At 68.3% G+C, this 55,272-nt stretch carries 54 protein-coding genes, 2 tRNA genes and 1 pseudogene (2 of these 57 cut by a window edge); 27 read left to right on the top strand and 30 right to left on the bottom strand.

Annotated features, from left to right (window positions below):
• The 3 genes from PZE19_RS04140 to PZE19_RS04130 all read left to right on the top strand — a co-directional run.
• A protein-coding gene (locus PZE19_RS04140; protein ID WP_277859304.1) for an STAS domain-containing protein crosses the window boundary here: on the top strand, positions 1-54 show its 3' end. The gene continues 330 nt to the left of window position 1, outside the view; 54 of the gene's 384 nt are visible here — the last part of the coding sequence; its start codon lies beyond the left edge, outside the window; it ends in the stop codon at positions 52-54.
• Between the two features lie 199 nt (positions 55-253).
• Complete coding sequence (locus PZE19_RS04135) at positions 254-1,177, top strand: rhomboid family intramembrane serine protease (protein WP_277859303.1); 924 nt, start codon at positions 254-256, stop codon at positions 1,175-1,177.
• Positions 1,177-1,692 (top strand): GNAT family N-acetyltransferase, encoded by a 516-nt coding sequence (locus PZE19_RS04130; RefSeq protein WP_277859302.1) that lies wholly within the window; start codon positions 1,177-1,179, stop codon positions 1,690-1,692. Before PZE19_RS04135 ends, PZE19_RS04130 begins: the two co-directional genes overlap by 1 nt.
• Here PZE19_RS04130 and trpD read toward each other — a convergent pair.
• Both trpD and PZE19_RS04120 read right to left on the bottom strand, forming a co-directional pair.
• Positions 1,677-2,708, bottom strand: a complete 1,032-nt coding sequence (trpD, locus tag PZE19_RS04125; RefSeq protein WP_277859301.1) for an anthranilate phosphoribosyltransferase — start codon at positions 2,706-2,708, stop codon at positions 1,677-1,679. The genes PZE19_RS04130 and trpD overlap by 16 nt on opposite strands.
• Positions 2,709-2,711: 3 nt before the next feature.
• Positions 2,712-4,259 (bottom strand): trypsin-like peptidase domain-containing protein, encoded by a 1,548-nt coding sequence (locus PZE19_RS04120; RefSeq protein WP_277859300.1) that lies wholly within the window; start codon positions 4,257-4,259, stop codon positions 2,712-2,714.
• Positions 4,260-4,591: 332 nt separating this feature from the next.
• Between PZE19_RS04120 and PZE19_RS04115 the strand changes: the two genes are divergently transcribed.
• The 4 genes from PZE19_RS04115 (at position 4,592) to rbp (ending at position 7,880) form a co-directional block, all read left to right on the top strand.
• Positions 4,592-5,926, top strand: coding sequence for a sulfatase-like hydrolase/transferase (locus tag PZE19_RS04115; protein ID WP_277859299.1), 1,335 nt, complete (start codon positions 4,592-4,594; stop codon positions 5,924-5,926).
• 99 nt (positions 5,927-6,025) lie between these two features.
• The gene (locus PZE19_RS04110; RefSeq protein WP_277859298.1) at positions 6,026-6,508 is read left to right on the top strand and encodes a hypothetical protein; all 483 of its coding nucleotides are present in this window, start codon (positions 6,026-6,028) and stop codon (positions 6,506-6,508) included.
• Positions 6,509-6,545: 37 nt separating this feature from the next.
• Positions 6,546-7,214 carry a molybdenum cofactor guanylyltransferase gene (gene mobA / locus PZE19_RS04105; protein ID WP_277859297.1) on the top strand — a complete coding sequence of 223 codons (669 nt, stop codon included), beginning with the start codon at positions 6,546-6,548 and terminating at the stop codon, positions 7,212-7,214.
• A 267-nt stretch (positions 7,215-7,481) separates the two neighbouring features.
• On the top strand, positions 7,482-7,880 hold the full coding sequence (gene rbp / locus PZE19_RS04100) for an RNA-binding regulator (RefSeq protein ID WP_277859296.1): 399 nt from the start codon (positions 7,482-7,484) through the stop codon (positions 7,878-7,880).
• 264 nt (positions 7,881-8,144) lie between these two features.
• Here the strand turns inward: rbp and PZE19_RS04095 are convergent, their stop codons facing one another.
• The 6 genes from PZE19_RS04095 to PZE19_RS04070 all read right to left on the bottom strand — a co-directional run bounded on the left by PZE19_RS04095 (position 8,145) and on the right by PZE19_RS04070 (position 13,799).
• Positions 8,145-8,627, bottom strand: a complete 483-nt coding sequence (locus tag PZE19_RS04095; protein WP_277859295.1) for a TraR/DksA family transcriptional regulator — start codon at positions 8,625-8,627, stop codon at positions 8,145-8,147.
• 571 nt (positions 8,628-9,198) lie between these two features.
• A complete protein-coding gene (locus PZE19_RS04090) occupies positions 9,199-10,728 on the bottom strand; it encodes a hypothetical protein (protein ID WP_277859294.1) in 1,530 nt (509 codons plus the stop codon).
• Between the two features lie 50 nt (positions 10,729-10,778).
• The gene (locus PZE19_RS04085; protein ID WP_277859293.1) at positions 10,779-12,047 is read right to left on the bottom strand and encodes a TFIIB-type zinc ribbon-containing protein; all 1,269 of its coding nucleotides are present in this window, start codon (positions 12,045-12,047) and stop codon (positions 10,779-10,781) included.
• 258 nt (positions 12,048-12,305) lie between these two features.
• Positions 12,306-12,761, bottom strand: a complete 456-nt coding sequence (locus PZE19_RS04080) for a PilZ domain-containing protein (protein WP_277859292.1) — start codon at positions 12,759-12,761, stop codon at positions 12,306-12,308.
• A gap of 173 nt (positions 12,762-12,934) precedes the next feature.
• Positions 12,935-13,297 (bottom strand): STAS domain-containing protein, encoded by a 363-nt coding sequence (locus PZE19_RS04075; protein WP_277859291.1) that lies wholly within the window; start codon positions 13,295-13,297, stop codon positions 12,935-12,937.
• Between the two features lie 19 nt (positions 13,298-13,316).
• Entirely contained in the window at positions 13,317-13,799 is a 483-nt protein-coding gene (locus PZE19_RS04070) for an STAS domain-containing protein (RefSeq protein WP_277859290.1), read from the bottom strand.
• Between the two features lie 537 nt (positions 13,800-14,336).
• Here PZE19_RS04070 and PZE19_RS04065 point away from each other — a divergent pair.
• The 4 genes from PZE19_RS04065 to PZE19_RS04050 all read left to right on the top strand — a co-directional run bounded on the left by PZE19_RS04065 (position 14,337) and on the right by PZE19_RS04050 (position 20,592).
• Complete coding sequence (locus tag PZE19_RS04065) at positions 14,337-15,335, top strand: DUF1573 domain-containing protein (protein ID WP_277859289.1); 999 nt, start codon at positions 14,337-14,339, stop codon at positions 15,333-15,335.
• On the top strand, positions 15,332-16,495 hold the full coding sequence (locus PZE19_RS04060) for a glycosyltransferase (RefSeq protein ID WP_277859288.1): 1,164 nt from the start codon (positions 15,332-15,334) through the stop codon (positions 16,493-16,495). Before PZE19_RS04065 ends, PZE19_RS04060 begins: the two co-directional genes overlap by 4 nt.
• A gap of 133 nt (positions 16,496-16,628) precedes the next feature.
• Positions 16,629-18,023, top strand: coding sequence for an MFS transporter (locus PZE19_RS04055; protein WP_277859287.1), 1,395 nt, complete (start codon positions 16,629-16,631; stop codon positions 18,021-18,023).
• Between the two features lie 175 nt (positions 18,024-18,198).
• Positions 18,199-20,592 carry a hypothetical protein gene (locus PZE19_RS04050; protein ID WP_277859286.1) on the top strand — a complete coding sequence of 798 codons (2,394 nt, stop codon included), beginning with the start codon at positions 18,199-18,201 and terminating at the stop codon, positions 20,590-20,592.
• Here the strand turns inward: PZE19_RS04050 and lipP1 are convergent.
• The 4 genes from lipP1 to PZE19_RS04030 all read right to left on the bottom strand — a co-directional run bounded on the left by lipP1 (position 20,555) and on the right by PZE19_RS04030 (position 26,183).
• Positions 20,555-21,547 (bottom strand): LipP1 family hormone-sensitive lipase, encoded by a 993-nt coding sequence (gene lipP1, locus PZE19_RS04045; protein WP_277859285.1) that lies wholly within the window; start codon positions 21,545-21,547, stop codon positions 20,555-20,557. The two genes, PZE19_RS04050 and lipP1, sit on opposite strands and share 38 nt — an antisense overlap.
• Positions 21,540-23,198: an FAD-dependent oxidoreductase gene (locus PZE19_RS04040; RefSeq protein WP_277859284.1), complete on the bottom strand. Its 1,659-nt coding sequence runs from the start codon at positions 23,196-23,198 to the stop codon at positions 21,540-21,542. The genes lipP1 and PZE19_RS04040 overlap by 8 nt, the downstream gene beginning before the upstream one ends.
• Positions 23,199-23,495: 297 nt before the next feature.
• Positions 23,496-24,335, bottom strand: a complete 840-nt coding sequence (locus tag PZE19_RS04035) for a CREC-EF hand family protein (RefSeq protein ID WP_277859283.1) — start codon at positions 24,333-24,335, stop codon at positions 23,496-23,498.
• A gap of 447 nt (positions 24,336-24,782) precedes the next feature.
• Positions 24,783-26,183, bottom strand: a complete 1,401-nt coding sequence (locus tag PZE19_RS04030) for a TolC family protein (protein WP_277859282.1) — start codon at positions 26,181-26,183, stop codon at positions 24,783-24,785.
• A 354-nt stretch (positions 26,184-26,537) separates the two neighbouring features.
• Here PZE19_RS04030 and PZE19_RS04025 point away from each other — a divergent pair, with 354 nt between their 5' ends.
• On the top strand, positions 26,538-28,010 hold the full coding sequence (locus tag PZE19_RS04025; RefSeq protein ID WP_277859281.1) for a RecQ family ATP-dependent DNA helicase: 1,473 nt from the start codon (positions 26,538-26,540) through the stop codon (positions 28,008-28,010).
• A gap of 166 nt (positions 28,011-28,176) precedes the next feature.
• On the opposite strand, the gene PZE19_RS04020 is transcribed toward PZE19_RS04025, so the two are convergent.
• Positions 28,177-29,220 carry a YsnF/AvaK domain-containing protein gene (locus PZE19_RS04020; RefSeq protein WP_277859280.1) on the bottom strand — a complete coding sequence of 348 codons (1,044 nt, stop codon included), beginning with the start codon at positions 29,218-29,220 and terminating at the stop codon, positions 28,177-28,179.
• A gap of 264 nt (positions 29,221-29,484) precedes the next feature.
• Between PZE19_RS04020 and PZE19_RS04015 the strand changes: the two genes are divergently transcribed.
• From PZE19_RS04015 to PZE19_RS04005, 3 genes are read left to right on the top strand one after another with little or no spacing between them, the layout of a single operon-like run.
• Positions 29,485-29,718 (top strand): hypothetical protein, encoded by a 234-nt coding sequence (locus PZE19_RS04015; RefSeq protein ID WP_277859279.1) that lies wholly within the window; start codon positions 29,485-29,487, stop codon positions 29,716-29,718.
• Positions 29,719-29,979, top strand: a complete 261-nt coding sequence (locus PZE19_RS04010; RefSeq protein ID WP_277859278.1) for a class I SAM-dependent methyltransferase — start codon at positions 29,719-29,721, stop codon at positions 29,977-29,979.
• A 54-nt stretch (positions 29,980-30,033) separates the two neighbouring features.
• Entirely contained in the window at positions 30,034-30,471 is a 438-nt protein-coding gene (locus PZE19_RS04005; RefSeq protein ID WP_277859277.1) for a hypothetical protein, read from the top strand.
• Here PZE19_RS04005 and ettA read toward each other — a convergent pair.
• Positions 30,461-32,134, bottom strand: coding sequence for an energy-dependent translational throttle protein EttA (gene ettA / locus PZE19_RS04000; RefSeq protein WP_277859276.1), 1,674 nt, complete (start codon positions 32,132-32,134; stop codon positions 30,461-30,463). The genes PZE19_RS04005 and ettA overlap by 11 nt on opposite strands.
• A gap of 180 nt (positions 32,135-32,314) precedes the next feature.
• Here ettA and PZE19_RS03995 point away from each other — a divergent pair.
• From PZE19_RS03995 to PZE19_RS03965, 7 genes and pseudogenes are all read left to right on the top strand, one after another.
• Positions 32,315-32,388 (top strand) — tRNA-Met (locus PZE19_RS03995).
• Between the two features lie 546 nt (positions 32,389-32,934).
• The gene (locus PZE19_RS03990; protein WP_277859275.1) at positions 32,935-33,525 is read left to right on the top strand and encodes a PEP-CTERM sorting domain-containing protein; all 591 of its coding nucleotides are present in this window, start codon (positions 32,935-32,937) and stop codon (positions 33,523-33,525) included.
• A gap of 352 nt (positions 33,526-33,877) precedes the next feature.
• Positions 33,878-34,732: a hypothetical protein gene (locus tag PZE19_RS03985; protein ID WP_277859274.1), complete on the top strand. Its 855-nt coding sequence runs from the start codon at positions 33,878-33,880 to the stop codon at positions 34,730-34,732.
• A gap of 188 nt (positions 34,733-34,920) precedes the next feature.
• Positions 34,921-36,102, top strand: coding sequence for a M24 family metallopeptidase (locus PZE19_RS03980; protein ID WP_277859273.1), 1,182 nt, complete (start codon positions 34,921-34,923; stop codon positions 36,100-36,102).
• Between the two features lie 171 nt (positions 36,103-36,273).
• Positions 36,274-37,101, top strand: a complete 828-nt coding sequence (locus tag PZE19_RS03975) for a CheR family methyltransferase (protein WP_277859272.1) — start codon at positions 36,274-36,276, stop codon at positions 37,099-37,101.
• Positions 37,098-37,676 carry a chemotaxis protein CheB gene (locus PZE19_RS03970; protein ID WP_277859271.1) on the top strand — a complete coding sequence of 193 codons (579 nt, stop codon included), beginning with the start codon at positions 37,098-37,100 and terminating at the stop codon, positions 37,674-37,676. The genes PZE19_RS03975 and PZE19_RS03970 overlap by 4 nt, the downstream gene beginning before the upstream one ends.
• Positions 37,673-39,181: pseudogene (locus PZE19_RS03965) on the top strand (ATP-binding response regulator); the annotation flags it as partial. The gene PZE19_RS03970 and the pseudogene PZE19_RS03965, both read left to right, overlap by 4 nt.
• Before the next feature lie 90 nt (positions 39,182-39,271).
• On the opposite strand, the gene PZE19_RS03960 reads toward PZE19_RS03965, so the two are convergent.
• The 6 genes from PZE19_RS03960 to PZE19_RS03935 all read right to left on the bottom strand — a co-directional run bounded on the left by PZE19_RS03960 (position 39,272) and on the right by PZE19_RS03935 (position 43,685).
• Positions 39,272-39,342: transfer RNA gene (locus PZE19_RS03960), tRNA-Gln, on the bottom strand.
• Between the two features lie 110 nt (positions 39,343-39,452).
• Positions 39,453-40,127, bottom strand: coding sequence for a redox-sensing transcriptional repressor Rex (locus PZE19_RS03955; protein ID WP_277859270.1), 675 nt, complete (start codon positions 40,125-40,127; stop codon positions 39,453-39,455).
• Between the two features lie 91 nt (positions 40,128-40,218).
• Positions 40,219-41,376: a bifunctional diaminohydroxyphosphoribosylaminopyrimidine deaminase/5-amino-6-(5-phosphoribosylamino)uracil reductase RibD gene (gene ribD, locus PZE19_RS03950; RefSeq protein ID WP_368411210.1), complete on the bottom strand. Its 1,158-nt coding sequence runs from the start codon at positions 41,374-41,376 to the stop codon at positions 40,219-40,221.
• A gap of 35 nt (positions 41,377-41,411) precedes the next feature.
• Positions 41,412-42,470, bottom strand: a complete 1,059-nt coding sequence (locus tag PZE19_RS03945) for a hypothetical protein (RefSeq protein ID WP_277859268.1) — start codon at positions 42,468-42,470, stop codon at positions 41,412-41,414.
• A gap of 10 nt (positions 42,471-42,480) precedes the next feature.
• Positions 42,481-42,981: an anti-sigma factor gene (locus tag PZE19_RS03940; protein ID WP_277859267.1), complete on the bottom strand. Its 501-nt coding sequence runs from the start codon at positions 42,979-42,981 to the stop codon at positions 42,481-42,483.
• Positions 42,982-43,109: 128 nt separating this feature from the next.
• Entirely contained in the window at positions 43,110-43,685 is a 576-nt protein-coding gene (locus PZE19_RS03935) for a hypothetical protein (RefSeq protein WP_277859266.1), read from the bottom strand.
• A gap of 248 nt (positions 43,686-43,933) precedes the next feature.
• Here PZE19_RS03935 and PZE19_RS03930 point away from each other — a divergent pair, with 248 nt between their 5' ends.
• Positions 43,934-44,209 carry a hypothetical protein gene (locus PZE19_RS03930; RefSeq protein ID WP_277859265.1) on the top strand — a complete coding sequence of 92 codons (276 nt, stop codon included), beginning with the start codon at positions 43,934-43,936 and terminating at the stop codon, positions 44,207-44,209.
• A 15-nt stretch (positions 44,210-44,224) separates the two neighbouring features.
• On the opposite strand, the gene lpxA is transcribed toward PZE19_RS03930, so the two are convergent.
• The gene (gene lpxA, locus PZE19_RS03925; protein WP_277859264.1) at positions 44,225-45,049 is read right to left on the bottom strand and encodes an acyl-ACP--UDP-N-acetylglucosamine O-acyltransferase; all 825 of its coding nucleotides are present in this window, start codon (positions 45,047-45,049) and stop codon (positions 44,225-44,227) included.
• Between the two features lie 291 nt (positions 45,050-45,340).
• On the opposite strand from lpxA, the gene PZE19_RS03920 reads away from it, so the two are divergent.
• Positions 45,341-46,243 carry an alpha/beta hydrolase gene (locus PZE19_RS03920; protein ID WP_277859263.1) on the top strand — a complete coding sequence of 301 codons (903 nt, stop codon included), beginning with the start codon at positions 45,341-45,343 and terminating at the stop codon, positions 46,241-46,243.
• Positions 46,244-46,344: 101 nt separating this feature from the next.
• Here the strand turns inward: PZE19_RS03920 and PZE19_RS03915 are convergent, their stop codons facing one another.
• From PZE19_RS03915 to PZE19_RS03900, 4 genes are all read right to left on the bottom strand, one after another.
• Complete coding sequence (locus tag PZE19_RS03915; RefSeq protein ID WP_277859262.1) at positions 46,345-46,578, bottom strand: hypothetical protein; 234 nt, start codon at positions 46,576-46,578, stop codon at positions 46,345-46,347.
• Positions 46,579-46,844: 266 nt separating this feature from the next.
• Complete coding sequence (locus PZE19_RS03910; protein ID WP_368411273.1) at positions 46,845-47,228, bottom strand: HU family DNA-binding protein; 384 nt, start codon at positions 47,226-47,228, stop codon at positions 46,845-46,847.
• Positions 47,229-47,346: 118 nt separating this feature from the next.
• A complete protein-coding gene (locus PZE19_RS03905; RefSeq protein WP_277859260.1) occupies positions 47,347-47,892 on the bottom strand; it encodes a hypothetical protein in 546 nt (181 codons plus the stop codon).
• Positions 47,889-48,314 carry a YkgJ family cysteine cluster protein gene (locus PZE19_RS03900; RefSeq protein WP_277859259.1) on the bottom strand — a complete coding sequence of 142 codons (426 nt, stop codon included), beginning with the start codon at positions 48,312-48,314 and terminating at the stop codon, positions 47,889-47,891. Before PZE19_RS03900 ends, PZE19_RS03905 begins: the two co-directional genes overlap by 4 nt.
• A 189-nt stretch (positions 48,315-48,503) precedes the next feature.
• Between PZE19_RS03900 and menC the strand changes: the two genes are divergently transcribed.
• Positions 48,504-49,646: an o-succinylbenzoate synthase gene (gene menC, locus PZE19_RS03895; RefSeq protein WP_277859258.1), complete on the top strand. Its 1,143-nt coding sequence runs from the start codon at positions 48,504-48,506 to the stop codon at positions 49,644-49,646.
• 21 nt (positions 49,647-49,667) lie between these two features.
• Positions 49,668-50,582 (top strand): amidohydrolase family protein, encoded by a 915-nt coding sequence (locus PZE19_RS03890; protein WP_277859257.1) that lies wholly within the window; start codon positions 49,668-49,670, stop codon positions 50,580-50,582.
• Between the two features lie 9 nt (positions 50,583-50,591).
• Here PZE19_RS03890 and moaA read toward each other — a convergent pair whose 3' ends face one another.
• From moaA to PZE19_RS03865, 5 genes are read right to left on the bottom strand one after another with little or no spacing between them, the layout of a single operon-like run.
• Positions 50,592-51,626: a GTP 3',8-cyclase MoaA gene (moaA, locus tag PZE19_RS03885; protein ID WP_277859256.1), complete on the bottom strand. Its 1,035-nt coding sequence runs from the start codon at positions 51,624-51,626 to the stop codon at positions 50,592-50,594.
• A gap of 48 nt (positions 51,627-51,674) precedes the next feature.
• Positions 51,675-52,091: a molybdenum cofactor biosynthesis protein MoaE gene (locus PZE19_RS03880; RefSeq protein ID WP_277859255.1), complete on the bottom strand. Its 417-nt coding sequence runs from the start codon at positions 52,089-52,091 to the stop codon at positions 51,675-51,677.
• Positions 52,092-52,115: 24 nt separating this feature from the next.
• Positions 52,116-52,979 (bottom strand): NTP transferase domain-containing protein, encoded by an 864-nt coding sequence (locus tag PZE19_RS03875; RefSeq protein WP_277859254.1) that lies wholly within the window; start codon positions 52,977-52,979, stop codon positions 52,116-52,118.
• On the bottom strand, positions 52,976-54,031 hold the full coding sequence (locus PZE19_RS03870) for an XdhC family protein (RefSeq protein WP_277859253.1): 1,056 nt from the start codon (positions 54,029-54,031) through the stop codon (positions 52,976-52,978). Before PZE19_RS03870 ends, PZE19_RS03875 begins: the two co-directional genes overlap by 4 nt.
• 57 nt (positions 54,032-54,088) lie before the next feature.
• Positions 54,089-54,901 carry a hypothetical protein gene (locus tag PZE19_RS03865; RefSeq protein ID WP_277859252.1) on the bottom strand — a complete coding sequence of 271 codons (813 nt, stop codon included), beginning with the start codon at positions 54,899-54,901 and terminating at the stop codon, positions 54,089-54,091.
• 225 nt (positions 54,902-55,126) lie between these two features.
• Here PZE19_RS03865 and PZE19_RS03860 point away from each other — a divergent pair, with 225 nt between their 5' ends.
• Positions 55,127-55,272, top strand: partial view of a zinc ribbon domain-containing protein gene (locus PZE19_RS03860; RefSeq protein WP_277859251.1) — the beginning only. Its footprint extends 799 nt past the window's final position; 146 of the gene's 945 nt are visible here — the first part of the coding sequence; the start codon lies at positions 55,127-55,129; its stop codon lies beyond the right edge, outside the window.

Below are 55,272 nucleotides of genomic sequence, written 5' to 3'. Positions count from 1 at the left end.
TGGCCGATCTACGACACCCGCAACGAGGCCATCGCCGCCCTCGAGCTCGACTGATCCGACCGCCGCCCTCGATCGGACCCTCTCGGCCCGGACGGGCGCCCTCGAACCGCCGGGGCCGCCCCCCTGCTCGACCCGCCGCGCCAGCCGTTGACAGTTCCCGCCGCCGTCCCGATGATGATTTCGAGGCCCTCGGCCGTTTCCCGACGCGATCCGACCGCGGCCGATCGTCCCCTTTCCCGGGAGCGGAGCCAAGATGGGGATTTACGACCGCGAGTATTATCGTGGCGAGAAGAGCGGTCCCGCCTGGTTCGGGGGGACGGCCCCCTGGTGCACCGCGCTCATCCTCATCAACGTGGCCGTCTTCCTGATCGAGCGCGCCTTCCACGTCGACCCGGCCTTCGTCCGCGACTGGCTCGCCGCCTCGCCCGAGGGGATCTTCCAGAAGGGCCGGGTCTGGGAGCTGCTGACGGCCACCTTCCTGCACGACCAGAGGACCCTCTGGCACATCTTCGGGAACATGCTGTTCCTGTGGTTCGTGGGCCGGGAGATGGAGTCGCTCTACGGCAGCCGCGACTTCCTCGCCTTCTACCTGGCCTCGGCGATCGTCAGCACGCTCTGCTGGGCCGTCGTGCAGGCCTTCACGTCCGGCCCGAGCTACATGATCGGTGCCTCCGGGGCGGTCATGGCCGTGCTGACGCTCTACACCCTCTACTACCCGCGCCGCGAGATTCTGTTCATCCTCGTGCCGATGCCGATGTGGCTCGTGCTGACGATCTACCTCGTCTGGCCGATGGTGGTCGACGGTCGGGGCGGCCCGGTGGCGTTCGAGTCGCACCTCGCCGGCGCGGCCTTCGCCCTGGCCTTCAAGCACTTCGACCTCCGCTGGTCGCGGCTGACGGCCGGGAGGATCGGCCGACCCCGCCTCAAGGTCGTCACGCCGCCGCGCTACGAGTCGACCCGGCCGCGCACCCCCGTGCCGACGCGTAGTGCGGGCGAGACGGTCGGGGCCCTGGCGCCGTCCGCCAACGTCCTGCCCGCGGAGCAACTCGACGCCCGGCTCGACGAGGTCCTCGCCAAGATCGCGCGCGAGGGGGGCGACGGGCTGACGGACGAGGAGCGTGGGGTCCTTCAGGAAGCCAGCCGACGCGCCCGCGACCGCCGGAGCGACCGTCACTGATGGACGCCCGCCCGACCTCGAACTTCTCGATCCGCGACGCCGCGGCCGCCGACCTCGACGCCATCGTGGACTTCAACGGACGGCTCGCCCACGAGACCGAGGACAAGGTCCTCGACCCCGCGATCCTCCGCGACGGCGTCGCGCGCGCCCTCGCCGATCCCGACCGCCTCCGCTACTGGATCGCGGCGGACCGCGACGGCCGGGTGATCGGCCAGACGGCGATCACCCGTGAGTGGAGCGACTGGCGCAACGGCTGGCTCTGGTGGCTGCAGAGCGTCTACATCGACGCCGAACACCGGGGCCAGGGCGTCTTCAAGGCCCTCTATCGGCGTATCCGCGACGAGGCCCTGGCCGCCGGCGACGTCATCGGCATCCGCCTCTACGTCGAGGACGAGAACCATCGCGCCCGCGACGCGTACCGGGCCCTGGGCCTCGACGAGGCCGGCTATACGGTCCTCGAAGAGCTGTGGATGGAACGCTCCCAGCCCGACGGCCGGCGTCACAACGGTTCGTGAGTCCGGATCGCCCAGCGTTCCAGCAGCCTGGCGGCGCGTCCCGAGTCGAGCGCCTCCGCGGCGCGGGCGACGGCGTCGCGCAACGAAACGCCCTCGGCCGTCCAGAGCGCGGCGGCGGCGTTGGCGAGGAGATAGAGCCGCACCGGGCCAGGCTCGCCCGCGAAGGCCTGGCGTAGCAGCGAGGCGCTCTCCGCCGGGCCGTCGACGCCCAGGCCGTCGGCACTCGTCTCGGGGAGCCCGAAATCGTCCGGCCGCCAGGCGAGGCTCGAGATCCGGCCGTTTTCGACGAGCAGGACCTCCGTCGGGCCGCTCAGGGTCACCTCGTCGAGGCCGTCGGCCCCGCGCACGACGGCCGCGCGGCGGGTCGTCGGCGTCCGCGCCAGGACTTCGGCCATCCGGCGGGCGTTGCCGGGGTCGGGCACGCCCACGAGCTGTAACGGCGGCGAGGCCGGGTTGCAGAGCGGCCCCACCAGGTTGAAGACGGTTCGGAAGGGGAGCCGGCGGCGGATCGGGGCGACCCCCCGCAGGCCGGGATGGAACCGAGGGGCGAAGAGGAAGGCGACGCCAAGCTCGTCGAGCGCCGAACGAAGGACGGCGGGGTCCGCCTCGACCGACACGCCGAGTTCCATCAAGACGTCGGAGCTGCCCGACTTCCCCGACGCGGCGCGGTTGCCGTGCTTGACCACCGGGACCCCGCAGGCGGCGACGACCACGGCCGCCCCGGTCGAGATGTTCACGGTTCCGGCGCGGTCGCCGCCCGTGCCGCAGGTGTCGATCGCGTCGACCCGGCCCGCGTCGAACGGGATCATCCGTTCTCGGATCGCCTGAACGGCCCCGAGCAGTTCATCGCCCGTCTCGCCCTTGATGTGCAGGGCGGTCAGGAAGGCCGCGGTCTCGACGTCGCCGACCCGGCCGTCGAGGATCGCCTCGACCGCCCGCCGAGTCTCCCCAGCGTCCAGAGGACGACCCGCGGCCAGGGTTTCGATCGCCGTCGTGAGCGTTTCGGAGGCTTCCATGCGTCAGGGGACCCGGATCACGTGGCGCTCGACGCGGCCGTTCGTCGCGCGGTCGAGGCTGATGATGAGCGGCGCGGCGTCCTCGTGGGCGAGGAACCGCACGGCCTCCTCGGCGGTCTGGATCGGCTGGTCGTTGATCGCCGAGATGACGTCGTCGACCCGGCAGAGGGGCGCGAACGGGCTCTCGGCCTCGACGGCCACCACCAGGGCCCCGCGGGACGATTTGGGCAGGCCGTGGCCGACGGCCAGGTCGCCGTCGAGGCTCATTAGCTCCAGCCCCAGCGCCAGGCTCGTGGGCCCGACCGGGCGGTCCTTGGACCGGCCCTGGCGGGCGGCCTCGGTCCGATCGACGGGCGGCCCCAGCGTGCGCTCGCGATCGGCGACGGTGACCTGCAGTTTCGCCTCCCGGCCGTCGCGCCAGACGACCAGGTCGGCGGGCTGGCCGATCGGCGACATGGAGACGGCGTTGATCAGGTGATTCAGGTCAAGGATCGCGGCCCCGCCGAACTGGAGCACGACGTCACCGTCGCGGACGCCCGCCCGCGACGCCGGCGAGTCCGGGCTGACCCGTTCGATGAGGGCGCCTCGAGGCCGATCGAGCCCGCGTTCGACGGCCTTCTCGGGCCGGAAGTCGGGGTCGAGGACCACGCCGAGGCCGCCCCGGGCGACCCGGCCGTGGACGATCAGCTCGTTCATGATCCAGCGGGCGAGGTTGATCGGGATGCTGAAGCCGACCCCCTCGTTGCCGCCGTGGCTGCTGGCGATCGAGTTGTTGATGCCGACGACCTCGCCCAGCATGTTGACGAGCGGCCCGCCCGAGTTGCCGGGGTTGATCGCGGCGTCGGTCTGGAGGAAGTCCTGGTTCTCGACGTCCTGAAGCTCGTCCATATGGCGGCTGCGGGCGCTGATGATCCCCTGGCTGACCGAGTGGGTCAGGCCGAACGGGCTCCCCAGGGCCAGCACCCAACTGCCGATCTGGGCGGCGTCGCTGTCGCCCAATCGCGCCGCGGGAAGGTCGTCGCGGTCGAGCTTGAGCACGGCGATGTCCGCCATGACGTCGCTCCAGACCGTCTCGGGGATGATCGACCGACCGTCGTGGAGGAAGACCCGGATCCGGTTGCTCTTGCCGCCCTCGATGACGTGGTGATTCGTCAGCACGAAGAGGCCCGGGGCCTTGTCGCTGCGGACGATCACGCCCGAGCCGGTCTCCTCGAACTTGCGGACGCGCTGGCCCTCCTCGTGCCGGGTCGTCTTCTGGGTGACGATGTGGACGACCGTCGGCCGGACCGCCTGCGAGACCAGCTCGAACATGCGGTCGACGTGCTTGAAGCGGTCGTACTCGCGCACCAGCTCGTCGTAGACCTTGGCGTCGTTGGCCTCGACCAGGCCGACCTTTCGGACCGACGGATTCACCGGCCCGTCCAGCGCCGGAGCTGGCGCGCCGACCTGGGCCGAGAGGACCCCGCCCCCGCGGCCGATCTGGAACCCGACGCCGAGGCCCACGCCCAGCGAGCCCGCCACAAGCATGATCGAGGCCGACCGCATCTTCATAAACGGGCTCCAGGCCCAAAGTTCGGAGGTCGCTCGGGCTCCCGCAGTCGGGCGCATGAGGCAACCTTCGCCCCACCGGCACCGTCAATATACCCCCCGCCCCGACCCCAAGTCAAAAACTCGCGACCCGCCGCCGCCTGCACCGATGGCAGGCCGCGGTGTTGCTTTTTTTCGACCAATCATCCGCCGCACCTATTCCAGACTTATTTTATAGATATACAATGGATTGACTGGCGGACGACGAGGTCGCGGTCCGAAAAGAGAGAACGAGGGCGAAGGTCGCCTCGACGCCGGGGCGGGTCGAGTACCGCGACGAAGAGGGAAGCGAAGCGATGAGACGAGGTCGTTACGCCTGGATCGCGGCGACGGTGTCGACGCTGGCCGCCTGGGCCCTGTCCGTCGACCCGGCGTCCGCCGCTGATCGGCCGCCCAACATCCTCCTGATCGTCGCCGACGACCTCGGATGGGGCGACGTGGGCTTCAACGGCCGGACCGAGTGGGCGACCCCGCGTCTCGATCGGCTCGCCAGCGAAGGGGTCGTGCTCAAGCGTTGCTACGCCGCAGCGCCGATCTGCGCCCCCAGTCGCGGGGCCTTCCTCACCGGCAAGTACACGATCCACTCGGGCGTCGCCAGGAACAGCGACGACCTGCCGGCCGAGCAGACGACCATCGCCGAGGCCCTCAGGCCGTCGGGCTACGCCACCGGCCTGTTCGGCAAGTGGCACCACGGCCGCCCCCGGGCGGGCGCCAAAGATTTCGTCCACCCGCTCGACCAGGGCTTTGACGAGTTCTTCGGATACACCGACGCCACTGCGGCCTGGGAAAAATTTCCCAAGCAGCTGTGGAAAGCGCGTCAAAAAGTGCCCGTGGCGGGCTACGTCGACGACCTGTTCACAGACCAGGCGATCGATTTCCTGGATCGGCGCCGCGAGAAGCCGTTCTTCCTCTACGTCGCCTACGTCGCGACCCATTTCACGATCGCCGCGCCGGCCGACGAGGTCGAGAAGCACCGCGGGAAGCTCCCGGAGCCGAAGCCCGACCAGGCGCTCTCCGCGGCCTACGCCGGCATGGTCACGCGGCTCGACGCGAACGTCGGGCGGCTCGTCGACCGGATCGAGTCGCTGGGCCTGAGCAACGACACGCTGGTCGTCTTCGCGAGCGACAACGGCGCTACATTCGAGGCCGGCAATCTCGGCGTGAGCTCCGCGGTCGACAGCAATCGGCCGTTCCGGGGCCAGAAGCGGACGTTGTGGGAAGGTGGTATCCGGATCCCGGCCTTCGCCCGCTGGCCCGGACGGATCCCGGCCGGGGGCGTCTCGCAGGAGGTTACCGGCCTCATCGACCTGCTGCCCACGTTCGCCGCCGCGGCCGGAGCGGCCGTCGATCCTTCCTGGCGTGTGGACGGCCTGAACGTCCTGCCGGCCTGGCTGGGTCGCGGGGAGGTGCCGGGTCGCACGCTGTTCTGGGAATGGCGGGACGAAGGGGCCGAGCAGGTCGCCGCGATGCGGGGGGATTTCAAACTGGTCGTCACGCGGGGGGGGAAGCCCGAGTTATACCACGTCGCGAGCGACCCGGCGGAGCGCCGGGACGTCGCGGCCGAACACCCGGAGTTGGCCGGCGGGATCAAGAAGGATCTCGACGCGTGGCTCCGCACCGGGGGCGATTGAGATGGCCGCGTGTTGTTGTTGATTGACGGGTCGATTCCCACGGAAGGGCGGGTGACGTCGGGACTTCCATGATCGAGTGACGGGAACGGCGAGGGTACGATGATGACGCGGATCGGTACGAAGTGGCTGGCGGCGTGGCTCTTGATCCTGGGCTCCTCCTGGGGCCTGGCGGGCGAAGAACTCTCGCATCCCGGCGACATCGGCCGGTTGCAGGGCAAGTGGGAGGCCTGCGTGGGCCCCGCGCGGGACATCCGCGTGACGCTCGACGTCTCCGGCAAGAGGGTCGGGGTCGTGATCCAGACGGCGCAAGGGCTGAAGATCCAGGCGAAGGGCGAGATCCGGATCGACGAGTCGACGTCGCCCCGCAACGTGGACTGGGTCGGCTTCGCGGCCGGCGATTTCCAGTCCTTCCCCGACGTCCAAGGTGTCTACAAGATCGAGAACGACGCGTTCGTGATGTGCAACGGCGGCTTCAACGGGGCCCGGCCCGCCGACTTCACCCCGGGGGACGGACCGCTCGCCGACGTCGTGACCTTCCGCCGCCCCGAGCCGCCCAAGGTCGCCGACGCCGGCAAGCCCTGAGGCACGAAGCCTTCGCGGCGACCGAGGAGGGAGCCCTATGTCCGAGGTCGCCGCGATCGTCCTGTGCGGCGGGGAGAGCCGTCGCATGGGGAGGCCCAAGGCCGACCTCCTGTTCGGGACGGAGACGCTCCTCGCCCGCGTGACGCGCCTCCTCTCGGCGGTCGCCCGCCCCGTCGTCCTCGCGGCGGCCCCCGATCAGGTCTTGCCGCCGACTCCGACCTCGGTCCTTCTCGTACGCGACCTGGAGAGGGGCCGGGGACCGCTCCAGGGATTCGCGACGGGGCTCACGGCCGTCCCGCCCGCGATCGAGTTCGTCTATCTCGCGGCCGTCGACTCCCCCTTCTTCGAGCCGGCCTGGATGGACCTCCTCCTGAGCCGGATCGGCGACCACGACGCCGCCATGCCCCTGGTGGCGGGACGGCCGAACCCGGTCGCCGCACTTTACCGCGTGACGCCGACCCGGGTCGCCGTCGAGAGCCTGCTGGCCCAGGACGTCCGACGCCTCACCGCGCTCTCCACGGCCCTCCGCCGGCGGGAGGTTCCCGAGGTCGATCTGCGTGCGGTCGACGCCGACTTGCGGACGCTCGCCAACCTCAACACGCCCGAGGATTATCGGCGCGCCCTGGAAGGGCTCGACGAACGGTCCGAAGAGGGCCCTCGACGGCCCGTTTCGGGCCCCAATCCGAGGTCGCCTCGATCGCTTTAAGAGGTAATCATGAAATGCTTTAGGTTGGGCGCCGCGGGCCCTCCGCGGATTCCGCCAAAAGCATGGGATTTCGCTGGGACGATTTTGCCGGGCCGGGTATAATCAAGAATGGTTGGGGATGGATGCGTGCGCGATGTCGATGCCTTCCGGGATCGCTCGCCTACTCCCCCTGCCCTACCGCCCCCGGGCCGCCATCCGGCCCCTTTCGTCTCGGCCTAGAAAGTAAAATGAGGGCCGCCTTCACGTCCAGGCTCAGGAGATTGCAAGTTGGGCAAGAAATTGTACGTCGGGAACCTGACCTACGGGGTCGCCAACACCGACCTTGAGCAGCTCTTCTCCCAGTATGGGACGGTCCAGAGCGCTCAGGTTATCACCGACCGCGAAACCGGTCGAAGCAAGGGCTTCGGTTTCGTCGAGATGGACACGGACGCTGAGGCGCAAGAGGCCATCCGGGCCCTGCACGACCAGGAGCACAACGGGCGGCGGCTCACCGTCAATGAAGCCCGGCCTCGCGAACCCCGCTCGGGCGGCGGTGGCGGCGGTTATGGCGGCGGCGGCGGTGGCGGCGGCTACGGTGGGGGCGGCGGCGGCTCGCGTGGCGGTGGTGGTTACGGCGGCGGCGGCGGCCGCGGTCGTGGCGACTACGGCGGCGGCGGCCGTTATTGATCCCGTGATCCGACCCGAAGCGTTCGCACGTTCGACCTGAACCGACGCGGCCTTCCTGCAATCCCAGCCGGACTCGATCCGGAGCCTGCCGAACGCGGCGGCTCCGGGTTCGCCCTCTCGCCCGAGTCTCCCCCCAGGCCCCGGTCCATTCCGGCGTCTCCCGAGCCCATCAAACAACGCAAGCCGCCGAGGGAGGCCCCTTCGGCGGCTTGCATCATTTACGGGTCGTCGCGTCGCGATCGGCGTACGCCGATCGCGCCGGGATCAGCGGGCGGAGTCGCTGAAGTCCATTTCAAAGTCGCTGAGGTTGATCGGGGCGTCGCCCTCTTCATCCGCAGGCTTCGAGAAGACCTTGGCCCAGCGGTGGGTATCCGAATCCATGCCGCGGTCGCGACCCAGCCGCTCGTTCTCGCGCTGGCAGTCGATGCAGCTGTTCGTATACGGCAGGGCGTTGAGCCGGGGTTCCAGGATCTTGCCGCCGCAGAATTCGCAACGGCCGTAGACGCCGGCGGCGATCCGCTGGAGGGCGTGTTCGATCTGGCCCAGCTCGCGGCTCTCGATCTCGACCAGGCGAGAGCTGATTTCATCATTGGCCGAATCGACGGCGGCGTCGACGTTGTCGCCCACTCCGCCGGGATCGGAGAATTTGCGGAAGCCTTCCAGGTCGCCGGAGAGGGCCTTGCGGAGAGCGTCCCGTCGCGCGATCAACCGCGAGGTCAAGCGAAGCAGAGCGTCTTTGCGGGCCATCGTACACCTCCTGGTGTATTCCTGCTGGGATCACTGGGACTCGGACGCGGCGATCTACAGGTCCGCATGACCGAGGGACGCCAGCGAACGTATGATACGGCTCGGATGCGTAAGAAGATGATAGCTCACCACGGGACGCCGGCCGCCGGATTCGGCGGGGATCTTGGTCGCGTCGTTGGACCTGTAAGGCCGACGACCCTCGATCCCGCCTCTCGCTACTAGCATACGATGCGCCGTCGTCTGGAGCCGGTCCCCGTCGTTTTCCGATGCCGAGGGTATTACGTCCGGTTCTGCGAAAGGTTTGACGAATTCACTAGGATTTTGTTCCCGCTTTTCGGCGATCCGGGCGGAATCCCCCACCCCTGACCCGCAAGGGCGACGACGCGATTCAATAGGGCTGCGTCGCCCCTGGAATGAAGGGCTCCTCAGCTTTCTTGAAGAGGAGGGCGGAGGAGGCGGGAAAGCGTCGCTATTTTGGGGCCCAATCCCTCGAAATCAACCAAAAAAATCCCGCGGCCCGGATTTTATCGAGAATCAGCCCGCTTCCCCGACGGAAAGCTAGGACCAAATCCTACAGAGGCAAGAAAAAGTCCGACGCGACACGGGGGTTCGAGCTGCCGGGTACATAAATGAAATTCACGTAACGCTTCTGACGCGTCTCGATGTAGATCCACTGGAGGATGACGCGGCTCTTGGTGGCGACGGTCGTCTTACTGGAAGGCTCGACGCCCATGACGGCGCGGACTTCGGCGGGGGTCTTGTTGCGCAGGACCTGCTCGACGTCCGTCGGCGGGGCCGCCGCGGCCGTCGCCTCCGGGGCTTCGACGTCTTTGACCCAGTCTTCTCCCACGCGACGATAGCCACGGGCCTTGAACGCCTCGGTCACCATGGCGGAACCGGGGGCGATCTTCCAGGCGCGATCGAGGAGCTGGCGGCCGGCCTCGGGATCGTGGAGCAATTTCTCGTAATGGCCGGCGAGCACCACAGGGCCCTCGGCGTCGGTGTCGCTCAGGTGGTCGCGCTGGGACTTGAGCCAGTCGCGGTAGAGTTCGGCGGCGGCCCCGGGGTTCTTGGCGCGGTCGCTGAGCAGCCCGCCGATCGCCTCCACCTGGGCCAGCCGAAGTGCGGTAAGGTCCTTGCGAGCCTGGCTCTGGGCCTGGTCGATCAGCTTGACCGCGAGCTGGGGCCGATCGGGGACGAGTCGAGCGGCCTCGTCGACCACCTTCAGCGACGATTGCACATCTTGCGAGACCTGCAATTCGAGGAGCCGCTGGACGACGTCCGCCCAGAGTCGGCGGTCCAGCGGCTTCCGAACCTCAGCGGGGGCGGTTCGGTAGGCGGCGGCGGGATCCTGGTCGTACTTTTCCGCCCAGGATCCGAGATCGGCCTCGGCTGCGGCCGAATCGGCGGCCGCCGCGGGGAAGTAGGCCTCGATCTCCGACTTCAGCCCTTCGAGCGCCGTGGGCGTCGCGGCCGAGGCGAGCAGCGTGCGAAACGCGCGATGGGCGAGGGCCGACGTGTCGGCCTCGGCCACGCCGCGCTTGCGACCTTGCTGGGCGAGCGACAGCCATTCGCGGGGTGCGTCGACCGTGACGCGCTTCGCCTCGGCCTCGATCCGCAGCGCCTCGGTCTCGGCGGCCTTGGCCCGGAGGCCCAGGCTCTCGTCGCCGAAATCGCGCGCACGTTTCGACGCCCATCGCGCCCACTCCCGGCGTTGCTCGAAGTCGCGTGCGGGCAGGGCGGCGATCCCCTTGTCGAAGCGTTCCTGGTCCGACGGCTGCAGGCTCAGCGCGGTGGCGTCGACGTACAGCCTGGTCCCCTCGCGGGTCAAACGGCCCTGAACGATGACCGCCGGGTTGCGGGGCGGCGACTCGGGCCGCAGGGCGGCGGGCAGCCGGAAGGCGAGCGGCGTCCGCTTCACGTAGAGCTCGTCGTAACCGACGCGGGGATGGTTCTGGAAGAACCGAACGCGGTCGTCGACGACGATGAGCTTCCCCACGAGGTCCTCGCGACGCGTCAGGTCCGCGGGCTCGACGGCCGTGGCGGTCTCCTGCTGGGCGGAGGCCGACGGCCCCAGCGCCGAGATTGCGACGATCGCCATCGCCGCGAGCAGTCCGACGGGGGGACGGGTTCGACCGAGTGCCGTCGGGGTCATTTCTCGCCTCCCGCTTCGACCGGCGCGGCGGACTCGTCCGCCTCGGGCCAGCCCAGGGCCTGGAGCGCCTTGTGGAACTGGACGAACAGGCCGCTCTTGGGTTCGAGCCGGACGACCCAGGCGTTGCTCCCCGAGTCGAACTCGACCGCGGCGAGGCGGGCCCCGAAAACGACGTGGTCGCCGACCTTGGGCTGGGCCAGCTCGAACAGTTCGAAGTCCTGGAAATCGACCCGCGCCGACCGCTCGGGCCGCGCGCCTCCCGCCCGGAAGCTGCCGGCGTCCTCGGTGGGCAGGACGACGTAATCGATCTCGTAGCGCTTCTCGGCGGAGTCCGGCGCCGCCTTGATCCGTGTGTCGAAGAGGACGCCCCGGCCCCGGTACTGGTCGTCGAACTGCGTCGCCCACTTCTTGGGATCCGACCGCGCCGCCTGGTCGAGCAACTCCTCGAGCCCGGCCGTCGCCAGGTTGACGTAGAGCCCGGCCTCGTCCGCGGCCTGGCGGATCCGGTCGGCCCCCTCGACCTCGCCGCCGAGCGAGTCGACGGCCTGCTTCGCCGGGGCCAGGATCTGGTAGGCGCGATCGAAGTCGCCGGCCTCCAGGGCCGGTATGCCCTCCACGCGGCCCAGCTCGGCGACCCGCGGAAGCTCCTGACGGCGGGTCCGCCAGACGCGCAGGGAGACGGTCCCGATGACGACCATCGCGACGAGTGCGAAGACCCAGACGGGCTTCCACCCGGACCGGCGGCGACTCCGCGTCTCGATCGCGACGACCGGCTGGCGCACGTCGGCCCGGCGGCCGCCCCCTCGCGGCGTGGTCTCTCTCTCACGCTCGACCGGGGCGGCGTCGCGGCCCGGCGGCCGCCCCTTCGCGGGCCGACGCGGTGCGGGCGCCGGGCCGGCCGGCCGCTCTGTCGTGCGGGACGGCGCGACGTCGTCCTCCCACGAGATCTCGGCGTCGGGGTGGGGGATCGAGTCGGCCATCTCCACGGTGGCCTCGCCGGGGTCGTGGAGTTCGATCGGGCCTTCCTCGACCACGCGGGCGACGCCCGTCGGCTCGACGGAACGCCGGCCGCTCGCGACGTCCACACGCGGGCCGGGGTCCGGCAGCGGGCTGATCGGGAGGACGAAGACCCCCTCGCCGCAGGCCGGGCAGCGCAGCGCCTGATACCCTTCGGTCCGCTGACCCCGAACGCGGTGGCCCAGGGGGCACACCACGTTGTAGTACTGGACGTCGGCCTCCGGAGGCGTCGCAAGGCCCTTGATCAAGTTCTTCGCTCGGCCGAAGAGCCCCAAACACCACCTCTTCCCGGCCGGAGCCAGCCCCGCCCGATCTCTCGACGACGACGACGGCGGCGTCCGACACATGACGACCGTAAGACAGGCGCTGTCCGAATTATGGAGATCGACGATCTCCAGGTCAACGCTCCGGTCGCGCGAGGCGGGCGAGCCGACGGTTTCCCCTCGGACGCGGCCCGGGGAGGGGTCCGCGGCCGACTCATGGGGTGGAAGAGATGGAGGAGAAGTTCAGGCTCCTTCGTCGGCGATCCCGGTGGACGAATCGTCGCCGACGTTCGACGCCCCGCAGTCCCGCAGCCCCTTGGTCACGACGTCGAAGAAGGGGTCCGGGCACGGCTCGTAGAAGCGGAGTCGGGACAGATAATCGCCGTCCCCCGTCGCCGAGACCCGCAGCACCTCCGCGCAGACGCAGCCGTCGTATTCGGGGCTCGCGAGCCGGAGCCACACGTCGTCGGATTCCACGAACGGCTCGGTCGTCAGGAGTCGGACGCCCCCGCGGCTGATGTTCTCGACCCGCGCGGCCACCGTGGCGAACTCCCGCAGCGAACTCCAGCGGCCCACCCAGATCCGGTAATCCACGGCCGGCAACCTCGGCTCCTGCCGACGCTCCAGCGAGATGTGGGGGCCTCCCCCCCTCCTGGACCGGCCAACGATCTCCTCGATCGGCTTTTTCTGCGTGGACATGCCATCCTCCGGACTATCGGCCCGATTGTGGGGCGGGACGGGACGCGTCCGCGACCTCCATCGGAAGCGTAGTCCGCATACCTGCGATCGTCCCTCGCGATGCCGAAAATGGACGATCGCGCCGCCGGGACTCGACCCGGCCGCGATGAAAGGCCCGCGGAAATCCCCCGCGGTCAGGCGCGGAGGATTTCCATCGAGGACCGCAGGTCGCGATCGACGCCGAAGAGGCGGTCGAGATTCGACGTCCGGAAGACCTGCTGGAGGACGGGCGAAAGTTCGCAGAGGCGGAGCTTGCCGTGCGAGCCGTCGATCCGCCGCTGGAGGAGGATGAGCTTGCTCAGCAGGGTGCTGGAGATGAGGCCGACCTCGCTGAAGTCGAGGACCAGCCGGATCGGCTTGCCGTCGTTGGGCAGCTTGGCGGCGATCTGGTCGGCGACCTCGCGCACGGTGCGCTCGTCGAACAGCTGACGGTCCTGGAAGCGGACGACCTTGACCCCGTCGACCTCCGTGATGTTGATCCGGTCTGCTGGGGGCATGTTACAGATCCTGGTTAGATCACTCGGGTTCCGAGGCGGATCGGTTGCGGCGGAGGCGACTCAGGCGATCCGAGGCGGGGCCGAGGGTACGCATGGGCTTGGGCTCCGCCTCCGAGGCATCCGCAGGCTTCGCGGCGCCCCCGGACTCGCTCCGGGCCACCGCGGCGATCGCGGCCTCGCGATCGGGCGTGAACTCGAAGAGCCTGTCGAGCTTGCTGGCGCGGAAGACCTCGGCGACGGTGGGATCGACGTGGCAGAACACCACGCGGCCACCATTCTGCCTGGCGGTCCGTTGCAGTGCCACGAAATTCCCGAGCGCGGACGATCCCGCGAACCCGACGCCGCCCAGGTCGATGATCACGCTGGGCTTGCCCTTGGCCCGGATGTGCTCGTCGTAGCGATTCCGCAGGTCCAGGGTGGGCGCCGGGTCGAGCCGGAGGCAGTCCCAGAATTCGGCGAGAATGTGCCCGTCGGCGTCGTGGATCTGCACGGAAGGTTTCATGATCAATCGGTCGCCTGGGCCACGCGAGGACGAGGATGGCCGGTCCACGCGGGGACCGGGCGACGCTCATGATCGCGACGAAGTGTTTCGAGACCGATCCGCACGATCGGATGCGAGCGACTCCCATGAGGTTCGCCAGGAAATCGCGGAGGGTCGACTTCGAGGTCATCGTAGCATCGCGTGAACCGGGCCACCAGGGATGAGTCCCAGTCCCTTCGGTTCGAAGGATCCGAAAGATCGGCGCAGTCGGAACATGCGTGGATCGGCGGTCTGAAATGGCCTCCCGGTGGTCGTCGCCGCGGCCGATCTCCCCTCGTAGGCGCGCCCGTCGGGATGCATCGTCGAGGCTTGCGTTCGTACTCGGACCTCGTCGACTCCGCCTCACGTTGCGCCGGCCGCCGGGGTACAATGAGGGCGTCCGCCGGGAGGCGATCGGGGACGGGCCTTCGGATCGGAGTCGAACGCCCGGGCCGCAATCGAAGTCGACCCCGCCCCGGGTCGACGCGCCGGCGTCGCAACCTACTCGGAGCCGCTCAGATGCGTTCGATGAGACTCAACGCGTTCCTGGTCCTGGTCGCGACGGCCTGCCCGGCGGCCCTGGGCCAGAATTACGACTGGCTCAACGCGGCCCTGCCCGAGCGGGCCTACGACTTCGGCGTCGTCGCGCGGGGCTCGCAGCTCCGGCACGCCTTCCCGGTCGTCAATCGGGGCGATCAGGAGATCCGCATCCTGGAATGGCGGACGAAGTGCGGCTGCACCGACGTCAAGGTGGGCGCGAAGGTGATCCCCCCGGGCACGCAGACGACCGTCGAGGTCACCGTCGACACGACGCGATTCCTCGGCCACAAGCCGTCGGGCCTCACCCTGATCTTCGAAACGCCGTCGTACGTCCAGGTCGACCTGAACACCTCGTGCTTCATCCGCGGCGACATCGTGACGACCCCCGGCCAGCTCGACTTCGGGATCGTCCGCCGCTCCGACAAGGCCGCCTCCGCCGCCCTGACGCTGACCTACGCCGGCGGCCGCGCCGACTGGGCGGTCACGTCGATGGGCACCCAGTCCGACAAGATCAAGGCCGAGTGTCGCGAGACCGGCCGGTCCGCGGACGGCCAGATCGTCTTCGCGCTGTCGGCGACCCTCAGCCCCAGCGTCCCCAACGGCTACTTCAAGGACGAGGTCACCGTCGAGACCAACGACGGCCAGAAGATCCCGATCTCCGTCGTGGCCAACGTCCAGGGCGCGGTGGCGCTGACCCCGTCGATCATCAACTTCGGCCAGATCAAGCCCGGCCAGAGCGTGACCAAGACGGTCCTCGTGCGTTCCGACAAGCCGTTCAGCATCACCAACCTGACGACCACCAAGGACGACCTCCAGACCGAAGACCAGGCCAAGGGGTCGCAGCCCGTCCACCAGGTCAAGCTCACGCTCAAGGCGCCCGAGCAGGCGGGGGCCTTCCACTCGCTCATGACCGTCAAGACGGACATCCCGGACGAGCCCGAGGCCGTGCTGAAGACGTTCGCCACGGTCGGTCCATGACCTCGGATCCGCTCGCGCTCGTCCTCGCCGACGCCAACTGGTTCACGACCGAAAACCTGTTCCGAGATCTGAGCGAGCCCGACGTCTCGCTGCTCGCCCTGCGCTGCATGGACTACCGCAACGGCTGGCGGAAGGGGATCCGCCCCTGGTCGGCCTCGTGCCGCGTGCGTCGAGCCGGCGAGCGTCTGTGGACCCAGGACCTTCTCTTGCCGCCTGGTTGGATGAAGCGGTTCCCGAAGGTCGGCATGTGGCCGATCGCCCGCACCGCACGCCGATTCTGGGCACGCCGGGGACGCCTCGCCCGGCGAGGCCTCATCGCCACCTATCCCCATTATCGGCACCTGGCCGACATCACCCGGCCAGACGCCACGCTCTATTACAACCTCGACGACTACACGCTCTACTGGCCCGATCGAGCCGACGAGCTTCGACGCCTCGAACATGAATTGATCGAGCGCTCCGCCTCGACGGTCTGCGTCGCACTCGCGCAGGCCGAGGCCTTCCGAAGCGCAGTCCCGAGCGCCGCGGCTCGGATCCACCACATCCCCCACGGCACTCCGGCGGGTTTCCTCGCGCCCGAGCCTCGCGACCGGCCGGGGCCGCCTCCGGATGACGTCGCGAAGCTGCCCAGGCCGCTTCTGGGATACGTCGGCTCGCTGGAGGATCGGCTCGACTGGCCGCTGATGGAGGCGATCTCGCGGGAGTTTTCAAAGGGCTCGATCGTCGTCGCGGGCCGCCCGCCGGGTCCGGGCGACGAGCCCTGGCGGCAGGCCTGCCGTCGCGTGCTCGAACGTCCCAATGTTCATGTGCTCGGCTGGCGACGTCAGGACGAGCTTCCCGCCTATTACCAGACGTTCGACGTGAACCTCATCCCCTACCTCGTCGACCACCCCTTCAACCGGGCCTGTTCGCCCACGAAGATCATGGACGGCATGGGAGCGACGCGCCCCATGGTATCGACGGCCGTCCCCGAGTGCCGGCTCCACGGGCGCCTCTTCGACGTGGCCGAGACGAGCGAGGCATTCGTCGAAGCCGTCGGCCGGATCGTCGAGTCGGGATCGGACGACGGCCGAGCCGGGCTGCGGTTCGAGCACGCCGCCGCGAACACCTGCGCCGCGGTCGCCTCGCGCGTGATCGCGACGCTGCGCTCGACGGCCTGAGGCGTGCGTCGCCCCCGTCCCTCCGCGAGGGAACCCGGTGGCGTCGCAAGGCTCGCGCCGCTAGAGTCGTTTCCGAGATCCCTGCCGACAGCCTGCAGCCGGTGAGAACGTCCACGACCGAAGGAGGACCTCGATGAGCTTTGGCCTGCGCGTGCGCCTGTCGATCATGATGTTCCTGCAGTATTTCGTCTGGGGCATCTGGCTCCCCATGCTCGCCCAGCGCCTGGGGAACAACGACCTGAAGCTCACCGGCGGCGAAATCGGCTGGATCTTCACCGTCTACGGGTTCGGCTCGATCATCGGCCCGCTGATCATGGGGCAGCTCGCGGACCGCTACTTCGCGACCGAGCGGGTCATGGCCTTCGCGCACTTCTTCGGCGGGCTGCTGCTGATCGCCGCGGCCTACGCAACGACGTTCTGGCCGATCTTTTTGCTGCTGCTGGCGTACTGCAACCTGTACATGCCCACGATGGCCCTCTCCAACTCGCTCTCGTTCCGCAGCCTGGGCGAGGCCAACCAGTCGTATTTCCCGTCGATCCGCGTCTGGGGGACGATCGGCTGGATCGCCGCCGGCCTCTTCTTCGCCGCCTATCTCGACTACAACAACCTCGCCTTCTACCAGTCGATCTTCGACCTGCTGAACCTGCACGGGCTCTTCGAGAGTTTCCTTTCGTTCTGGCGGGCCTCGATCGTCCCCCTCATGCAAGCGCTCTTCGCGCTACCGGGCGTCGGCGAGCCGAGCTTCAAGGATTGCCTCCGCGTCTCGGGGTTCTTCTCGATCCTCTACGCCGCCTACTGCCTCACGCTGCCGCACACGCCGCCGACCCCGGCCCTGGATACCGACCCGATCGACAAGAAATCGGCCGTCCTCGAATGCCTGGAGCTGATGCGGTTCCGCTCGTTCGCCGTCCTGGTGGTCGTCGCTTCGCTCGTGGGGATCATGCTGGCCTTCTATTTCGCCTGCGAGAATTACTTCCTGGAAGCGGTCGGCATCAACCCGACTCAGACCGGGGCGTTCATGACGATCTCGCAATTCGCCGAGGCCGTGGTGGTCCTCTTCATCCCCTGGTCGGTCGCCAGGCTCGGCTTCAAGACGACGATGCTGATCGGCATGGCGGCCTGGGCGATCCGCTTCGGCCTCTCGGCGATCGGGTACCCGGTCTGGCTGATGGTCGGGACGCTGATGCTCCACGGCTTCGCGTTCGGCTTCTTCTTCATCGTCGCCCAGATGTTCGTCGACCGCGCCGCGAGCCGGGATATCAAGGCGTCGGCCCAATCGCTCCTGATCTTCGTGATCTACGGGCTCGGCACGGTGGTCGGCAGCGCGGTGGCCGGCTACGTGCTGGACTACTTCTCGACCACGGTGAACGACGTCGTCCGGCGCGACTGGCGGGCCATCTGGCTCTGCCCGTTCGCCCTGACCTTGATCTGCATGGGCCTCTTCGCCCTGCTGTTCAAGGAGCAGCAGATCGGCGAGATCCGCGAGGACGCCGAGTCGCACTCGGAGCCCAGCGTCGCCGCCCATTGATCGGCCGCGACCGTTAGACCGTTCGACCGCAGCCCAACCACGGCGGGGGCCGTCATCGCGACGGCCCCCGCCGTCGCGTTTTGCGGCGTCGCCGATGCGGCGGCTTTGCGATAAGCTGGGATTACCGGCCGCTTAACGCGGCGGATCCCGCCGGCCCGAGAGGAGTCGAATCATCGTGCGGCGTCGCCTCCCCATCCTCTGCGGGCTCCTCTTCGTCCTCCTCGGCGCGAGCGTTTCGGCCCGCGCGCAAACTCCGGAGACGGATGACGAGACGGCGAACCACCTGGCCGCCATGAAGCAGCGGCTGGACGACCCGACGATCGATCTCGACGTCCGCGAGGACCTGGCCCTCGAGACGGCGGGGACCCTGGATCGGGCCGCACGGGCCGAGTCGAAGCTGGATTCGAAGCTCGCGCGCTGGAACGCCGCGGTCGACCTGCTCGACGACTTCGGCCGCAAGAATCCCGAGCAGGCCCGCCGCCGCGACGCCAGCCTCCAGGCGGCGGTCTACCGCTGGGCCGAGGCTCGCGCCTGGCACGACCAGCGCGACCTCTTCCCGGCCCAGGTCCGATCGTCGTCCGAGGAAGCCAGCGCGCTCGACGACGCGATCGCTCGCCTGCGTCTGATCGTCGGCGGCGAGCCCGGCGCGCTGACGGACAACGTCCGGTTCCGGCTGGCCTGGGCGCTGACCGACCGGGCCGATCTGGAGGACGCCGGTTCGCCGACGACCCCGCTGCGGCGGCAGGAGGCCCTCGAGCTCCTGAAACAGCCGCCGAGCGAGCCGAGCCTGGCGGGCTTCCACGCCCTGCTCAAGGCCGAGCTGCTGCGCGAGGAGGGCCAGCTCGACGAGGCCGCCGGCCAGATCGCGGTCGCCGCGAAGGCCGCGTCACCGCCGCCCGACTCCGAGATCCTCGACGTCCTCATCCCCATCCTCGTCGCCCGAAAGGGGTTCGCCGAGGCCCGGAAGACGATCGACGCGATGCGGATTCCCGATCCCTTGAAGGCCCTGCACCGGGTTCGCATCGATCTGGCCGAATGGAAGGCCGCCGAGCCCGGCCCGGCCGGGAGCGGTCGTCGTCGCGAGCTGGAGGCCGACGCGCTCAAGCAGGTTCAGTCGCTGCGAGCCGCCAGGGCCCCCGAGACGCGGGTCGCGCTCGCCGAGCTGGCGCGACAGGGGGCCGTCTTCGAGCCGGACGCCGCCCCCGCGTTCTGGGACGCCGTCGCCGAGGGTTACGAGGTCCTGGGCGACGCCGCGTCCGCCGCGGCGATGAGCGAGAAGGCCGCCGCGCGAGCCGAGCGCGACGGACGACACGTGGAGTCCGCCGCATCGCGACTGCGAGCGGGCGGGTTCCTCTTCCAGGCCGGCAAGTACGCCGAAGCCGCCAGCCTTCTCGAAAAGGTCGTCGCCGATCGCGACGCCGGCGCATCGAGGCCCCGGGCGAGCCTGCTCCAGTCCCTGGCGCGGGGCCGCGCGTCGGCCGCGGGCGGGTCGATGGACCTCTACGAGAAGGCCCTCCAGCGTCATCTCCAGGAATTCCCCGACGACCCGACGGCCGTCGAAGCGCGATGGATGCTGGGGGGGCTGGAACAGTCGCGAGGCCGCCGCGAGCAGGCCCTGGCCCTCTGGAAAGCCGTCCCAATCGAGTCCCCACGCTGGGGGCAGGCTCGCACCGCGGCAGCCGAGGCCTTCCGGCACGCCCTCGAAGATCGGGTCGCGGCCGAGGAGCGAGATGGGCTCGAAGGCGAGTACGTCCAGGCGAAGGCCTTCCTCGACGAGAGCCTGCAACTCGCGCGCGGACGGTCGGAATCGGACCGGGCCGACCTGCTCCTCTGCCAGGCCCGATTGAACCTCGTCCCGATCGTCGGCAAGCCGGCCCTCACGCGCGACGCGGCGGAGGAGTGCCTGGGCATGAACGTCACGCCGGCTCAGCGCTACCAGGCGAGGCTGGCCCGGATGGTCGCCTTCGCCGCCCTCGGCCGCTACGTCGAGGCCGAGCGCGAGGCCCAGCAGCACCCGACCTGGGCCGAACCCGAGGGTCGCGCCGCGTTCCTCGACGCAGTCCGCCAGATCGACCTGGCGGCGGCCGCCGCCGACACCGACCTGCTGCAACGGCGGCTCGGCCTCGTCGCCCGCCTGCTGATCGGCCCCCTGCTCCAGGACGCCTCGTTGCCGGACGAGCTGCGAAACGAGCTGACCTTCCGGATGGCCCGCGCCCTGCTCTTCCAGGGCGACGCCCGGACCGCGCAGGCGACGCTCCAGAACTGGTCGCCGTCGACCGGGAAGGCCGACGACCGGTTTCTCAAGGACCTGGCCGACGCCTACTTCCGGCTCGAGGCCAACGAGCTTGCAATCGACGTCGAACGGCTCCGGATCAAGAAGCTGAAGTCCGGCTCGCACGCCTGGTTCGACGCCCGATACGGCCTGGCCCTGGCGTACTACCGGCTCGGCCGCAAGCAGGATACGCTCCAGCTCATCGAGGGGACCGCGATCCTCCACCCCGAGCTGGGCGGGGGCCGGGTCAAGGAGAAATTCATCCGGCTGCGTCAACGCCTCGGCTCGGCCCCGTGAGCCCGAACGCCCCTCGCAGGGCCCCCGCCACCTCGTCGACCGCCCTCCGGCCCTCGGCGAAGAACGGATAACGGCGCAGGAATCCGTGGATCATCCCCGGGTAGCGCGAGAGCCTGACGGGCGTGCCGGCGGCGTCCAGCCTCGCGGCGTAACGCTCGCCCTCGTCGCGCAGCACGTCGTACCCCGCCGTGATCACGAGCGCCGGCGGCAGGTTGGAAAAGTCGGCCGCGCGAAGCGGCGAGGCGTAGGGGTTCAGGCGGTCCTTCAAGGCGGGGACGTACTGGTCCCAGTACCACATCATCTCCGAACGCGTCAGGAAATGGCCCACCGCGAAGCGGCGATACGATTCCGTCTCGTAGTCGCAATCGAGCACGGGGTAGGCCAGCGCCTGGAACGCCGGAGCGGGACCGCCACGGTCGCGCGCCATGAGAGCCGCCGCGGCCGCGAGGTTTCCCCCCGCGCTGTCGCCGCAGACCGCGACCCGCGTGGGGTCGCCGCCGACTTCCGCGGCCTGGGCGGCGAACCAGGCAAATGCGGCGTAAGCGTCCTCCACAGCGGCCGGAAAGGGATGCTCGGGGGCCAGACGATAGCCCACCGAGACGACGACGGCCCCCGAGGCGTTCGCCAGGGCCCGGCACAGCCCCTCGTGAGAGGCGAGGTCGCCGACGACCCAGCCGCCGCCGTGGAAGTAGACCACGACCGGCGACGGCCCGTCGCCCACGCCCGCCGGGATGACGACGCGGAGCGGGATGTCTCCGCCCGGGCCCGAGATTCGACGGTCCTCTACCCGTGAGACGCGCGGGGGACGGCCGAGGAAACGCGTCGACACGTCCATCTGCGTGCGGGCCTGCGCGACGCTCTGCTGGTCGATCGTCGGCAGGCCCGCGGCCGCCAGACGGTCCAGGAAATCCCGAGCCTGGGGGTCGACGGGCCCGGAGGGGGGATTTTCAAGCATGTTCATCCGATGCGGGATGATGGAGCCTGTAGGTCTTGTAGCCGCCTCCCAGATTGTACGCGTCGAGGCCGGCGTCACGCAGGATCAAAACGGCCATGTACCCACGCATGCCGACTTGACAATACGCGACGACGGGGCGGTCGCGCGGGATCTCGTCCAGGCGTTCGCGCAGCTCGTCGATCGGCACGTTCACCGCTCCCGGGATCGCCCCGGCCGCGAATTCCTGCGGCGTGCGCACGTCGATCAGCGCGGCCCGCTTCCCCAGCTCCCCTTCCCACTGGTCGACGTGGACCTGGGGGCAGAGCCCGTCCGCCGCGTTCGAGGCCACGAAGCCGGCCATGTTCACGGGGTCCTTCGCCGAGCCGAATTGCGGCGCGTAGGCCAGCTCGACCTCGGCCAGGTCCCGGATGGTCATCTCGGCCTGGATGGCCGCCGCCAGGACGTTGATCCGATTGGCGACCCCCTCCGAGCCCACCGCTTGGGCCCCGAGGACCTTTCCGGTGAGCGGGTCGGCGAGGAGCTTGATCGACAGGGGCTTCGCGCCCGGATAGTAGCCGGCGTGATGGTTCGCGTGGACGTACACCTTGAAGAAGGGCGTCCGATCGCGAACGAGGACCTTCTCCGTCAGCCCGGTCGTCGCCAGAGTATGGTCGAAGAAGCCGACGATCGCGGTGGACTGCGTGCCCCGGTATCGGCTCTCACGCCCGAAGATGTTGTCGGCCGCGATCCTCCCCTGGCGGTTCGCCGGACCGGCCAGGGGGACCTGAGTCCGCCCGCCGGTCAGGAAATCGCGGGTCTCCACGGCGTCGCCGACGGCGTAGATCGACGGGTCGCTCGTCTGCATCCCGTCGTCGACGCGGATCCCCCCGCGAGGACCGATCTCCAAGCCCGCCGCGACGGCCAGTTGGTTCTCGGGCCGGACACCCACGCCCAGCACGACGAGCCCCGCATCGAGCGTCCGGCCCGACTTCAGATTTAGCGTCAGGCCGTCGGCCGACTTGCGCATCGCCTCGACGGATTCCCGCAGCAACAGCGTCGCCCCGCGAGATCGGAGAGCCTCGGCGATGGGCGTCGTCATCTCGCGGTCGACGACGGGGATCACCTGATCCTGCAGCTCGACGATCGTCGTTCGCAGCTTACGCCTGAGGAAATTCTCGGCCAGCTCGACGCCGATGAAGCCCGCACCCACGATCACGGCGTGCTCGACGCCTCGGTCGACGAAATCCTTGATCCGATCGACGTCCTCAAGGTTGCGCAGGGTGAAGACGCCGGGCAGGTCGACCCCCTCGATGGGTGGCTTCCAGGGGGCCGCTCCCGGGGCCAGGACGAGAAAGTCGTAAGACTCGAGGTACTCGACGCCATCCCCTAGGTTTCGCGCCCTGACCTGTTTGGCTCGGCGATCGATGGCGACGATCTCGGTCCTGGTCCGGACGTCGATCCGATAGCGTTTGTTGAGCAGGCTCGGCTTCGTGACGAGCAGCTTCTCGCGCTCCTGGATCTCGCCGCCGATGTAATAGGGCAGGCCGCAGTTCGCGAACGAGACGTCGGGCCCGCGCTCGAACATGATGATCTCGGCCGATTCGGAGAGCCGCCTCGCCCTCGCCGCCGTCGAAGCCCCCCCGGCGACTCCGCCGACGATGACCACCTTCATCGTGATTCCTCCACGGCCGTCCACATCGCTCCTCGCCACCTACAGCGTGACGGGCGAGCGTTTTTCCTCGGAAGCCGTTGGGGAATGCTATACCCTGGCCCGCCCCAATTCCATCCCGAACCGCACGGCTCGGCGAACTCTGGAATCGTAAGCAAACCTCGTCGGTTCATGAGATTTTTCCGGGCACGCCACGACGAAGGGCCGGGGCCGGGCGACGTTTTGCACGTCGCCCGACGCCCGGCCCGTGATCAAGGCCTATGGGCCTTGAATCGGCTGGCTGTGATCAAATTCCGCTGTTCAGCGGGGCTGGACGGCGGAGGCCGGCGCCGGGGTGGTCTCGACGGCTCGCTTGGCCTGATTCGTGATCGAGTTGGCCGGCTCGGCGACCTGGAGGTTCCGGAGTTCGCCGATGATGATCCGGGCGCCCGACTGCAGCTCTTCACGCGAGAGCTGGCCGTCGTTGTTGGCGTCCATCACGCGGAAGGCGACGTTAGCCGGGTTGATGATGGCCTTGTCGAACTCGTCGCGGCTCACCGCGCCGTTCTTGTCGGCGTCGGCGGTCTGGAAGGCGGCCTGAAGGCCCGCACGACCGACCTCGACGACCGCGCCGTTCAGCTCGCTCGGGTCGAGCTGGCCGTCGCCGCTTCGGTCGGCGGCGAGGAACAGGCTCTGGACCCCGGTCTGGACGGCCTGACGCAGCTCGGAAGCCTCAAGCGCCCCGTCGTGATTCGCGTCGATGGCGGCCAGCACGTTCTGCTGAGCCTGGTCGAGCTGCGGCTTGGTGCCGTTGGCCGACGTCTCCTGCTCCGCCCGCTGGAGGATGAACCGCAGGATCGGCCGCTGGTTGAACAGGTTCTCGCGAGCCTGGTCGCTCTCATCCTTCGAAACCTTGCCGTCGCCGTTGGCGTCGGCGCGGAAGAAGAAGCCGCCGACCAACAGGTTGCCGGCGTCGACTGCTTCCTTCTGCGAGATCAGGCCGTCGTTGTTCACGTCGGCCATCTTGAAGGCCATCTTCGCGGTGTCGCGGAGGTCGCCGATGTTATCGATCGGGCCGGGCGCGTCCTTGTCGTCGGCGCGGACGACGCCGAGCGAGGCGGCGAGCATCATCGAGAGGATGGTCAAAGTCCCTTTGCGCATAGCGTATCTCCTAGCTTGTCTCGTCATCGTGTTCCGGAACCCTTCCAGAACGGAGTGAATCGCCGTCGCATCGAGTCGCGAGCCGAGATCCGACGTCGTGACCTTGCTACGAGAGACATGACTTTGCAATCGGGGTACCAACGCGGTCTGAATCCGCCGCGCGATTCCGAGACTTCTCGAAAAACCTGCGTTTTCTCGGGCTATTCCTGCATTCCGCCGCGCGAAAGCGAACGCATGGCAAGGACGTCGGAAACCGACGGAGTCCATCGATCCGAGTCGAATTGAACAATCGCGAAGTCACGTTCCCGGATCTCGGGAAGCGAGTCGCACCGCCTCACCGATCGACTCAGTGGTCGAGCGTAAAGCTCCGTGAAGCTGGGTAAGTCTCGAAGAGGAGGTGGGTGGAGGGAGAAGATAGAGACTTACGGAAGGGGTCCGACCGGCTCTTTACAGGGTGCCGACGGCGCGTCGCAGGGCGAAATCCGCCTGCGTCTCGTCGTAGACCGCGTTGTAATAATTGTTGAGCGAGGCGACGCGGCGGTTCTCGGCGTCGAGGACCTCCGTGTAGGTGCTTTCTTCCTGCCGGTATCTTTCGATCAAAACGTTGAGGTTCTCCTCGGCCTGGGCGATGGCCAGGCGAGAGACCGGGATACGCAGCCGAGCCTGATTGCGGTCCAGCCACCGGGTACGGACCTCGAGCGCGACATCCGCCGCCTCGTCAGCCTTACGCTTGAGCGCGGCGACCTCCTGGCGACGGAGCGCCTCGGTCCGCCGTCGGGTGCCGCCGGAGTCGGTCATGAGCCAGTCGAAATAGAAAGTCGCCGCCCCGATCCCCTGGGGGGCCTGGCTGTTGTTCCCCAGGTAGAGGAAGGCCATCGCGAAGCCCACCTGGGGCTTGGTAGCCCCCCGCGCCGCCGCGGCCTGGGCGCGAAATCCGCGAGCCAGGTCGGTCAGCCCCGCCAGCTCGGGCCGCATCTCGAAGGCCCGGGCCGTGAGGTCGGCGACCTCGGACTCGTCGACGATCGGCGGATGCGAAACCACGTCCTCGGCATAAGCCGCCAGCTCGTCGCGGTTGACGTCTTGGGGTAGGTTCCCCAGCTCAACGAGGTCGGTGGTGAACGAGAGCGGACGGCAAAGTAGCCGGTTGTAGGCCGACCACGCGGCGTCGAGGCTCGTCCGCCCCTGGATCCGGCCGAGCTGCGCGTTGGCGAGCGAGACCTCGGCCGCCAGGACGTCGCTGCGGACCGCCATCCCCTCGCGGCGACGGTTGCGGACGTCGCGGGCGAAAGCCTGGAGCCGATCGACATTGCTCTCGGCGACTTCCAACGAGCGCCTGGCTCGCAGGACGCCGATGTAGGTGCGCGCCACCCCCATTTTGAGGTCGAGCGCCGTGGCGTATTCCTGGGCGCGTTCCACGCGCGTGCGGGCGTCGGCGGCGGCGACCGCGTTTTTCAGCCGACCGCCCGTGTAGAGCGGGATATTGGCGTAGGTCAGCGAGAACGGCAAGTTGCGCTGGCCGTTGCCGAGGATGGGGAACGACGTGGGAAGCCCGGCGAGGCTGGAGCTTCCCGAGCCACCCTGGCCGCCGGACGATTGGAACGGGCGGTAGGTCGGAGTGGCCGTGAGGAACGCGTTGAACGAGAGGCTGCGCACGCTCGGCAGGCGATCCGACCGCGCGGCGGCCGCGGAGAAACCCGCCGCCGCCGTCTGCTCCTGGCGAGCTTGCAAGCCCTGGTTGCCCCCCAATGCGATCGCCCAGGCCTCGTGCAGGTCCTCGCCGCGGACGGAGCCGGCCGCGGCCTGCCACCAGCAAAGGGCGAGCGCGACTGCCATCCGCGAACCACGCATTATGAGGGACTCCTTCCCACGGCCGTTCGAGCGGCTCGTCGTCCTGACGGCGCCCGGCGCATCGGCGACCTTCGGCCATCGATGCATCTCTAGAGTGTCGGCGACCCGCAGTTCTGCCCGCAGGATCACTCGCGGCTCATGACAGTCGAGGTGTCTCGCGCGAGGGTTGTGCGGGTCGCCGGACCTCTCGCGAGGGCATCGGCGTCGGAGCGTCGCTTCGAGGGTGCATTTGATCAGCGTCGGTACATCCTTTGCGTTCCCGCTCGGCGTGCGAGGTCTTTGGAGAAGTTCAACTCAGGATGATCCGCTCGGCCCCTCGGCTGCACCGCCGCCGGCCGGGCGACGGGAGGCGTCATGGCCCAGGGTATTGAAGTGGCGGTCCCGGCCGCAGGTCGCGGCGAACTCGCCCGGAGGTTGCGTTCGCTGTTCGGCTTCCGGGCGTTCCGCCCCGGCCAGGAGCGGGCCGTCCGCGCCGCGCTGGATGGGAGGGACACGCTGGTGGTCATGCCCACCGGCTCGGGGAAGAGCTTGTGCTTCCAGCTCCCCGCCCTAGCGTTGCCCGGCGCCACGATCGTCGTCAGCCCGCTCATCGCTCTCATGAAGGACCAGACCGAGAGCCTGAAGTCCAGGGGCTTCGAGGCGATCGCCGTGAGCAGCGCGCTCTCGGCGGCCGAGCGCGCCGAAGCCGAGCGACGCATCCAGGACGGCTTCAGCGGCTTCATCTACACCACTCCGGAGCAACTCGCCTCCGCCGACTTCCGCGCCTTGTTGAGGGGGGCTCGAATCGATCTTTTCGTGGTCGACGAGGCCCATTGCGTCAGCCAGTGGGGGCACGATTTCCGGCCCGAATATCTCGCGCTGGGATCGGTGATCGAGGACCTCGGCCGGCCCACGGTCCTGGCGATGACGGCCACCGCGACCGCGGACGTCGTCGAGGACGTACTCCGACAACTGCACATCCCCGACGCCGAGATCGTGCACACCGGCTTCTACCGGCCGAACCTGCTCCTCTCCGCGTTCTCCACCGGCGGGGCCGACGATAAGATCGAGCGGCTGGCCGCGTTCCTCGAGCGTGACGAAGCGACATGCGGCATCGTCTACTCGGCCACGGTGAAGGGGGTCGGCGAGATCGCTGGTCGGCTGGCCGAGAAGGGCCTTTCCGTCGCCTCGTACCACGGCCGGATGAGAAAGGCCGAGCGCGACGAGAATCAGGACCGGTTCATGGGCGGCGAGATCCCGATCATGGTCGCGACCAACGCGTTCGGGATGGGGATCGACAAGCCCGACGTCCGGTTCGTCGTCCACGCGCATCCCCCGGGCACGATCGAGTCGTTCTATCAGGAGTTCGGCCGGGCCGGTCGCGACGGCGCGCCCGCACGCTGCATCCTCCTGCACCACGACGAGGACTGGAAGCTGCACAACTTCTTCCAGGCCGGCCGGTATCCTTCCGGCGAGGACCTCGTCAACGCCCACCACGCCCTGAAACGCTTCGCCGGCGAGCCGCCGACCTTCGAAGAACTGATCCCGATCTCCCCCCTGCCCCGCACCAAGCTCAAGACGTCGTTGAACTTCTTCCGGAGCCAGGGCGTCGTCAAGGAAGACCTCGCGGGCCGGATGCACCTGATCCGCGACGATCTCACCCGCGACGACCTGATGCGCATGGTGCGGAGCTACGAGGCGAAGGACGAGCGCGATCGCATGAACCTTCAACGCATCATCGACTACGCCGCCATGCGGTCATGCCGGTGGTCCGCCTTGCTCGACTACTTCGGCGACGAGGAACATACCGAGACTTGCGGCCGCTGCGACAACTGCGGAGCGGCCTGAAACCGTGTCGTCGCGCGGGCGTCATCGAAGGACCCGCGCGACGAACTTCTCAAGCTTGGCGGGACGGCGCAGGTGCGAGAAACGAGAAACCCCGCCGGTCACCCCTCGCCATGGGCGAAGGGATCGGGCGGGGTTGTTTCTCAAAAGCTCGAGATCGACGCGCGACTCAACGACGGCCCGAGTTGCGGGTCTGGTCGTCGATCTCGACCTCGCCCTGCTTATCGACCTTGAGCTGTTCCTTGCGGACGGTGCCGGAGGCCTGCTGAGTGCCTTGCACCTTCCTCTTGCCGACCGAGATCTCGTCAGTCACGACCGATTCCTTGCCGACCTCGATCTCTTCGCGGCGGACGGGGATGTGGATCTCCTCGGTGCCGGAAGATGAGATGCCGCCCTTGGTGACCTGGCCCGAGCCGGCCCGACGCTCGATGACGACCTCTTCCCGCTCGACGGGCACGGTGATCGTCTTGTTCTCCGTCACGACTTCTTTCCGGACCGACACCTCGCCGGCGTCGACGGGGCGCTTGTCGACCTTCAGTCGCTCCGCGCGGAGTTGGATGGTCTTGTCGTAGGCGTCGCGGATCGAATCGCGAGCCTTGTCCCAGGTCGTGGCGGCGGCGTGCTTTGTGTTGTTCCAGCCCGCCTTCAGGTCGTTCTCGACCTCGGCGAAGGGCTTGCCGCCGTGCTGGTCGTAGGCCTCGCCGGCGTAGCGATGGGCCGTGCGATAGTCGAAGACGTCCTTGACGGCGTGCTTGGCCTTGTCCCAGGTCAGGTCGGCGGCATGCTTGGTCTTGTCCCAGCCCTGCTGAAGGTCGCTTTCGACTTCATGATAGGGCTTGCCGGCATACCGCGTCTCGTGCTCGCCGGCATAGTCGTAAGCGGGCTTGTACGTGTCGTAGGTCTCCCCCTTCGATGCGTAGGATCGCGACGGGAAGGATTCGCGCAGCCAGTTGTCCTCGGTCGTGGGATCGATCAACTCGCCCACGCCCTTGCCGGCGTATCCGCCGGCGATCGCGCCCAGGGCCGCGCCGACCGCCGTGCCGACGGGTCCGGCGACCGAGCCGATCGCCGCGCCCGTTGCGATGCCGCCGAGTGCCGCGCCCACACCAGTCTCGACGGGGTGGGAGCCCGGAGCATCGGTGATCGGGTCGGGATTTCGGCTGCCGGTCGGCGGGACGTCGACGGTCTTTTCCGGGTCTTTACGGGTCGCCATGATTGGTTCTCCCTTGGCAGATGTGAAACCGAAGTGAGGGCGTCTTCGCGACGGGTCGCTCGCGAGGGCGATTCCTCCGAGCCAAGTCACCGTCGCGCCGCACATCCTGAGACGAACGCAAAACGAATGCCGCGGGACGACGCACGCGACCAGAAAAGCCGACAAGTCCGACCTCGGCATCGAACTCCCGAATAACCGCATTCGGCACGGTTCTTGCCAAACCCTAATCGACCATCAATTAAGGGATGCGGGCGTGGAGATGTCATGAATCGACGGCAATTTCCGGCCACGGAATGCGAAAAGGCCCCGTCGAAGCCCGAGTCGAGCGATGACGATCAGGACCAGCCCTGGACCAAGCCGCCCAGCTCGCCGGACTATGCGAGCATGATGGCCGATTACCACAACGCCTTCGAACCCGGGTTGAGGGGTGCCGTCGTCGGCCTCGCGATCGAGCCGGGCTCGCGCGTGGTGGACATGGCGTGCGGGGACGGATCCTAAATGCGATGGCTCGCCGAGGGGTTCGGCGCCCGTGGGCCGGTTCTCGGCGTCGACCTCTCCGCCGCGTTCCTCGACGTCGCGAGGGCCGCGGGCCGGTCCGCGTCGCTCTCGGACCGATTGCAATTCATCCGCATGGACGTGGACCATTCGCCGCTCGCCGACGGCCTGGCCGACCTGGTCCGGTGCGCCCAGAGCCTGGACGGCCTCCCCGATCCGGTCGCGGCCGTACGCGGCATGGCCAGGGTCGCCCGGCCGGTATGACGCATCGCCGTATATAAGCATGATTAAATTAAGCATGCGACGCTCCCCTGGCCCGTGGACCTGGAGCCGGCCCTCCGCCGCGCGGAGCTGCGGGCGTTCGAGGAGAGTTCGAAGCAGCCCCGGAAATTCTACGGCGCCCGCGACCTCTCGCGCGTCTTTCGCGAGGCCGGGGCGCCGGCATGCGAGATCCGCAGCTTCGCCTTCCGCCGCCAGGCCCCGTTCGATTCGCCGACCCGGAGTTTCCCGGTCGCCTACCTCGAAGACCTGCGGGGGCGCACCCCTCCCCATCTCGACGGTCCCGATCGGGCCAGGCTGGACGTGGTGGCGGATCCGGACTCGCCGCGCTTCGCAATCGACGACCCAGACGCCCTGCTAGTCTGCGCGGGCCACGGCGTCGCGGCGACGCCGCGGAAACGAACGAAGGATCATGCGATCGTATCGTCGCATGATCCCTCGTCGTATGGAATCGATCGCGTCCCGATCAGCGTGTGAGGGACTTGTACTTGATGCGGTGGGGCTGGTCGGCGTCGACGCCGAGACGTTCGTGGCGCTGGGCCTCGTAGGTCTCGAAATTGCCGTCGCACCAGACGACCTTGCTCTCGCCCTCGAAGGCGAGGATGTGGGTCGCGACCCGGTCGAGGAACCAGCGGTCGTGGCTGATGACCACGGCGCAGCCGCCGAAATCGAGAAGGGCTTCCTCCAGCGCGCGGAGCATGTCGACGTCCAGGTCGTTGGTCGGCTCGTCGAGGAGGAGCAGGTTGCCGCCGCTCTTGAGCAGCTTGGCGAGGTGGACCCGGTTCCGCTCGCCGCCGGACAGCTTGCCGACGAGCTTTTCCTGGTCGGGCCCCTTGAAGTTGAAGGCCGCGACGTAGGCGCGGGCCGGCATCTTGCGACGACCGAGCGTCACCTGGTCGAGGCCGCCGGTGATCTCCTGGAAGACCGTATTCTCGGCGCCCAGCGAGTCGCGGTTCTGGTCGACGTACGAGGGCACGACCGAATCGCCCACGCGCAACACGCCCTTGTCGGCCGTCTCCTGGCCGACGATCATCCGGAAGAGCGTCGTCTTGCCCGCGCCGTTGGGGCCGATCACGCCGACGATCCCGCCGGGGGGGAGCCGGAACGTCATATCCTCGAAGAGGAGACGGTCGCCGAACCCCTTGGCCACGCCCTCGGCTTCCACCACCAGCGAGCCCAGGTGCGGCCCCGGCGGGATCTGGATGACCACGGCCTCGTCGCGCTTCTCGTAGTCGGCGGCGGCGAGCTGCTCGTAGCGCTGGAGCCGGGCCCGGTTCTTGGCGACTCGGGCCCGGGGCGACATCCGCACCCACTCCAGCTCGCGAGCCAATTGCTTGCGTCGCGTGCTCTCTTGCTTCTCCTCCAGGGCGAGGCGGTCCTGCTTCTGCTCCAGCCAGGAGGAGTAGTTGCCTTCCCAGGGGATCCCCTGGCCGCGGTCGAGTTCCAGGATCCACTTCACGACGTTGTCGAGGAAGTAGCGATCGTGGGTGACGAGGATGACCGTCCCGGAGTGTTCCTGCAGATGCCGTTCGAGCCAGGCGACGCTCTCGGCGTCGAGATGGTTCGTGGGCTCGTCGAGGAGCAGGATGTCGTGGCGTTCGAGGAGAATCTTGCAGAGCGCCACCCGCCGGCGCTCGCCGCCCGAAAGGGTCGAGACGTCGGCGTCGCCCGGCGGCAGACGCATGGCATCCATCGCGATCTCGAGCCTGCGATCAAGGTCCCATCCGTTCGCCGCCTCGATGGCGTCTTGCACGTCCGCTTGCTCGGCGAGGAGGGCGTCCATCTCGTCGGCGTCGGGGCCTTCGCCGAGTCGAGCATTGATGGCGTCGAAGCGGTTCAGGTGGTCGCGGACGGCCTTCACCGCCAACTCGACGTTCCCTTTGACGTCGTAGCGAGGATCCAGCGTCGGCTCCTGCGGCAGGTAGCCGATCGAGATGTTCGGCGCCGGCCGGGCGGTGCCCACGAAATCCTTGTCGAGCCCGGCCATGATCCGCAGGAGCGTGCTCTTGCCCGATCCGTTGCCGCCGATGACGCCGATCTTCGCGCCGGGGTAGAAGGACAGCCAGATATTCTTCAGGACCTCTTTCTTGCCGTGGGCCTTCGACAGTTTCTCGATGCTGAAGATATATTGCGGGGGCATGACCTGGACTTTCCACGGGGCCGGGATCGAACGAGACGAGGCGACGGCCGGATGCAACGACGGCCTGAGGAAGAGGTTCGCCCCGAGGCCGCTCGTCTTGAAGTCGCCCCGGACCTCTGGTAGGGTGATTATGGCCGAGGCGACGCCCGGGGACAAGTTTCCCCGCTCGCGGCCGTCGACGCCGGGGTAGCTCAGTTGGTTAGAGCGGCGGTCTCATAATCCGCAGGTCTGGGGTTCGAGTCCCCACCCCGGTAGTTTTCTCCCTCCCCACCTCCACGCCCCCTTGTTTGGGATCCAGCGTTCGTTCGAATGTTCGGTTCGATCCCGAACGCCCGCGGTTTTTCGCTCTTTTCCCCCACGCGGCAAGCGAACGAACGAGAACGACGCGCTTGCGATTACGGCTGGCGACGGAGTCGCCGAACGGCGGCACACAAATGCATGCGGGCATTTCTTTGCAGCCTGGAAGTTCATGGGGGCATGATCAAGGCTGGCGCGATCTTTGCTCATGGGGCTGCCACAGGTTGCTTGATCCCTGGGTTTTCGCGGAATGCTGACGGCCCGGGGCCGTCTCTGACGACTGGGGGATGGAGATTGATCTCGTGCTTGGAGGAAAGGGGGTCGAGGGTATGTTTCCGCGAAACAACACGACGCTCGACGCTCGCCACGTTCTCGAAGAACGAGACCTAGACTCTTGACTCGCGGCGTCCAGATTCGTTAGGTTACGTCACTTGTTCGGAATAGCAGGTCGATTCGTTCTCGTCTCCGACCGTCACCAAGAGAAGAGTTAAAGGAGCTACTGAGTGATCAAGCTGCATCGCATGCTGTTGGCCGCGGCCGTTCTCGTCGCCGCCACCACCGCCGTCCAGGCCGACCCGATCGTCGGCCAGCTGGGCATTGGCTACAACGGTACCATCACGGCGACCCCGGACTCTCTCGATTCCAGCCCGCTGTCTCTGTCGCTGGTGCCGGCGACGGGTGGTTTCACCACGACCCTCGCTCCCTCGGGCGACTTCGGTGCCGTCGCCGCCTTCAGCCCGGTCACCTTCGATGGGACGATCGACACCTCCTCCCTGGCGGGTGAAGCCATCAGCTTCGGCACTTACGGCTCGTTCGTCGCCGCCGCCGGCATCGTCGCCCCTGGCGCCACCGCCGACCTGGTGAAGATCATCCTGACCGGCACCTTCACCCCGGCCGGGGCTCTGAGTGGCTTTGACGCCAACACCTCGACCCTGGTCTCCTTGACCTTCCAGCGGCTCCCGGGTCAGGGCATCACCCTCAGCGGCTCGGTGTTCGCCCCTTCCGCCGTGCCCGAGCCCAGCTCGGTCGCCCTCGCCGGCATCGGCCTGGCCGCGGCCGGCCTGTTCGGCCTCCGGAAGCGTCTCGCCAAGTGACCTGTCACTTGCGACGCTAACCTAAAATACCGAGGGCGTCCGATTCTCTTGAGTCGGACGCTCTGTTTATTCCTGGACCCTTTGAGTTCGACTCTTCCCATCCTCCCCACGGTCCGCTAGGCTTTCTTGCCTAATCCGTGTGCATCTTCGTCGACATCGAAGGCAGGTCTTGTCGATCGTAGGAATGCTTTTCCAGCCTTCGCCCTTTCTTCATACATTTGTCTAACGATCTGGCGTTGCGCCGAGTCGTCGCCAATTCGCACGACTCTTCCACACTCGGCCGTTCCGAATTTCAAGCGAAACGTCACGCAAGAACGACCATGCTCCCTCGGGTGCTTCAGGACCCTCATCCATGATCGTCACGGTTCTCCCACGAAGGCTCTTCCTCGGCCTGATGTTCTTCTCCTGGGTCGCCTGGGAGACCCCGGCGTACTGCGGCCCGCTAGACGTCTTCGTCGGTGGAGTGCAGTTGGGGACGTTCACGGTGGAGACGTTCGTCGATACATCCTCCCAAACTGGTTCGACCTTCGGCGTGGCCATCCAGGGTGGATTTCAGGAGAGCGGAAACCTGGCTTTGCCTGCCGGATATGAATACCGCTGGATCCAGACGGTCAACACCTCCGCTCCAATCAACGATTGGCAGTCGGCAGGGCAAACTTACGTCGACCGGAGTCGGGTTTCTTTCTCAGACCCCACGGTCGCCGATCAGTCCCCTTTCTATGCGTCGTTTCGCCAGCCGGGCCAAGGATATACGCTTCCCTTCCTCGACAATCCGGCGCGTACGGAAACGAGTTTCACCGGAACCTGGAACCTCACCCTCGCGGCCGTCCAGGCTCCGACCAACCCCAGCGACGACTTCGACGCAAGCCAGCCCGGAAGCGGCCGCGACATCTTCGCGATCACCACCTTCACCTGGGGCTTTTCCATCGGCACCCGCCCGGACGGGACGATCGGCGTTCTGCCCCTGGACCCGCCCACTCAGCGCGATCCGGACGACCTGCTCACCACCGCCTTCGCCAATGAGGTGAACCTGGGGGGCGACGCCCGAACATTCGGCGGAGGCGCCTGGACGCTCCTCAATGGTTTCCCGACCGTCGTGGTGAACCCGATCCCCGAGCCGACCTCGATCGTCATGGGGCTCTCAGCCGTGCTGCTCAGTGCCGGCGGCTTGAGCTTTTCGAGGAGACGGTCGCGTCCCGCGGCTTGATCCTGCACACTTTCCGGGATGGATACCCTCGCCCTCCAGTCATTCGGCCGGCCGTTCGGTCCATCCTTCGACGCGCATCGGCCCTGGCGGGGCGGACCTCTCGTAAGGTAGAGTGTCGACCCGGACTGCCCCGGAGAGCGGAGACGTCATCGACCTCCGGAGGCGGCCGTCGTTCCAGGGGCTTCGCGATGTTGGACCTGGCGTCGATTCAGGAGAGTCTTCGTGAGTTCGGCTTCGAGGGCTGGCTGCTCTACGACTTCCGAGGCGTCAACGTCCCCGCCCGGCGATTGCTCGGCCTGGAAGGCGTTCCGGCGGGCTCGAGGCGCTTCTTTTACATGATCCCCGCCCGCGGCGAGCCGCGCAAGCTCGTCCACGCCATCGAGACGAAGGCCCTCGACCACCTGCCTGGCGAGAAGACCATCTATCGCTCCTGGCCCGGTCTTGAAGAAGGACTCTCCCACCTGATCGACGGCGCCAGGCGCATCGCCATGGAATACGCGCCGAATCTTTCGAACCCTTACATATCCCGGGTGGACGGCGGAACGATCGAATACGTGCGCAAGTTGGGCGTCGAGGTGACGTCGTCCGGCGACCTGATCCAGCTCTACGAGGCGGCCTGGGATGAGGATCAATGGGGGATGCACCTGGAAGCCGAGAAGGTGACGACTTCCGCCTATGACGTCGCCTGGGGTTTCATCGCCGATCGCACGCGAGACGGGGGATCGGTTCGCGAAACCGAGGTCCAGGCGGCCATCCTCGACCACTTCGCGAAACACAACCTGACGACCTACAGCCCTCCGAACGTGTCGGTCGGTCCGCATAGCGGCGATCCCCACTATGAGCCGACGGCCGGGGGCGACGCCGCGATCCATGCGGGCGATTTCGTCCTCATCGACCTGTGGGGCAAGTTGAAGCGGCCGCGGTCGGTCTACAGCGATCTGACCCGCGTCGGCTACGTCGGCGACGCGACGCCGGACAAGTACGAAAAGATCTTCCAGATCGTCGCCGCCTCGCGCGACGCCGCGATCGCGCTCGTCAGGGAAGCTTATGCGGCGGGGAGGCCCCTGCGCGGCTTCGAAGTCGACGACGCCGCGCGCGAGGTCATTCGTCGGGCCGGCTACGAGTCTTCCTTCATCCATCGCACCGGCCACAACATCGGGCAAGAGGTCCACGGCAACGGGGCGAACATGGACAACCTGGAAACCCACGACGAGAGGCTGGTCCTTCCGCGCACCTGCTTCTCGATCGAGCCCGGGATCTACTTCGAGGACTTCGGGATTCGCAGCGAGATCAACGTCTTCATTGACGCCGCGAGGACGGTCCACGTCACCGGCGGGCTCCAGAAGGCCGTCGTCCCGATCCTCGCCTGACCAGCCGGGATCCGTCGTGGGCGGCTGACGTTGTGGCGTGATCGCCGGGCCGGCTATACTCCCGGTTCCGGCCCGGGGGTCGTCGCCGAAGCTAGGAGGACGGCGGCGTGCCCGATGCGTCCCGAGGCGGACTCGCCGTGGATCGCCCTGTCGACGAGGAGTTCCGGTCCTTTGCTCGACGCTTGCGAGGACATCGAGTTCCGCCTGCTGCTGGAGGCCGTCCTCCGCAAGTACCACTACGATTTCCGAGGCTACTCGACGGCGTCGCTCAAGCGTCGGCTCCGGCAGGCTCGCGACCAACTGGGATGTTTTACGTTCTCCCAGCTCCAGGACCGGGTTCTCCACGAGCCCGGCGTCCTTCCCCAGCTCCTGTCGTTCCTCACGGTGCAAGTGAGCGAGCTCTTTCGCGATCCCGCCTACTTCCGGGTGATCCGCGAGCAGGTGGTCCCCTACCTCAAGACCTACCCTTCGCTCAAGGTCTGGGTCGCCGGCTGCGGCGCGGGGGAGGAATTCTATTCCCTGGCGATCCTCTTCCGCGAGGAAGGTCTGGAAGACCGCGTGCTCATCTACGGCACCGACGTCAACCCGGAGGCGCTCCGCAAGGCCGAGGCCGGCGTTTATGAACTGGACCGCATCCCGCTCTTCACCGAGAATCATCGGAGATCGGGGGGGCGGTCGTCCCTCTCGGACTATTACACGGCCGCCTACGGCTGGGCGGTCTTCGACAAGAGCCTGAGGCGTCGGGCCGTCTTCTCGGACCACAGCCTGGCGGTCGACGAGGTGTTCGCCGAGGTCCAGTTCATCTCCTGCCGCAACGTCCTGATCTCCTTCGACGGGCCGCTGCAGGACCGCGCGACCGGCCTCTTCAAGGACTCGCTCGCCCGTCGGGGCTTCCTGGGGCTGGGAGCCAGGGAGAGCCTGCGGTTCTCGTGCCACGCCGAGGCCTTCGCGGAATTCGCCTTCGACGAGCGGATCTATCAGAAACGAGTTGACCCGTGAGCGCCCCGCGAGCCCATGCGGTGGCCGTGGGGGCGTCGGCCGGCGCGCTCGAGGCGCTCGCCGCGATCCTGCCGGCCCTGCCCGCGGACTATCCGCTGCCCGTGCTGGTGGTCGTCCATCTGCCGTCCGATCGGAAGAGCCTGCTGGCCGGCCTCCTCCAGGGCAAGTGCCGGGTCGTCGTCAAGGAAGCCGAGGATAAGGAACCCATCATCGGCGGGAGCGTCTACCTCGCGCCGCCCGACTACCACCTGCTGGTCGAGCCCGACCGCCGGCTGTCGCTCTCCGGCGAGGAGGCCGTCCTCTTCTCGCGGCCTTCCATCGACGTCCTCTTCGAGACCGCGGCCGAGGCGTACGGCCCCGCGCTCGTCGGCATCGTCCTCACGGGCGCGAACCGGGACGGGGCCCGGGGTTTGCGTGCGATCCGAGACTCGGGCGGAGTCGCCCTGGTCCAGACGCCCGAGACCGCCCTGGCGTCGGCGATGCCGGAGGCCGCACTGGCCGCCTGCCCCGACGCGTCGCCGATGAGCTTGCAGGAGATCGCCGACTATCTTCTTGGTATCGTAGGCCGGTCATGAACGATTCCCCCACGGACCCCGTGTACTTCCTGCTGGTCGACGACCGCGACGAGAACCTCGTGGCGCTCGAGGCCCTGTTGCGCCGAGAAGGCCTGATCCTGCTCCGGGCGAGCTCGGGCCCCGACGCCCTGGAGCTGCTCCTGAGGCATGACGTCGCCCTGGCGCTCGTCGACGTGCAGATGCCGGGGATGGACGGGTTCGAGCTGGCGGAGCTGATGCGCGGGGCCGAACGGACCCGGCGCGTGCCGATCATCTTCCTCACGGCGGCGGGCGCCGACCAGCGCCGGCGGTTTCGGGGCTACGAAGCCGGGGCCGTCGACTTCCTCGGCAAGCCGCTGGAGCCCGACGTGCTCCGCAGCAAGGTCGACGTCTTCTTCGAGCTGGCCCGCCAGCGCGACGAGCTGAAGGCGACCCTCGCCGAGAACGCCCGGCTGCTGGAGACGAGCCGACGCCACGCCGCCGACCTCAGGGAGACCGACCGCCTGAAGGACGAGTTCCTGGCCATGCTGGCTCATGAGCTGAGGAACCCGCTCTCGGCCGTCTCCAACGCCATTCAGGTTTGGAAGAAGAGCAACCTGGAGATGCACCAGGACTGGGCGAAGCAGATCATCGAGAACCAGATGAAGACCTTCTCCCGCCTGATCGACGACCTGCTGGACGTCTCCCGGATCAACCACGGCAAGATTCGCGTCAAGAAACAGGTCCTCGACCCCCGTCCGATCCTGGAGCAGGCCGCGACCTCGGTGGGGCCGCTCGTTCAGGGGCGGAAGCATGAGCTGAAGGTCGAATTCGGCCACGGCGAGACACGCGTCGAGGTCGACCCGACTCGGCTTGAGCAGGTGGTGGTGAATCTCCTCACCAACGCCGCCAAGTATTCCGAGGACGGCTCGCGCGTCGGGCTCTCGACGCACGTCGACGCGGGCTCGCTGCTCATCCGGGTGCAGGACGCCGGCATGGGCATCGCCCCCGACCAGCTCCCGCGGATGTTCGAGCTGTTCGCCCAGGGCGACCGCTCCATCGCACGCTCGGAAGGGGGCCTGGGAATCGGCCTCACGCTGGTGAAGTCGCTGGTCGAGCTGCACGGCGGCTCGGTCGTCGCGGAGAGCCCGGGCCTGGGGCATGGCAGCACGTTCACCGTCCGGCTGCCGATCGCCCGGGAAAACGGCCGGCGGCCGGCGAGAGGGACGATCGACGCGTCCTCCCCGTCTTCGGCCGGCTCGAAGCTGCTCGTGCTCGTGGTCGACGACAACGTGGACACCGCCTGGGGCCTGGCCCGGCTGCTCCAGCTCCACGGCCACGAGGTCGTCGTCGCCAACGACGGGCCCGCCGCCGTCGACCTGGCGCGCGACCGAGGGCCCGACGCCGTCCTGCTCGACATCGGCCTCCCGGGCATGAACGGCTACGAAGTGGCCCGCCGCCTTCGCGCCGACGAGCCGTGCCGGACCTCGCGCCTGATCGCGGTGACCGGCTACGGACAGGACAAGGACCGATCGCACGCCCGCGAGGCGGGCTTCGACCACCATCTCACCAAGCCGGTCGAGTTCGATCGGCTGCTGGCCCTGCTGGAGGGCGTCCGACCGAGGCGTGAGGGGGAGCTACCCGGCCAGGATTCGAACCTGGAAAGACAGGACCAAAACCTGTTGTGATACCGTTTCACCACCGGGTAAGCGTGCTGATATTCTAACCGTGGTCGAGGACCCCGGGAAGACGAGTGCCCTCGGAAGCCCGACGTCGGGGACGACCCGCGAGGACGATTGAGCCCGCCTGGGACGTCGATCAACCGGCCCAGGAGACGCCGTCGAGCGAGCCCTGGACCTTGTACGCCAGGTTCTCGAGCTGGATGCTCAGGTCGACCGCGATCACGCTGACCTGGGGCGGCACCGCGAGGGGGACCGGCGCGAAGTTGAGGATGCCCCGGATTCCGACGGCGATCATCAAGTCGGCGACGCGCTGGGCGGCGTCCGCCGGCACGCAGAGGAGGGCCAGGCTCGTCTTGTGGGCCGCGATGCCCTTGCGAAGGGCGTCGAGCGGCTCGACGGTCACGCCCTGGTACGTCTGGCCGATCTTCTTGGGGTCGGTGTCGAAGATCGCGACGATGTGGAACCGACGCGACTGGAACCCTCGATATCGCAGGAGCGCGCGGCCGAGATTGCCGAGGCCGACGAGGATCAGCGGCCAGTCCTTGTCGACGCCGAGGATGCGCCGCAGGACGAGGATCAGGTCGTTGATGTGGTAGCCGATGCCGGGACGGCCGAACTGGCCGAAGAAAGCGAGGTCCTTGCGCACCTGGGCGTTCTTGATCCCGAAGGGCTCGCCGAGTTGATGGCTCGAAGTCTTCGTCAGCCCCTGACGCTGGAGGGATTCGAGCTGGCGAAGATAGAGGCTGACCCGTCCCACGACGGCTTTAGGAGCCGGCTTCGTATTGGGATGCCCGTTTCGTGAGAGATCCACGAGGTGCATCTCCGAAAGGAGACTTGCCCCGGATCAGGGCAAAATCCATGCCGTCGCCACAAGCGATTCTAGGATGGGGAGCCGGTCCCGGTCAAGTCGGGTTGGCCACCTGTCCCGGACACGACGTCAGTCGATCGTCCAGGTGCTCACGCCATTGGTGGGAGACCTCGCCCTGGATCCGCACGTCGTCGGCGACGAGTGAGCGTCGCACGTTTTGAAGACGCAGCGAATCGCTCATGAGCCGCCGACCCACGCCGCGGACGGCGGTCCTCGCATGATCCCCCCCCTCGATCAGCGGGGCGATGAAGACGTCGACCTCGTCGACCGCCCCGATCTCGAAGAAGGCCGCCAGCACGACGCCGCCCCCTTCGAGCAGCACGTTCGTCATCCCCCTTCGCCCCAGTTCCGACAAGAGCCGATCGACGTGCGGCCGGCGCGCTTCGGGGAGCGAGAGGACTTCGCAGCCCGACGCACGAAGCGCGTCGATGGCCTCCGAGGGGGCCTCGGCCCCCACGACGATGAGGGTCGCAACTTCGCGGGCCGTACGCGCGAGGTGGGAATCCAGCGGGGTGCGTCCGCGGGAGTCCATCACGATGCGGGTCGGCGAGCGCAGGCCCGGAGGCCGAGCGGTGAGCTGGGGATCGTCGGCGAGGACGGTGCCGACGCCGACCACGATCCCGTCGACCCGGCCGCGTACCGCATGCACCTCCGCACGCGACTCCGGCGAGGAGATCCATCGACTGTCGCCGCCGGCCGCCGCCGTCTTGCCGTCCAGCGTCATCGCCCACTTGGCGATGACGTAAGGCGACCCCGTGAGGACGCGCTTCAGGTAGGGCGCGTTCAGGTCGACGGCGGCCGCGGCCCCGACCCCCGCCGCAACCTCGACGCCGGCCTCGCGAAGCCGGGCCAGCCCACCGCCGGCGACTTTGGGGAAGGGGTCGCGATGGGCCGCGACGACCCGCGCCACGCCGGCCCGGAGGATCGCTTCGGTGCACGGGGGAGTCTTGCCGAAGTGGCAGCACGGTTCGAGCGTGACGTAAAGCGTCGCCCCGCGGGCCTGGTCGCCGGCGGCTTCCAGCGCGAGGACCTCGGCGTGAGGGCCGCCGAAGCGTTGGTGGTGCCCCACCGCGATGAGTCGATCCTCCTGGACGACGACGGCCCCCACCATCGGGTTGGGCTCGACGCGCCCCCGTCCCTTCGCGGCCTCGTCAAGGGCCTTTCGCATCCAAACAAGGTCCCGTTCGTCCATGGCCGATTCGCTCGCGGGGCCGTCGGCCCGAAGGATCAGAAGGGAGCCTGGTTGCCCGCGGGTTTCGGCGGAGTGGCGGGCTTCGCGGCCGGGACGCTCGGAGACGGTTTGGCTGCGGAGGGAGCCGGCCCGGGAAGGACGCCTCGAAATTCCTCCGGGAAGGGGTAGAGCGTGCGATAGACCACGGAGACCCGTCGCCGGACCTCGTCGGCGGTGAACGAACCGAACGTCGACTGGATCCACGTCGGGGTCGCTTCGAAGAACTGCGCAAGGCGCGACGGCTCGACCGGATGCCCCGGCTTGTGCTCGTCGACGTAGAGATTCACGGCGAGACGTCTCAAGAATCGTCGAACGCGCGGCACCCCCTCGGGGGCGTTCGCCTCGGACTGCTCGAGCTTGCCCTCGATCTTCGACACCCAGTCCCTGGGGCCGGCGGACTGGCTTCGAAGCTCGCGGATCCGGGCCTCGGCCTCGGCGGTCCACCTGGCTTCGTCGAAGTCGTCCGGCCTGAGTTCGCGGGGGATCTTGAGCTCGCGTCCGCGTTTGACGAGCTCGTCCTTTCGGCTGCCGACGGGAAGGCCGTCGATCTGCTTGCGCTCCGCGGGAGGAAGCGCCATCCAGACCTTGCAGAGGGCCGCCAGCTCGAACGCCCCGGTCCCGCCGATCTGGACGAAGTCGAGCGACGAGCGGGCCTCCTCTTTCGGGGGCGGGTACTTGGCGGCGAGGTCCTGGATCCTCTTGAGCCGGCCCTCGACGGGCCCGCCCACCAGGTCGTCGCGGACGCGTTCGGGGAGCTGCCTCAGCCAGTTGTGATAGCGCCGCAGGACGGTCAGGTACTCGTCGCGTTCCTCGTCGGGCAGGGCGTTGAGACGTTCATCCAGCGAGCGCACCAGGCTTTGCTCGTTGGAGTTCAATCGCATGTCGAAGCGTCGCAGCGTCTCGCGCAGCAGGTCGCGCTCCGCCGCCGACTTCGCCAGGAACCCGGCCCGATTTCCTTCCAACGTCGCGGCGCCGGCGATGACGACCACGGCGAGCCCGATCGCCAGGGCGATCGAACGCAGGTGCAGCGGGCTGTCGTGGGCGGCGCCGATCATGGCAGGAGCTCTAGCGGCCGGGGCCGAATTCGGGTGAGTTCTTCAGGGCGTCCAGCAGCTCGAACCTTCCGACTTCGAGGTATTCGTCGAGATGCTCGGCGACGGAAAGGTCGCGAATGACCCTCGCATCGGGATCCGGCCAGAAGTTGCGGACGGCGAAGTATCCCCCCGCCCCGGTCGACCCGACGAGGAAGAGGCACGCCGCGATCTTCAAGGCGGCCGTGAAGGAGCCCGCGAGGGGTTCCAGACGCGTCCCCTGGCGGATCTGGATCGAGCGGACGTAGGTGAGCGTCCGATCTTGGAACTGGTCGGAAATCTGGGGGCGCGGCAGCTTGTCGAGCGCCTCCCAGGTCTTCTTCAGCAGTTCGACCTCGCGACGAGCCGTCGCGCTATGGGTGATCTTGGTCGACAGGGCGCGCGACTCGGTCTCGGTCAATTCGCCGTCGATGTACGCGACGAGGTTCGCCCGCTCCTCCGGTCTCAGACGTTGTTGATCAGGGCCGGGGGGCATGCTGCATTTCCGGGTCCGGAGGGCTGGCGGACGAGTTCATGGTCCCCGAAGACGATCGGGCGAAGATTACGAGGTCGGCCGCCGCTGGTCCAGTTTACGCCCCTTGCATCTCCCGAAGAAGTCGAGCCTCAGCCCGGCATACCGGGCATTCCGCCGCCCATGCCGCCGCCCATGCCACCCATGCCGCCGCCCATGCCACCCATGCCGCCGCCGCGACGGCCTCCGCCCATGCGCCGACCTCCCGAGGCCACGTTGGCGTTCGGGCCCCGCCCAGCCCTCAAGGTCGGGAAATACTGCGCGGCGCGTCCGTAATAGAGCGACGGGCCCGTGCCGTCGGAGTTGGACGGGTTCTGGGCGAAACGGTAGGGGTTGGCCGACCTTTCCTTACCCTGCTGCTTCGAGTAGGGACGGAGCGGATCGTACGGCTGATCGGTGTAGGGCGAGATCGGGTCGTACAATCGGGGCTTCTGCGAAGCGGCGTAATATTGACGCTGCTGCACGGCCTGATTGATAGAATCATCGGCCCGGGGCCGCATGGCCTGCATCTGCTGATTCGGGAGGTAGTAGGCGTAATAGAACGCGAAGGGATCGCTGGAGATGTCCCCGAGCGAGGTCGACGTTTGACCCTGCGTCGCCGACGGGATGGTGAATGCGGCGAGCCCCAGCGTCAGCGAAATGAACCCGCGGTGATGAGGTCGAAGCATGAAGCACCCCTGTTCCTCAATTGGGCGACGTGCGGGACATCCTCTTCCTGAAGATCTGTGTTCGGCCGGATTCCGGCCGGGGTGAGAATCGAAGCCGACGTCGACGGCCTGGATTCTGCGCGCAGGATCCTCTTTCTAGTATAATCGAACCAGCCGTCGGAGCAAGCGGCGGCGATCTCGGATCGTCGGCCCATGGGTCGAATCCGGGCTGATGCAAGGGCTCTCAAGCGGTCGACCGGGAGGGGGATGTGAGCTGCTGGACTTTCGACCTCACGGGGGGGCTCGGACCGCTCGCTCTCGTGAGCGTCTCGCCCATGTATTACTACCTCGGCCTGGCGGCCCTGGTGGCCGCCATGATCTGGAGCGGGATCGTGGCCTATCGCTCGTGGGAGGAGGCCCACGAGGAATTCGACCCGGCGACCAAGGAAGAGCTGCTCGACGCGTTTCGACAGGCCCGCATCGAGGGCGAACTGAACGAAGAAGAGTACGCGAAGATCCGGATGCGACTGGAGCAGGACGAGTGACCGGACCGCCGGCGCTCAGTTGATGTCGTAATTCTCGCGGTCGCTGGAACGCGCCGGATTGATCCCGATCTTGGAATTCCGGATGAAGTCCAGGAATTCGGCCACCTCGGCCGTCTCGCCGAAGTCGGCCGCGATGCGGTCCAGGGCCGCCGAGATCGTACGCCCCTCGCGGTAGAGGATGCGGAACGCCTGGCGCAGGGCGTTGATCGTTTGGTTGGAGACGCCGGCCCGCCGCAGGCCCACCAGGTTCAAGCCCGTCACGCAGTTGTAGCCCTGCTGGAGGATGAACGGGGGGATGTCCTTGGACGAGGAGCCCATCCCGCCGAGCATTGCGAGCCGGCCGACCCGGACCCGCTGCTGGACGGCCGTGTTGCCCGACAGGATGCAGGCGTCGTTCAGCGTGACGTGGCCGGCGACGAGGGCGTTGTTGACGACCGTGCAGTGGTCGCCCACGCGGACGTCGTGGCCGAGGTGGGAGCTGCACATGAAGAGGTTGTGGTCGCCGACGACCGTCTCGCCCGCGCCCTGGGCCGTGCCGCGATGGATGGTGACGAACTCGCGGAAGACGTTGTGGTCGCCGATCCGGACGCCCGTGGGCTCGTCGCGATAGCCGCGGTGCTGCGGCCCCTTGCCCAGGACCGCGCCGTGGCCGACGACGTTGTTCCGACCCATGACGAGCGGGCCGCACAGGCAGGCGTGGGCCTCGACGACGCATCCGGGGCCGATATGGACCGCCCCTTCGATGATCGCGTAAGGGCCGACCTGGACGTCGGCCGCGAGCACGGCTTCGGGGTCGATAATGGCCGTCGCGTGCACCATTTCCGAGATCATCAGCGCCATTATCTTCTCCTCACGATCGGCGTCCACCCGTCTCGCAGCGATCCGTCGCCGACGAGTTTCATCGGTCGACGGAGTTTTGCGGCTTGAGCTAAACGCGCCGAACGCGCCATGCGACCGGGAGCGGACGGAGACGCCGGGATCGGCCGCTCCGAAGTCGGGAAGCCGGCTTTCCAAGGCGGCCCAGAGCCGTCATGGGGGGCGTTTCCGCTGTCCCGACCCAGGGCTCGAAGTTATGCTCACGAGGGCGGCCGGGTGTCGCGCCGCCGCGCTCGGAGTCGACGGGAGCCGACGATGATGGGAATCCGCGGCCGGATCCGCCTCCTCACCCGATCGTGCCTCGCAGGCCTGCTCCTCCTGGGCGGGGCCTACCTGGCGGTCTCCTGCCTGACGGCCGAACGCCTGACGCGGGCGACGAACCAACCCCTGCAAGTCGACCCCTGCCGGCTGAGCCCCGACGCCGAGCCCTGGTTGACGCGCACCCAGGACGGCCTGACCCTGCGCGGCTGGCGTCTCGTCAGCGGCGAGCGCCGTCGGCTGATCGTGCTCGTCCACGGGATGTGGAGTTCCTGGCTGGAGATGGCCTCGCTGGGGCGAGACCTCCACGAAGCGGGGTATGACGTCCTCTTGTTCGACCTCCGCGGGCACGGGCAGAGCGACCCGTCGCGACTCTCGCTGGGCAGCCGCGAGCGGGCCGACGTCCGTGCGGTGCTCCGGTGGGCCCATGAGGCCGGCTATGAGGACGATCGGATCGGTTGGCTCGGCTATTCGATGGGGGCGGCCACCCTGATCCTCGAGGCGGCGCAGAACCCGTCGATCCACGCCGCGGTGATCGACAGCCCCTACGGCGACCTGCCCAAGCTGCTCGAAAGCCAGCTCAGCAAGCACAGCCGGCTCCCCGGGTGGTTCAATCCGGGGATCCTCACCTGCGCCCGGCTGCTTTACGGGCTGCGGACCGAGGAGCTGGTCCCGATCGCGGCCGCGGCGTCGTGGGGCGATCGGCCCATGCTCCTGATCCACGGCGAGTCCGACACCACCGTCCCCGTCGACCAGGCCCGCACGCTCGGCCGGGCCGTCGGCGCGGCCTGCCTCACCACGTTCCTGCCGGGAGTCGAGCACGTCCAGGCCTATCGCTCGGACCCGGGCGGCTACGTGGCCATGATCGCGCGGTTCTTTGACGACAACCTGGGGCCGTAGGCGTTTCGGTTCGGGGGCGCACGAAAGAAGGCCGGCCCTCGAAGTAAATCGAGGGACGGCCTCGTGGTCGCGTCGCAGGCGAGTCGAGCCGAACTAGGAGATCAGGGCCCGAGGCCGCCGTGAGTGCGGAACGGCGTCATGTGGGACGGCTGATCGAGGAACCAGAACCGCTCCCAGTCGTCGCCGCCTTGCCGGAGGTTCTCCGACTCGTTGAGAAGTTGTTCCACGCGCCTGGGCTTGTACGCTGCATATCGCGGCAGCGGCACCGGCGCACATCCCTCGAACAGCGCGAGGGAGGCGACCAGGATGGCCAAGGCCGCCAGAAGTTTTCGCATGTCGGGCTCCTCCCGCCTACGGTATCGCACGGATCAGTCGCGCCACGCAGTCCTTGCGTGGATCTGATCCGGGGGCTCGCCGCCGGGCCGTCCGGCCTCGGCTCGAGCCGAAAATCCCGCTCGCTCAGGGTCTCGGACGGCGACCGTTGGACCGCCCTGGCCTTGTCTGCCGATCCCGAGACCCCGCATCGGCTTCGACGTCCGCGCGGCCCTCGCGACGAGGGCTCTGGCGGGCGTGGGGTCCGACCGGGAGGCTCCCGCAGGGCTCAGTCTTTCGACGTACGCGCCTGGGGCTCGGAGACCGGCTCGACGGGTCCGTTGCCTTCTAGATCGGCATCGGAGCCTTCTTCCAATAGCGGAAGATCGTCGGGATTCATCTTTCGGACCAGCTCTTCCATTTCCTTGCCCGGCTTGAACGTGACGACGTTCTTGGACGGGACGTAGACCTTGTCGCCCGTCCGGGGGTTGCGAGCCTTGCGGGGAGCCCGTCGCTTGACCTCGAAAACGCCGAAATTCCGGAGTTCGATGCGGCCTTCGGCGACGAGGGTCTGGATGATCGCGTCCAGGGTCCTCTGGACGATGTCCTTGGTCTTGAGCTGCGTCAGTCCGATGTCTTCGGAGATTTTCTTCACGATCTCTTTTTTCGTCACGATGGCGATCTCCACGAAGGCGCGGGCGGCTCGCTGGGAGGCTGAGAACGTCTCAAATGTATTGGCCGCATAGATTAGTGTCAAGAAAAAACCCATCGACGGACGCCCGTCGCGGTCCTCAGGCGGGGCCTGCGGGGGCCTGGGAACCGGCTTCGCGCGGGTCGATCGCGTCGTCGCCGCCGGCGAGGTCGCTCGGCGGCGCGAACTCGCCCCGCTCGACGGCCGAGTGCAGATGACGATGGAGCGGGGCGTAGCTCCAGGGCCAGCCCCGGGCGTCGACGAGTTCCTTGAGACGCGACAGGAAGCGTTCCGTGAGGATCGGGGCCTGGTCTTCGAAGGCCGGGTCGCAGAAATAGACGCGGCAGCCCAGGGGCCGGGCCTCCCTGGCGGTGCAGCGGCCCCGATCGTCCTGCCAGGGGCAGGTCCGGCCGGCGTCGAGAGGGCGCGCCGCCGCGGGGGCGTCGGCGACGAGCACGGCGGCCTCGGGGGCCGACAGGAAGAGGGTGTGGCCGTACTCCTCGAACCGGCAGCAACGGCCGCTGAGCCGGCAGACCGGCGCCAGCTCGGCGACGGCCGCGTCGAGCTCGCGGTAGAGGATCGCGAGCGGCCCTCGGGCCTCGTCCGCGAGGGCCGCGCCCGAGCTCGGGTCGGATCCGGGCGTCATTCGCGGACCATGCCGATCGACGTGATGATCTCGTCGGCCGAATAGCGACGCCCCTTGCCCGAGCCGGGGCAGATCTCGGTGACGGCCTCCCAGTCCTCGGGGGTCTCGACGTTCTCAGGCCAGAAGGGCCAGGTGCGGCACTGGACGGGCCGGGCCTCGTAGACCGTGCAGCCGGCCTCGCGATCCCAGAAGATGCAGTCGCCCCCCGGACGTTCGATGAGGCTGTAGCGCCGGCCGACCTTGCGGACGAACCGCAGCGAGAACTCGTCGGGCGTCTCGCCGCGAAGTCGGGCGAGGTCCGCCACCTCATCGGCCGTCACCCAGACGTAGCCGGGCGCGCCGGTGCAGCAGGCGCCGCAGCGCGTGCACGTGAACGACAGGCCGTCCTTGTACCACGGCTCGTCGGCTCGACCACCGCTCATGATTGATCCGATATCCTTGATGGGTTGCCGTCCCGAAGCGTCCTCCGAACAGTTTAGCAACCGCCCCCGACGCGGGCAATTCCGGCGTTTCCAAGGGTATGAAAAGCCAGGGGTTGTGATAAGCTGGACGACCCGGCTCGGGGCCGCCCGGGAGCCCCGAGAGGTTTCGGACAGGACGGAGGACGCGACGTGTTCACATCCACCAGCCCCATCGAGCGGGTCGTCGTGACGCGGATTCAGATCCCGATGAAATCCTCGTGGCCCGAGGCGACGGGCGGGGCCGGCGTCAAGGAGTCCGTCCTGGTCTCGATCGAGACCGCCCTCGGCGTCGCCCACGGCGAAAGCTCGCCCCCGCCGGCCGGGGTCGGCCCCTCCCTCGACGCCGTCTGGGAAGAGCTGACGGGGACGATCGCGCCGAAGCTCCTGGGACTCTCCGTCGACTGCACCGAGCGGATCGGCGAGGCCGCCGCCTCCTGGAGGACCAGCCCGACGGCCACGGCCGGCGCGGAGACGGCCCTCTGGGATCTTCTTGGGCAGGAGCATCGCGTCACGGTCGCCCAGCTCCTGGGGGCGGACGAGACGCAGATCCGCATGGGGGTCGAATCCGGCCTCGCCCTGGGGCTCTACCCCTCGGTCGTCGAGCTGCTGGAGGCGATCGAGGCCCACATCGGCGAGGGCTACCGCCGCATCAAGATCCGGATCGCCCCCGGCCGCGACCTGGAATTCGTCCGGGCCATCCGCCAGCATTTCCTGGACGTCGAGCTGATGGTCGACGGCGGCGGCGAGTACTCGGCGGCCGACGCCGACCTCTTCCGCGAGCTGGACGACCTGGACCTGCTGATGATCGAGCAGCCGTTCGCCCCCGGCGACCTCGCCGCCCTGGCCGAGTTGCAGAAGGACCTCGTGACGCCGATCTGCATCGACGAGACGGCCGACTCCCACGACCGGACCGCCGAAGCCATCCGCCGCGGCTCGTGCCGGATCGTGAACCTCAAGATCCAGCGCATCGGGGGCCTCGGCGCGGCGAGGGCCATGCACGACCTCTGCTTCCAGCACGGCGTCGCCTGCTGGGTGGGCTCGACGCCCGAGTTCGGGCTGGGCCAGGCCTACGGCGTCCACCTCGGCACGCTCGCCAACTGCAAGTATCCCAGCGACATCGAGCCGAGCGCCCGCTGGTTCGTCGACGACTTCGTGGCCCCGGCGTTCGAAATGTCGTCCCCGGGCGTCTTCGCCGTCCCCAACCGGCCGGGCGTCGGCGTGCAGGTGGACCTCCAGAAGGTCCACCGCTACAAGGTCCGGCAGCAGGAATTCACGCGAACCGTCTCCGCCTGAACCGATCGGGAGCGAAACACCATGGCCCCCAACCGCCGCGAGTTCCTGGGCTGGACCGCCGCCGCCGCGCTATCCGCAGGCGCCGACGCGCCCGTCTCGTACGTCGACTCCCACGTCCACATCTGGGACCTGGACCGGCTCCGCCCCCCCTGGCTCGCGGGCGATCCTCAGCTCGACCACAATGCGCGATGGAGCGAGTATCAGAAGGCCTCGGCAGGCGTGAACGTCGTGAAGGCGGTGTACCTGGAGGTCGACGTCGCGCCGCACCAGCACGAGCAGGAGGCGCGGCTCGCGATCGAACTCTGCCGCGACCCGAGCAATGCCATCACCGGGGCGGTGATCGGCGGCCGGCCCGCCGCCGAGGACTTCGCCGCCTACATCGAGCCGCTGGCGAAGGATCCGGCCGTCAAGGGACTCCGGCAGGTCCTCCACGGCGCGACGCCGGCCGGCTACTGCCTCCAGCCGCGATTCGTGGACGGGATCCGGAAGCTCGGCTCGCTGGGGCTCAGCTTCGACCTCTGCATGCGGCACGCCGACCTGCCCGACGCGGCGAAGCTTGTCGAGACCGTCCCGGACACCGCGTTCATCCTCGACCATTGCGGCAACCCGCCGCTCTTCGGCGACCTGACCGCATGGAAGCGCGACGTCGACCGGATCGCCGCGCGGCCCAACGTCGTCGGTAAGGTTTCGGGGATCATTGCGTCCGTGAAGGGTCGGACGTGGCATTCCGACGACCTCGCGCCGGTGATCCGCCACATGCTGGAGGCGTTCGGCCCCGACCGCGTCCTGTTCGGCGGCGATTGGCCGGTCTGCACCCTAGGCGCGCCGCTCCAGACCTGGATCACGACCCTGGCCCAGGTCGTGAAGCACATCCCCGCCGAGAATCGGCGGAAGCTCTACCACGACAACGCGATCCGCGTCTACCGCCTGACCTGAGCGTAGGGCTCAGCCGCCGATCGAGTACATCGGCCGGTCGGGCTGGATGAAGCGCGCGGTGTTGATCTCGTGCCCTTCCCACTTGGCCGCGACCGAGGCGGCGACCGCCCGCGCGACGGCCTCGTCGGGTGTGTCCGATCGCAGGAGGTCGCGAACGTCCGTCTCTTCCAGCGCGAAGAGGCAGTTCCGAATCTTGCCGTCCGAGGTCAGCCGCAGCCGGTTGCAGCTCATGCAGAAGGGCCGGCTGACCGAAGCGATGAGTCCGACGCGGCCGCCGCCGTCGAGGTAGTCGTAGTCGAGCGCCGGGGCGCGCGGGTCCTGGTCGGGCGTGGGGGCGAGCGGGCCGATCTCCCGCGTCAGGACGTCGAGGATCTCGGCCGCGAACACGACCTTCTCGCGTTCCCAGAGGTGGCCGGCGTCCAGCGGCATGTATTCGATGAAGCGGACTTCGAGCCCGTGCTCGCGGGCGAACCGGCCCAGCGGGGCGATGTCCTCCTCGTTGAAGCCGCGGATGATCACGGCGTTCAACTTCACCGGGTCGAAGCCCTCGCGCTTGGCCGCGAGCACGCCCTCGATCGCGTCTTCGAGCCCCGGCCGGCGCGAGAGTCGCTCGAATCGCCCGGGATCGAGCGTGTCCAGGCTCACGTTGATCCGCTCCAGCCCGGCGTCGCGGAGCCGACGGGCCATCGGGGCGAGCAGCATGCCGTTCGTCGTCATCCCCACGTCGGCGACGCCGTCGATCGCCTTGATCATCCGGACCAGGACGTCGAGGTCCTTGCGGAGCAAGGGCTCGCCCCCGGTGAGGCGGATCTTGTCGATCCCCAGCGGGGCGACGATCGCCACGAAGCGGGCGATCTCCTCATAACTGAGGAGTCGCTCGCGGGGCATGAACTCGACCTTCTCCGGCATGCAGTACACGCAGCGGATGTTGCAGCGATCGGTGACGCTGATGCGCAGGTTGTTGTGGACGCGCCCGAAGGAATCCACCAGGCGAGGCTTCGGGGTCATGTGCGTGCGCGTCTCGGTGAGGTTGCGAAGCGGCATGTCCAAATTGTAGCGGCGGGACGAGCCGCGGACAGGCCCGACTCCGACTCAATTCAGCCCGGGGTGGATCCATTCCTCCTCGCCGTCGGCCCAGTTTTCGCGCTTCCAGATCGGGACGACCTCCTTGAGCGTGTCGATCAGCCAGCGGCAGGCTTCGAACGAGTCGCCGCGATGGGGGCAGCACACGGCGACGACGACGCTGACGTCCCCCAGCTCAAGCCGGCCCACCCGGTGCGCCAGGACGACCTCGATCAAGGGCCAGCGGCGGCGGGCCTCGGCCTCCAGCTCGGCGAGCTTCTTGCCGGCCATCTCGGGATACGCCTCGTATTCCAGCGCCACCGTGCGGCGCTCGCCGGTCATTTCGCGGACCGTGCCCAGGAACGTGCAGACCGCCCCCGCGTTCGCGTGCCGGACGCGCTCGGTCAGCGCCGCGTGGTCCAGCGGCGATTCGGTGATCTCGATCATGAGGGGCCCTCGAAGCGGGAAATCTCAGCGACCGCCGCCGCTGACGGGCGGGATCAGGGCCAGCGTGGCGTCGGCGGGGATGATCGTCGCGTCGTCGGCGTACTCGTCGTCGACGGCGATCCGCACGCGGTCGACGATCTCGGCCAGGGCCGGATATTGAGCGGCGAGGGCGATTCGTAGGTCGCGGACCGTCGCGGGCTCCGCCAGCGCGACGACGACCTCGGAGCCCCGCGCCCGCTCGCGCGCAATGGCGAATAGACGGACCTTCCGCCCGGCCCCCGCCGTTTCCAGCCGACGGAGATCCTCGGGCGTATCCAGGTCGACGACGACCGCGTCGGTTTCGAAGGCGACCTCGTCGACCAGCCCCGAATGCTCGGCGATCAGGGCGTTGACGCCGACGTCCGCCGGCAAGTCGGCGATCAACTCCACCAGCCTCCAGGGGAGGAGGATGGGATGGCCTCGCCGCCCCCGGAAGGTCGGCGCGACGATCCGATCGGGACGCCGGCCCCACGCATCAATGAGCGTCTCGACGACGAGGGCGTCGAGCCTGGGGCTGTCGGCCGGCATGAGCAAGACGCCCGGGGGGGCCTCGGACCGTTTCAGCTCGGCCACGGCCAGCTCGATCGAGTCCCGCATGGCGGCCGGCCGGGCTTCGGGGATCACGACGACCGCGCCGGCGGCCGTCGCGGCGTCGATGATCGGCGGCCCCTCCGGCGTATCGGCGGGGGGCGATACGACGATCACGGGGCCCGCCCCGCCCTCGAGGAGGCTCGTCACCACCCGCGAGATCAGGGGACGGCCGTCGAAAGCGATCAGCAGCTTGGGACGCCCCATCCTTCGGCTCGCGCCGGCGGCCGGGACGATGGCGGGGATGCCGGTCGGACTCATCGCGATCGGGCTCCCAGGCTCGGGACGGCGGCCTTCGGGCCGAGGTTGCGGCGGGCGATCAGCTCGGCCACGATGCTGACGGCGATCTCGGGGACCGTCCGCGAGCCGATGTCGAGCCCCACCGGCGCGTTGACCCGGGCGAGAGCCTCGTCCGACACGCCCTGCTCGCGGAGCGACTCGAAGATCAGCCGGATCTTGCGCTTGCTGCCGATGAGGCCGACGTACGCCGCGGCAGTCGGGGCGGCGTGCTGGAGGGCCTCCTGGTCGTGCCCGTGGCCTCGCGTGACGATCAGGATGTAGGTCTGCGGCGTGACGTCGAGCGCGTCGAGGGTCTCGGCGATGGGGCCGACGAGCGTCCGCTGGGCGGCGGGGAAGCGTTCGACGTTGGCGAACCGGGCCCGGTCGTCGACGACCCAGACGTCGAAGTCGGTCTCGGCCGCGAGGGCCGCGACGGCCTGGCCCACGTGCCCGGCGCCCACGATCACCAGCCGGATGCGCGGCAGCGAGGGGAGCCAGGCGATCCCCTGCTCCACGCGAGCCCGGGGCCGTTCCGCGAGCGGCGCGGGGCGGGTTCCAAGCCCCCGTTCGCCCGCGAGGAGGTTCCCCTCGTGGTCGAACAAGGCGCGACGACCGACGGCCGAGTCGGGGACCCTCCCCGGATCGACCACGACCGCCTCCGTGAAGCCCTCGCCCCGGTCGAGGGCCCCGTCGAGGGCTTGGAAGTAGGCGAGCGGGCCCTCGCCGGCCAGGGCTTCCGTGACGATCGACATCTTTCCGCCGCAGATCAGGCCGTCGGCCCAGGCGTCGTCGTGGTCGAGGACGTACGACTCGATGCGGGCGCCGGGCCGATCGAGCTGGCGGATCGCCAATTGCTTGACCTCGTTCTCGACGCAGCCGCCCCCGAGGGTACCGACCTGGCCGCCGTCGGTCTCGACGACCATGACGGCGCCGGCCTTCTGCGGGGTCGACCCGCGGGTCTCGACGACCTGGCAGAAGAGGGCCTGCCGCCCCCCCTCCAGCGTCCCGATCACATGCTTCACCACGTCCCGCATCGTCGAGCGTCCCTCCGGGCGTCGCCTGCTGCGAGGGATCGCCACGCCGGACTCGCCTCAGGGGCGAGTCTTGCCCTCGTTCTTCGGACTCGTATCGTCTGCCGGCTTCGCTGCGGCGTCGGGGGCGTGGGCGGGCCGCGCCGTCGCCTTTTTGGGGCGGATCTTCAACAGGGCCTTCGCCCACGCGCCGATTTTCTCGGACTCCTCCGACGGGCCGAGGCGGAATCCCATCTTCTTGGCCCGGCCCACGTCTTCCAGGGCCTTGAGCACGCCGGGTTTGGATCGGGCCTGATCGTAGCGGTCGGCGAGGGCCTCATGGGCCGTGACGACGTCCTTCACCGCCCGTTCGGCCTGCTCGAACGCCTGACGCGCGCCGAGGGCGGCGAGGTCCTTCTGCTTCGGCGTGAGCTTCTGCCTGGTCGCCTGCTTGATCTGGGCTCGGACCTGGTTGAGGGCCGCCTCTTCCCGGCGGATCATGGCGTTCGTCTGGTTCCGAGAATAGTTGCCGCCTCGACGACCGCTCCCGTAATTCGTCCCGGAGGCGCCCGCCCGCATGGAACCGATCTCTTCCCGCAGCGCCATCTCGTCGGACTGCAGCGCGGCCACCCCTTGCTCCATCATCTCGCCGTCCTGAACCTTCGCCTGGGCCGCGCGGGCCTGCTCGACGGCGGCCCTGGCGTCGCGGTACTTCTCGTGCAACGCCTTCTCGTCGGCGGCGTAGACGTATCGCGCCTTCTCGGCGGTCAGGCCGAGGTCGGTCAGCACGGCGGCCGACGGCTTCGCGTCGTCGGCCTGCCCCATCAGGGCCGCGGCGACGACCACCCCGAAGCCCAGCGCCGGATGGAAGAGCCAGGAGATCGCGATCGGCATGAGTGCGGCCTCCAGATGCGGGCCCGTCTAAACCTACAAATTCGATTATACCCCCGACCCCGCCCGCGCGGGGAAGTCCGACCCGTCGAGGACTGGAGATTCCCCCCGTCCCGGGTCGCGGGTGGCGTCTTGCATTCGCGATGGCGTCAACCGATCATCGACGCCGACGAATCGCGACGGGCGTCGATTCGCAGCGTCCTGCGGACCTCCCTCGGAGATCGAACGATGCCCCTGTCGGTGACGTGCTCGCAATGCGGCAAGACCTACACGCTCAAGGACGAGTTCGCCGGCAAGAAGATCCGCTGCCCCCAGTGCGACAACGTCCAGGTCGTGCCGATCGAGGAAGTCATCTACGTCTCGGCGGAGCCCGT

This window comes from Paludisphaera mucosa, assembly GCF_029589435.1.
Classification (GTDB): domain Bacteria; phylum Planctomycetota; class Planctomycetia; order Isosphaerales; family Isosphaeraceae; genus Paludisphaera; species Paludisphaera mucosa.
Note: the sequence above shows the minus strand (reverse complement) of the source record. Positions and strands in the feature narration are given on the sequence as shown.

What these genes read in the sequence shown, in the direction of transcription:
- moaA (WP_277859256.1), bottom strand. Translation starts at nt 51,626, where the DNA reads ATGCCGCTTCGCAACCTCACCGAGACGCGCACGCACATGACCCCGAAG.
- PZE19_RS04020 (WP_277859280.1), bottom strand. Translation starts at nt 29,220, where the DNA reads ATGGCGACCCGTAAAGACCCGGAAAAGACCGTCGACGTCCCGCCGACC.
- PZE19_RS03900 (WP_277859259.1), bottom strand. Translation starts at nt 48,314, where the DNA reads ATGAGCGGTGGTCGAGCCGACGAGCCGTGGTACAAGGACGGCCTGTCG.
- PZE19_RS04115 (WP_277859299.1), top strand. Translation starts at nt 4,592, where the DNA reads ATGAGACGAGGTCGTTACGCCTGGATCGCGGCGACGGTGTCGACGCTG.
- PZE19_RS04060 (WP_277859288.1), top strand. Translation starts at nt 15,332, where the DNA reads ATGACCTCGGATCCGCTCGCGCTCGTCCTCGCCGACGCCAACTGGTTC.
- PZE19_RS03935 (WP_277859266.1), bottom strand. Translation starts at nt 43,685, where the DNA reads ATGCTTCGACCTCATCACCGCGGGTTCATTTCGCTGACGCTGGGGCTC.
- ribD (WP_368411210.1), bottom strand. Translation starts at nt 41,376, where the DNA reads ATGGACGAACGGGACCTTGTTTGGATGCGAAAGGCCCTTGACGAGGCC.
- PZE19_RS03920 (WP_277859263.1), top strand. Translation starts at nt 45,341, where the DNA reads ATGATGGGAATCCGCGGCCGGATCCGCCTCCTCACCCGATCGTGCCTC.
- lipP1 (WP_277859285.1), bottom strand. Translation starts at nt 21,547, where the DNA reads ATGCTTGAAAATCCCCCCTCCGGGCCCGTCGACCCCCAGGCTCGGGAT.
- PZE19_RS03945 (WP_277859268.1), bottom strand. Translation starts at nt 42,470, where the DNA reads ATGATCGGCGCCGCCCACGACAGCCCGCTGCACCTGCGTTCGATCGCC.
- PZE19_RS03905 (WP_277859260.1), bottom strand. Translation starts at nt 47,892, where the DNA reads ATGACGCCCGGATCCGACCCGAGCTCGGGCGCGGCCCTCGCGGACGAG.
- PZE19_RS03985 (WP_277859274.1), top strand. Translation starts at nt 33,878, where the DNA reads ATGATCGTCACGGTTCTCCCACGAAGGCTCTTCCTCGGCCTGATGTTC.
- PZE19_RS03940 (WP_277859267.1), bottom strand. Translation starts at nt 42,981, where the DNA reads ATGCCCCCCGGCCCTGATCAACAACGTCTGAGACCGGAGGAGCGGGCG.
- ettA (WP_277859276.1), bottom strand. Translation starts at nt 32,134, where the DNA reads ATGCCCCCGCAATATATCTTCAGCATCGAGAAACTGTCGAAGGCCCAC.
- PZE19_RS03915 (WP_277859262.1), bottom strand. Translation starts at nt 46,578, where the DNA reads ATGCGAAAACTTCTGGCGGCCTTGGCCATCCTGGTCGCCTCCCTCGCG.
- PZE19_RS04070 (WP_277859290.1), bottom strand. Translation starts at nt 13,799, where the DNA reads ATGAAACCTTCCGTGCAGATCCACGACGCCGACGGGCACATTCTCGCC.
- lpxA (WP_277859264.1), bottom strand. Translation starts at nt 45,049, where the DNA reads ATGGCGCTGATGATCTCGGAAATGGTGCACGCGACGGCCATTATCGAC.
- PZE19_RS03865 (WP_277859252.1), bottom strand. Translation starts at nt 54,901, where the DNA reads ATGCCGATCGCGATCTCCTGGCTCTTCCATCCGGCGCTGGGCTTCGGG.
- PZE19_RS03980 (WP_277859273.1), top strand. Translation starts at nt 34,921, where the DNA reads ATGTTGGACCTGGCGTCGATTCAGGAGAGTCTTCGTGAGTTCGGCTTC.
- PZE19_RS03880 (WP_277859255.1), bottom strand. Translation starts at nt 52,091, where the DNA reads ATGATCGAGATCACCGAATCGCCGCTGGACCACGCGGCGCTGACCGAG.
- PZE19_RS03875 (WP_277859254.1), bottom strand. Translation starts at nt 52,979, where the DNA reads ATGAGTCCGACCGGCATCCCCGCCATCGTCCCGGCCGCCGGCGCGAGC.
- PZE19_RS04025 (WP_277859281.1), top strand. Translation starts at nt 26,538, where the DNA reads ATGGCCCAGGGTATTGAAGTGGCGGTCCCGGCCGCAGGTCGCGGCGAA.
- PZE19_RS04120 (WP_277859300.1), bottom strand. Translation starts at nt 4,259, where the DNA reads ATGAAGATGCGGTCGGCCTCGATCATGCTTGTGGCGGGCTCGCTGGGC.
- PZE19_RS04010 (WP_277859278.1), top strand. Translation starts at nt 29,719, where the DNA reads ATGCGATGGCTCGCCGAGGGGTTCGGCGCCCGTGGGCCGGTTCTCGGC.
- PZE19_RS04055 (WP_277859287.1), top strand. Translation starts at nt 16,629, where the DNA reads ATGAGCTTTGGCCTGCGCGTGCGCCTGTCGATCATGATGTTCCTGCAG.
- trpD (WP_277859301.1), bottom strand. Translation starts at nt 2,708, where the DNA reads ATGGAAGCCTCCGAAACGCTCACGACGGCGATCGAAACCCTGGCCGCG.
- PZE19_RS04030 (WP_277859282.1), bottom strand. Translation starts at nt 26,183, where the DNA reads ATGCGTGGTTCGCGGATGGCAGTCGCGCTCGCCCTTTGCTGGTGGCAG.
- mobA (WP_277859297.1), top strand. Translation starts at nt 6,546, where the DNA reads ATGTCCGAGGTCGCCGCGATCGTCCTGTGCGGCGGGGAGAGCCGTCGC.
- PZE19_RS04135 (WP_277859303.1), top strand. Translation starts at nt 254, where the DNA reads ATGGGGATTTACGACCGCGAGTATTATCGTGGCGAGAAGAGCGGTCCC.
- PZE19_RS04065 (WP_277859289.1), top strand. Translation starts at nt 14,337, where the DNA reads ATGCGTTCGATGAGACTCAACGCGTTCCTGGTCCTGGTCGCGACGGCC.
- PZE19_RS04130 (WP_277859302.1), top strand. Translation starts at nt 1,177, where the DNA reads ATGGACGCCCGCCCGACCTCGAACTTCTCGATCCGCGACGCCGCGGCC.
- PZE19_RS04080 (WP_277859292.1), bottom strand. Translation starts at nt 12,761, where the DNA reads ATGTCCACGCAGAAAAAGCCGATCGAGGAGATCGTTGGCCGGTCCAGG.
- PZE19_RS04015 (WP_277859279.1), top strand. Translation starts at nt 29,485, where the DNA reads ATGAATCGACGGCAATTTCCGGCCACGGAATGCGAAAAGGCCCCGTCG.
- PZE19_RS03890 (WP_277859257.1), top strand. Translation starts at nt 49,668, where the DNA reads ATGGCCCCCAACCGCCGCGAGTTCCTGGGCTGGACCGCCGCCGCCGCG.
- PZE19_RS04090 (WP_277859294.1), bottom strand. Translation starts at nt 10,728, where the DNA reads ATGGCGATCGTCGCAATCTCGGCGCTGGGGCCGTCGGCCTCCGCCCAG.
- PZE19_RS04095 (WP_277859295.1), bottom strand. Translation starts at nt 8,627, where the DNA reads ATGGCCCGCAAAGACGCTCTGCTTCGCTTGACCTCGCGGTTGATCGCG.
- PZE19_RS04040 (WP_277859284.1), bottom strand. Translation starts at nt 23,198, where the DNA reads ATGAAGGTGGTCATCGTCGGCGGAGTCGCCGGGGGGGCTTCGACGGCG.
- PZE19_RS04035 (WP_277859283.1), bottom strand. Translation starts at nt 24,335, where the DNA reads ATGCGCAAAGGGACTTTGACCATCCTCTCGATGATGCTCGCCGCCTCG.
- PZE19_RS04075 (WP_277859291.1), bottom strand. Translation starts at nt 13,297, where the DNA reads ATGCCCCCAGCAGACCGGATCAACATCACGGAGGTCGACGGGGTCAAG.
- PZE19_RS04110 (WP_277859298.1), top strand. Translation starts at nt 6,026, where the DNA reads ATGATGACGCGGATCGGTACGAAGTGGCTGGCGGCGTGGCTCTTGATC.
- PZE19_RS03870 (WP_277859253.1), bottom strand. Translation starts at nt 54,031, where the DNA reads ATGCGGGACGTGGTGAAGCATGTGATCGGGACGCTGGAGGGGGGGCGG.